This window comes from Pseudoalteromonas luteoviolacea NCIMB 1944 (assembly GCF_001625565.1).
Lineage (GTDB): Bacteria > Pseudomonadota > Gammaproteobacteria > Enterobacterales > Alteromonadaceae > Pseudoalteromonas > Pseudoalteromonas luteoviolacea_F.
Genome location: NZ_AUXS01000097.1, coordinates 230,686 through 288,356, shown reverse-complemented (window position 1 = coordinate 288,356; position 57,671 = coordinate 230,686). Strand labels below are relative to the sequence as shown.

Sequence of the window (57,671 nt, the reverse complement as noted above, 5' to 3'; positions counted from 1 at the left end):
TTGGCGCTAGGCCAAAGCTACAACAATACTAAAAACGTAAATAGTTTTATTAGAATTTATGAAATATTTAATAAGGATATAAAATGAATCTTAAAGCTCTCTCTATTTTAAGCATATTGTCTTTCCAATCACACGCAATGATGACCTTGCCTGAGTTTATAGAAGGTGCGCAGCACCCTAATGCACGGAGCCATGCCTGTTATAGCTATAGAGTACCGATGACATTTTCAGAGTATTTGCAAATGGCAGTATCTGACAGGCTTATTACACCCGATGTCGCTCGACAGGCCAAAAGTAATTACTACTTCCCAGTGATAGATATGTACGAATACAAGGCTGTGGGAGTTTGCCGAGTCAACCTTAGGACCTTTACTTCTTTGGATTAAATGTCGGGGGGCAACTGTTCAATCAGGATTTTAGGTTGGTGAAAATTGTCCCTAGGCTTTAAATACCGGGTAAACACAATTAATAAGATTAATTTACTTTTACAAAATATAAGGAAATCATTATGGCCATTAAAACCCTCGCTTTCGCTGGCGTACTTTCTCTACTTTCATTTGAATCGTTCGCCGCAATGGATATTGCTGAATATGAAGTGAGAGCCTATCAGGACAATGGAAGTTCAGGACGTTGTGCCCGAGGATACCCTATTACATATAACGAGCTTAAAAGACGGATTGACTGGGCTTATAGCCGTGGGCTCATTACAGAAAGAGCGTCTTATTGGGGTAAAGCGTATGGCTACTATCCAGTAGTAGATATTTTTTCAGATCAAGTCGTTGCTGTTTGTAGAGGCGCATAATTCACCAACATGATATTGATAAAACGTTTCAGTATTTAACTGGATATATGCAGCATGTCGCGACGTGCTGCATATGCTCGATAAACTAATGTCAAATAGGAAAGACAATGAAAAAACCATTTTGTGGGTGTTTTCACTTTTTTCCTTGCGTATTTAGCTTAATTGACTCTGCCACCATATGTGTGTCGATGCACCTAAATCGAGCTGCTTTTGATCGGGATATTCCGCAGCTATGCCGAATAGAGTTAATTTATATTCGAACACATAATGACAACCAAATGCATAACCTTCGCACTGTTAGAGCGGTATTTTTAATGCGTTTAAATCTGATAAGGAATAATAATGATGATAAAAACACTTGCATTAGCAGGAGTATTATCCCTGCTGTCATTCGAATCTTTCGCAACAATGGACTTGGCGACATACGCACATCGCGCCCGTATAGATGCCGAAATGCCAGGGCGGTGTGTATATAGGCCTATCCCTTACCAAGAATTAAAAATGCGCATTGATTGGGCATTTCATCAAGGACTAATTACTGAAAGAGCAGCTTGGTGGAGTAAAGCCTATGGCTACTACCCCGTTGTTGATATGTTTTCCCAAAATATAGCCGCTGTTTGCAAAGGCTAAAGTCAATACCCCAGATAAACACCAAAATACTAATCAATGAAAAATAACCCGTTATCGCTAAATGTTAAAAAGTAAGGAGATTATTAAGATGATAAAAACACTAGCATTAGCAGGGACGCTATCTCTGCTGTCATTTGAATCTTTCGCAGCAATGGACTTGGCAACTTACGAATATCGCGCCCGTATTGACTCTGATATGGCTAGTCGGTGTTCAACTCGCCCTATCTCCTATCAAGAGTTTATTATGCGCATTGATTGGGCATTTCATCAGGGACTAATTACCGAAAGAGCAGCTTATTGGGGCAAAGCTTATGGTTATTATCCTCTTGTTGATTTTTTTGACCGATCTGTAGTGGCTATTTGTAAAGGTGTATAAAGCCAAAATCAATAACCCCTATAAACGTGCTCACATAAGTACCTGAAAGTTAATCTGTCTGAACTAAAAGCCAAAAATAAGGAAATTACTATGATGATAAAAACACTGGCACTTGCAGGAATATTATCCCTGCTGTCCTTCGAATCTGTCGCAGCCATGGACTTAGCAGCTTATGAACATCGCGCGCGAATTGACTCAGGAATTGGAGGGCGATGTAACAACAAGCCAATCCCTTTCCAAGAATTGGCAATGCACATTGATTGGGCATTTAACCGAGGACTAATTACCGAAAGAGCGGCTTATTGGGGTAAAGCTTATGGCTATTATCCTGTTATACATATTTTTATCTTTAAAATAGGCGCAATTTGTAGTGGAAGATAAGGCTTAAGTTAATAGCCCTATAAAGGTGCTTATATAAGTATTTAAAAAATAATCACTAATTACTAAATGTTAATAAATAAGGAAATTATCATGATGATAAAAACTCTTGCATTCGCAGGCGCATTATCCCTGCTGTCATTCGAATCTGCCGCAACGATGAACTTAGCAGCTTATCAGAGTCGCGCTCAGATAGACTCAGAAATAACAGGGCGATGTGTATATAGCCCTCTCCCATACCATGAAATGGTAAGGCGCATTGATTGGGCAGTTAATCAGGGGCTTATTACCAAAAGAGCGGCAGATTGGGGTAAAGCCTATAGCTACTACCCTGTAATTGATTTTTTTAGCTTTACTATAGGCGCAGTTTGCAGTGGAAGCGGCAGTAGATAAGGCAGAAGTCAATTTTTACCTCTAATCGAATGCGCCTTGGTAAATAAAACTAAGGCGGTAATATCAAACCTTAAATGGAGCTGCTCCATGTCATTTAAATCACTTACCTTTGCAGGCGCTATCGCTTTACTGTCATTTGACTCTAATGCAGCGATCAGCATGGCTGCCTATGAAGCTATGGCGCTAAGAGATGCACAAGCTGCAGGTCGCTGTACCTCAAAACCTACATCATACACTGAAGTCAAAGCTCGAATAGATTTCGCACTTGGGATGGGCCTTATAACTCAACGAGCTTCGTTTTGGGCAAAAGCATATAGCTACTACCCTGTTGTGGACACTTATACTCGGTCAGTTTTGGCAATATGCCGTGGTTAAAAACTGTACTCAGGGGGAATTGCTAAAAAAGGACAGAAATATGATTTACAGAACTCTCGCTTTCTCAACGCTATTGTCATTACTTTCATTTGATGCTTCTGCTGCTATGGGGTTAGCTCAATATCGCGCCTTTGCCCTTGAAGGCAACGGTCCACCAGGAACGTGTTATGCAGGACCTATTTCATTTCAAGAATTAGCGAGACGAATTGACGATGCACATAACAGAGGCTTAATTACTGAAAGAGCAGCTTATTGGGGTAAAGCTTACAGCTTCTACCCTTTAATTGATCCTAACTCAGGCAGAATTAACGCCATTTGCAGAGGCATCTAGTCAAAAATATCAGCGCTTTAATTTATTCTGGAGCGCTTAAGCTTCATAAGGAAATCACTATGAACATCAAACAGCTCACCTTTGCAAGTGTATTGTCTATACTCTCATTTGAGTCATTTGCATCAATGAACATATCCGAATATCAATATCGTGCCATTATAGGCAGTCAGCCACACTCGCGCTGCAATACCTTCCCAGTCCCCTCTAATTGGCAGCAATATATTGATGACGCACTGTATCGAGGACTTATTACATTACGTGCCGCCAATTGGGGAAGGGCCAATGGTTTCTACCCCATCATCGATATGTTTCGGCGAGAGGTCGGCGCAGTTTGCTCTGCTGGCAAACCTTAACAGCAAGGCGACATGACAATAGCATTCTAATTGAAGTGGAATTAAACACTTATTATTTAAATTTGGATCCCATAACAAGTTAAATACACTACACAATATAAAGGATTTATTATGACTTTTAAGACGCTCGCATTAGCAGGAGCACTCTCTTTGTTTACATTTGAATCATCTGCTGCATTGTCGCTAGATGAATATATCGAGCGGGCAACTTCATATGAAGAAAGGTACCAATGTTGGGAGGCTCGCTATATGAGACCCCGTAAAATAGAAGAAATTAGATTACGTAATGAGTTTGCTCGTGACCAAGGGCTAATCACTGAGCAATCTTCTCAATGGGGCATAAGAAATGGATTCTATCCAATAGTCGATTTCTTCTCTCGAGATAGAATTCACCTGATATGTTTTATCTCGCACTCAAAACCTATTTAATTAAAACTATTACCACACGCTATTTAAAACTAAAGATTCATCTACTTATCAAAAATTTATACTACAAACATATAGTTTAATAAATGTGTATTAGATAAATAAACACAAGTTAACTAGACCACTTGTTCTCTAATTTTAAATCGCTAAAGGAGTAAGATATATCAGCTCCTTTTAAAAAAGAAAAAATGGAGTTTATCATGAAATTAAAACTATTCGCCGCTGTTGGGTTATTGTCTTTGTTATCAAGTGACGCGTTTGCCGCAATGACATTGGAACAATATCGAGCAAGAGCCGAACAAGATAGTATGGTTCGCTGTTACGCTAGACCGCCAAGCTATGAGCGGGTCAAGTTTTATATCGATTACGCATATCAGCAAGGTTTGATCACTGAACGAGCATCATACTGGGGCAAAGCATTTGGTTATTACCCAGTTATTGATTATTACGATGGTACTATTGCAGTTATTTGCGGTATTAATCTTGACTCGTATACAAACAAAAATTAGCACATACAAATTATTCTCAAAATATAAGTTAATTCAATAAGGAAATTCAAATGTACTTTAAAACGCTTTTATTTGTGGCGTCACTCGCGATGCCAGCAGCTGCTTCTACCACCCCTATGACATTGGATGAATACATCGCGCATGCGAGTTCAATTCACGCTATAAAATGTAAACTGCGAAGACCGGGCGCACCTGTTGGACCTTCAGAAGTCATATTCCGCAATAATTTTGCCCGTGACAGAGGCCTAATCACGGATGCCGCAGCACAGTGGGGTTCAAGTAACGGATACTATCCTGTGATTGACGCCTTTGTATTTGTCATTTCGGGTATTTGCAAGGCCTAACCCAGCCAATTAGTAGGCTGCTATTTGACAACTCAAAACGAATCAGGACACCATCATGATTAATAAAAAAGCACTCTTTGCAATCACCTTCTCTTTATTATCATTTAATTCGCTGGCAGCAATGAGCTTAGTTGAGTACCAGCACCGTGCGTATACTGAAACAGGCCGCTGTTTATCAAACTACCCAAACTATCAATTAGCAATCAACTATGCGCAGCAAAAAGGGTTGATATCAGAAAATGCAGCACAATGGGCCAGAGCAACAGGTTATTATCCAGTAATCGGCTTTTTCGGCAACCAAATAGTCGCAGTTTGTCGCCATAGGTTCTAAAACTTTTTTAGACGTGAGCCGCAACTAAAGCTTTAACTTGCGGCTTATTAACTGACTATATAAACCCAATAATGCGTCAACTTAACGCTGTATAAAGCGCCAAGTTACTCCAGAAAAATAAGAATACGGTGAATAAAACAACCCCTGTCTGATTATTTAACCTAGTACATTTTTTGATTTAATAAAATAAAAAACGACATGTTTGTGAGCGGAATATGATAAAGAATTTGGCAGTTAAAGAAAAAATAGCTTCATTAGTGTGGTTAGTATTTGCTCTTATTATTCTCTTGAGTGGCATTTACGATTTTATCATCGTTGCAAATCAACCTCTTGAAATGCTCAAATCTTGCGGGGTCTTTGTGCTTTTACTCAGTTTCGCTTTACAACCGAAAATACTCTTTATACCACTTAAAGAGTCATGGAAAGGAAACGTCGACGGCTTAGTCAATATTAAGATCATAAATAGCATGTATTTCGTGGGAATTTTTATCTTTCTGCTCGCCTTGGTACTAGAATAACAATGCACTCCCTTTTACCATAACATGTAAAATTAGCTGCAAACACGTAGGCTTATTATGAGCAATGATCAATCACAACAAATATTGCAGGCAGAAGAGGCATTAAAAATAGCTATGCAAAAATCAGACATTGTCGCTCTAGACAATTTATTGAGCGAGCAACTCATTTTTACCAATCACCTCGGACAAAGGCTGTCAAAAAACGATGATTTAGACTTACATCGCTCTGGTTTACTGAATATAAAGTCTATCGAATTGTATAACCTTGATCTGATAACTCTGCAAGAAACGTGTGTTGTGCACACGTTTGCCTCTATTGCTGGCACGTACAACGGTCAAAGTGCAAATGGCCACTTTGCATTTTCTCGGGTTTGGGCAAAACACGGCGATAAATGGCAAGTTATATCTGCACAGTCAACCCTGTTAGCTCAAAAGGATGCCAAAAATTAAAAGGGCCTGAACTGGCCCTTAACTTTTTATCACTGACTTTCGCGAAGGAGCAGCGTTCGTTATCACCCTCTGTTGTGACCAGTACTGTAATCAATATCGGGCCCCTGTGGCACTACTTGTGTTGGGTTGATCATTGTATGACTAAAATAATAATGGCGCTTGATATGATAGAAGTCGACTGTCTTAGCCACACCTGAATATTGAAAAAGCGCTCTAATATAGTTCGACAGGTTCGGGTAGCTCTCAATTGTGCGCTTGTTGCACTTAAAATGGCCAACATAAACCGCATCAAAACGAATTAATGTGGTAAATAAACGCCAATCTGCTTCCGTCAATGTATCGCCGACTAGATACTGACTTTCACTTAATATATGCTCCACTTTATCAAGTGCATTGAACAGCTTATCAAAGGCTTGATCATACGCTTCTTGGCTGGTTGCAAAACCTGTACGATAGACGCCATTGTTAATATTTTCGTAAATAAAGGCGTTTATCTCGTCAATTGAAGTTCGCAAAGGCTGAGGATAAAAGTCCAACTCATTTCCCGTTAAGTGATTGAATGTGCTATTAAACATACGAATAATTTCAGAGGATTCGTTACTGACAATACGCTGTTGATGCTTATCCCAAAGAACAGGCACAGTCACTCGACCAGTGTAATCTGCTTTGTTTTTTGAGTACAACTGGTGCATAAATTCACTGTCGTATAGCGCATCTCCTGTACTATTTGCAGTTTTGTCAAACGTCCACCCATTCTCAAGCATATCAGGGCTCACGATTGATACGTCTATGTAATCTTCCAACCCCTTAATTGTCCTAAAAATTAACGTTCGATGCGCCCAAGGGCAAGCTAATGAAACGTACAAATGATAGCGACCCTTTTGCGCCGTGAAACCACCTTCACCACTTAGACCGGGCTCACCATCAGGCGTAATCCAATTTCGTAGCTGTGCCGCTTCACGTTTAAACTCCCCATTACTTGATTTTGTGTCATACCATTTGTCATGCCATTGTCCGTTCACTAATAAACCCATTGCTTTGCTCCTAATCTACTCTTAAACACCTGCTGATAACCTATACGTGTTGCTAAAAATACTATGCCACGCTGGCAAACTTAAATTACCAACATAACTGCAAATATATAGGGCCACTGAACTGGCCCTACTCGTATCATTTAGCGTTTGCTAACTTATAGTCGACACTAAAACGACCAGCGCCAGCAGATGCCAAGGCTAAAAAGCCACCAGCCATTGCGACATTTTTAAAAAACATAAAAAACTGCATTTGATCAGCAAGGTTATTGTGAAATACCAGTGCGCTCACTACACAAAACCCAGCAAATGCCAAAGCCGTCAGCTGTGTAAACGCTCCAAAAAGAATAAATAAACCACCAATCAACTCAAACGCAATCACCAGTGGAAGTAAAAACTCAGGTAATCCACCCGATGCTAGGTACTGTGCATTGCCATCAAAGTATTGGATTTTATTAAGGCCAGCTAAGATAAATATGACTGATAAACCGATGCGGCCTAATAAGCTGGCGGTATTGGACAAGCCATCGTTGTTTGAAATGATATTCACTAAATTCATTGTATTGCTCCTAAACTTAAATTTGTTCGTCTGGCATAACTGCCTTACTTGCAAACAAGTTTACTATCTTTTTTTAGGAATAAAATTAGCCATATTAGAGCTGAACATTCTATTTTTAAGAATTTAATTTAAAGGTGCACAAAAAAAGCGGCACAAGCCGCTTTGTTAGGAAATCACTTTTTAAGTACGGGGTATTGAGGCGCAGGCAACAGTGCTATTTTGCAGGGGTTACGTTGAACGATTTAATATTACCTTCATTATCAGAAGTTGTTGTAATATAAGCTAAATGTATATCTCCAGCTTGCGGTGACAATGTTACTTTGGCTATTGGCGCGTCAGTGTTTGCACCCTGACCTGCTTTGACGACAATCAATTCGTTCAAATCAATCGATAAATCCACAAACTCAGTTGCCTCGCCATATTCTAGATTTTCGACAAGCTTTTGGTCTCCCATATACACATCAACCTTGCCCATATCAGCGACATAAGTATGAACAACAATGACGCGATATTTACTCGTCGCTATTTCTCCATTATCGATTTTAACAGCATCGAACTGCGCAGCCTGTGTAGAGTCGTTGTCCAGCCGACCATAGCTGTATATAACATAATCACCATGTTCTGAAAAACGGAACCGTGTAGATTTAATCGCAGTTTCTTTTGAGTTCCCTTTGACGGCATAAAATGAAAACACATCACCATCCGTATTATCTTGGACTAAAAGCTTTTCAGCCGACTTATCGCCAAACAACATCCCGTTGCCATCAGATAGAGACATTTCATCTTGCTCTTTGTCAAACTGCCAATAAACATCTATTTCACTATTGACCAAATTGATCGCACTTACATCGGCGGTGTAGGTATCATCACTACTACACCCGGCTAAAACCGATACTGCAATTGATAGTACTAAACTGTTGATTAACTTCACTATACTCTCCTCCAATAGGCTTTGGGTTAGAGTATATTGGCAACAATCCAAGCGAGTTGTTATTGAGTGTTACTTTTCCATGCTTTGATGTTGCCGGGCGTTACTAATAAGCTAAATGCGTAACAACCAGTTAGTAGACAACAAGAATCGGCTCATGGGAAATTCGTAAAATCCCGGTCAACGACCAAAACGCAGCCCCAAGCTGGCGAAGTTTATATACCGCAGTAGCTCATGACACAATGCTTGTTAAGCTCCTTTTCAAACAATCTCTGAAGTATCGTAATATCGTTTGTGCGAACATAGTTAGGCCTCACTACCATTGCAATCGTGCGATGTGGTCCAGGTTCATTGAGGTGCAGTGCCACAAGCTCTGACTCTCCTTTGACCAGCTGGTCTAACGCCATTTGGGGTACCAAAGTGGTGCCAATCTTGCCAGCAACCATCTGAATGAGCGTATGCAAGCTCGTACTATCAAAAGAGGTATCTTTCTGATCGTGTGGTAAGTTGCATGCACTCAATGCATGATCTTTCAAACAGTGCCCATCTTTGAGTAACATCAATTTTGCGATATCGAATTGCTCACTGGTGATCTCTTGCAACCCTGCACCACTTTCATCTTTGTGACTCACCCAATAAAAGTCTTCTTGCCAAAAGTTAAAAGCCATTAGTCCATCAATCTGGTATGGCAGAGCGAGAATAGCCGCATCCAATTCACCTTGACGTAACATATCAGTCAATACGTGGGACTGTTCTTCAACAATTTTCAATTTAAATTCAGGGTATTGCCGCCTAACTTCAGGTAGTACTTTTGGTAGTAAAAAAGGCCCAATTGTCGGGATCACACCAATCTTCATAGGCCGAGACAAAGGCGAGTTATTCAACTGTGATAACAGCATGAACTCGTCTACTTCGAGCTTTATTTTACGCGCTTTATCTAAGAGTTGCTGACCCTGCTGTGTCACAAAAACATGTTTATTATTGCGCTCAAAAATCACAGTGCCCAATTGTTTTTCCAGTTCGTGGATTGCAGTACTGAGCGTAGACTGTGAAACGTGACATGCATCTGCAGCTTTTTTAAAATGCAGTGTTTTTTCAACGGCCAGTGCATAGACAATTTGTTTTATAGAAACCATTATTACGTTCTTTTTTATTGATTATTTTGACTAGTTTAATCAATAAATTCATATATGCACCTGCTGGAATGAGCGCTTTTCAAGCAAAGCTAAAAAATCACAGCGATGTAAAAAAATAAAGTAATAAAATTCAATAAGATAAAATTCTTCTTTTGAATGCTTTTTAAACATTCTAAAAAACTGATAACTATCTTTAAGTTATTCAATTTTTCAATTGCTAGCTGTCCACATAGGCTCTAAAAGGTCACCACTCAGACCGCACTTAGCGGGTCAAATAACCCTTTTGGAGCTTAATTTATGCGTACTCAACTGATCACACTTGCAACAGGTGTCGCGATGGTAATAACAAACGCCGCCACTGCCTCCTCAGTTGCAACTCAAATAAAAACAAATCAATTTTGGTGGCCTGAGCAATTAGATCTCAGCCCACTTAGACAACATGGCGTCAAATCCAACCCGTATGGTGAAAATTTTGATTACAGGAAGGAGTTTATCAAGCTCGACCTTACACAGGTCAAAGCTGATATCAAAACAACCCTAACTGATTCGCAAGATTGGTGGCCAGCTGATTGGGGGCATTATGGCCCTCTAATGATCCGCATGGCGTGGCACAGCGCTGGTGTGTACCGCGTGCATGATGGCCGGGGCGGAGCTGCTGGCGGACAGCAACGTTTTAACCCACTTAATAGCTGGCCTGATAATGCTAACTTAGACAAAGCAAGGCGCTTATTGTGGCCTGTAAAACAAAAGTATGGAAAACAGCTTTCTTGGGCTGATTTAATGGTTCTCGCTGGCAATGTTGCGCTCGAATCTATGGGTTTTAAAACCATTGGGTTTGCTGGAGGAAGAAGCGATGACTGGGAGCCTGATCTAGTCTACTGGGGTCCAGAAACCGCATTTCTAGCGGACGAGCGCCGCGATAAAAAAGGCAAATTGAAAGGCCCTCTGGCTGCGGTCGAGATGGGGTTGATTTACGTGAATCCACAAGGCCCACATGGCAAACCCGACCCCCTATTAGCCGCTGCTGATATTCGCCTATCGTTTGGCCGAATGGCGATGAATGATGAAGAGATTGTCGCATTGATTGCCGGAGGCCACACCTTTGGCAAGGCCCATGGCGCCAAAAAGCCGAATAATTGTATTGGTAAAGAACCAGCCGCCGCTCCAACAGAGCAGCAAGGTTTCGGCTGGAAAAATAAATGTGGAACCGGTAAAGGTGCTGATACCAGTACCAGTGGCTTTGAAGGCGCGTGGACAGTCACTCCTACACAGTGGTCAACCAATTATTTGGACAATCTCATGAACTTCAACTGGGTGCAAACAACCAGCCCTGCAGGTGCAATTCAGTGGATCCCTGACAATCCGGCAGCTGCCAACCTAGTACCTGATGCGCATATTAAAAATAAACGCAGTGCACCTATAATGTTCACCACAGATCTCGCCCTAAAAGAAGATCCTGCATTTCGTAAAATTATCGAAAGATTCCGCGCCGACCCTAAGGAATATGAACTGGCGTTTGCAAAAGCCTGGTTTAAACTCACACATCGAGATATGGGCCCAAGAGCACGCTATTTGGGTAGTGAAATTCCTCAAGTTGCACTTACGTGGCAAGATCCAATCCCTCGTCATCAAGGGGAAACTATCACGACAAAAGATATTGATACCTTGAAAACCGCCATCAGACGAACCGGTTTACCTAACGCTGATCTGATAGAAACCGCCTGGGCAGCAGCGTCTAGCCACCGCATTACGGATATGCGAGGCGGTGCTAATGGTGCCCGGATCCAGCTTGCACCGCAAAACAACTGGGCCGTCAATAACCCTCTACAGCTGAAAAAGGTGCTCGCAAAGTTAAAACTAGTCAAAACTCAATTTAACAAACGTGCAAGTCGTCAAGTCTCCCTCGCTGATGTAATTGTCCTTGCTGGCGTAACCGGTCTTGAAAATGCACTTAGCAAAGCAGGGTTGTCTGTATCTGTGCCATTTATTCCGGGCAGAACTGATGCAACACAGAACCAAACGGACATAGAATCGTTCAATTATTTAGAGCCAAAAGCCGATGCATTTAGGAACTATTACCACAATGACGCATCTATGTCGCCAACCAAAATGCTCGTCGATAAAGCCAACATGCTGGGTTTGTCAGTACCTGAGATGACTGTGCTTTTAGGTGGCATGCGTGTACTTGAAACAAATACCGACAACTCTAAAACAGGTGTGCTTACCGCTACCCCGGGCAGCTTAAACAATGCATTTTTTGTAAACTTGTTAGATATGCGCACTAAGTGGCAAAAGTCTGAATCACAACCGGGGATTTATCTGGGTTTTGATAGAAAAACAGGTAAGCTACAATGGCAGGCAAGCTCAGTCGATTTAATTTTTGGTTCTAACTCAGAGTTAAGAGCCATCGCTGAGGTTTATGCATCTGACGATGCCAAACAAAAATTTGCCAATGACTTCGTCAAAGCTTGGGTTAAAATCATGCGCTTAGACAGGTTTGATCTCAAATAAATATATACAAGCCGCGCCGTTGCGCGGCTTTTACCGTTGCCAATTAACTTTCATTGCAGCAAACATACATTCGACACTCATTTTATCTGTTCAATAAGCACCCTTCACACTCGGAATTATCCTACCGTTAGGCGGTTATTGGTATCTCGGCTTGCTAATATCTGGCCTTTATCAAAGTTTGTCGAGCGCTTTGCCATACGGTCATACAACAAGACATTGACAGTTGCAGCCAAATTCATACACCCCGTTGTTGGTACATAAACCACAGCATCTGCCGCATCAACAATATCTTGTGGCAAGCTACCATCCTCTGGGCCAAAAACATAAAGCGCATTTTCAGGATGGCTGAATTGAGGTAATGGCGTCGCGCCCTCAACCAACTCGACACACACAAGTGCTCTGCCTGCTATTTTTAAGCTGGTAAGATCGTCTACTTGTTGGATTGGAATATTGTCGGCAATATTTTTTGTATCCGTATGATATTTAGCAGCTTTTGCGTAACGGTTACCATTAAAATATACAGCATTTGCATCATAGCACCCTGCTGCACGCAGCACCCCTCCAACATTAGTAGGCGATTTAGGGTTTACTAATCCAATCGCTGCAAACGACTCACTCATACTATTTAACTCTCTACAAACGGCAAAAATACAACCAATAATTTTGACGGGCGATTGTATCACGTGCGTCATATCGTGTCAGTCGGATGAAATATTTCCATTATGCCTGTATCGAAACAAACTGTAACAATTGCGAAAATACCTTCACATCAATTGTCACTAATCAACAAAAAACACTATTCAAGAAAAAGAAAGTATATAAAACAATTCATTAAAAACGCCCATAAAAAAATCAGCAAATACACATATTTTTATTGATGGCCACAAATAGATTATTCCCCCTCCAAATATTCAATGAATGTAACAGTTCATGTATTTGCGTTGAATCAAGCTTAAGTATTCGTTAGCTTTGTAAATGTACAATTAAGTACAAATCAAGGAGATACAAATGAAATTAACAATGAAAAAAAACGCATTAAAAAACCTTTCTAACAACCGTCCTTTGGACAAAGACCTTACACCTAATGTTGCTGGCGGAAAGCCTCAAGTAGAAACGCGTGCAGCATGTCGCTCTATTTGGGCATGTACTCATCCGCAAGCTTGCATTCCTCAATAATGCGATGAACGACTGAGTAATAAACAAGCGACCTTTTGAGCTCAAGGTCGCTTTGTTTAATCCATTTTAATCACTGAAAAAAGAGATAAAATAAGAAGGCAGCAGTCCTGTTTAACCGCGCTGACATAGAGTGTCCTTGCCTTAGACTGCACCGAGAGCAGCAGGCCGATTGAGCACATATACATGTTCATCAAACAGGCGCTGTTGATGTTTGGCCGTTTTCTCGCTCACCAGCTTTAATTTAAACCCCGCTTTTTCCATAACCCGGATGGATGCTTTATTAGGGGAAGAAACAGGGTTAATTAACTCAACGACATCTGAGTCGTTAAATATTAAGGTTGTAAAGAGCATTACCGCCTGTGTCGCTACCCCCATCCCCCAAAATTCATGACCAACCCAATATCCAATCTCTGCGGCAGTAGACAATAAATTACTTTCTGGCAGATACGCCCCGATTACGCCGCAAAACTGACCATCGATTTCTATTGCCCTATTTATTGCATTTTGCTCGCATCCTATTTCCAACCACCAGCTAGCGTCTTGTTGCGTATAAGGTTGCGGGATCCTAGCTGATAAATATTGCGTCACTTTTGCGTCATTAAGGTGGCGTACCAAGTATGCTTGATCTGTCTTTTTTAATTTTCTCAATGTTACTACGTGCTTCATTTTCCTTTGAGCTGTCACTTCACAGCAACCACCCTCCCCCTCAAAATTTTGATTATATTCTTACAGCCAACGCCGCACTTGTGCGCAGTATAATGCATACTTTTTACCAAACTTCTTATGCATGGCAAGCTCTTCAAAGCGGATGTACCAACGATCAGTAATCACAATAAACATTAGTAATGGGAGCAGCGCGATTAAGCTAACGCCCATCAAAATATTAAATCCCAGCAAGGATACAGCAAACCCTAAATACATAGGGTTTCTAGAGTAATGAAATGCACCGTGTGTGACAAGCTGACTTGGCTCGTTAAAAGTCAGTACGTTCACATTCAATTGAGAGAAGGTTCTTTTCGCGACGCCAGACAATACAATTCCTAATATAGCAATGGGCAAGCCAATTAAATTGTATGGATAAGTTACTAAATGTGCGTTAGAAAATAACCAGCAGGTGATTCCCATCGCCGCTAGGGTGATCAAATATAAATACGGTGGCAGTAGTTTTTGCATGTCATGTTTCCTGTCGATAAAAACATAACAATAATTTTTTGCCCTACATATTGCCTTAACCTAAGTTAAGCCCATCTTTTTTCTAATCCGAGACAAACTCACATCTGTGATACCAAGATACATTGCAACTTGATTGAGCGCTATATTTTCGCTTTCGCTGCCAAACTCCATGAGAAATTGCTCGTATCTTTGCTGCGCATTCAATAACAAAAAGCTGGCCTCACGACGCTCTTTTTTAAGCGCTAGCCGCTCGTAAACCTTTCTTACAAATCGACCCCAGTTGGTATTTTCTTCTGCCAGGGTAACCAGTTCGTCATAACGTATCGACGCTATTTTACATTGGGTTAGTGCTTGGGCATAAAATGGACTTGGACTGTTGTCTACAAGCGAACCAATGCTGGTAAATGCCCCGCCTTGCTTCACCAAAGACTTATTGAACTCCTTTCCGTCGCGATCCAGGTAGTAATAACGGCCAATACCTGACAATACAAAATGCACTTCTGTCACAATATCTTGGCTAACAAAAAGGTGCGATTCAGGCTCAAACGTATTAAACGAAAAAAAATCGAGTGCCAATTCTATTTCATGCTCATTAAACTGAACGACTTGCATTAATAGCTGCGTCAAAAACAGCCTATTTTCTAGCTCATCCATACAATCGCCAATTATGAACTCTTACTGTTTTTGACAAACAATAGGATCTCGTGCTCATACATTTCATTGCACCAATGGTGTTTACTCAATACGATATCAGGCACGTGTTGTTCATCAGCCTCTACCGGCTTAAACCCATACTTTTCATAAAACTTAGCAAGATGAGCAAAAGGTAAACAAAACACATTTGCGTATTGTGACGCATTGTCGACCAAAAATGCCACCAACTTTGCAGCCACCCCGACACCTCTAAAGTCTGGATTAACATACATACCACCTAGTTCTGCGGCATGCTCAGTAATTTGTTGAACTCGTCCAACTCCAACTTTTTGACCATCAATAAGCGCGATTGCTATCACATCACTGTCGATACTGGATAATTTAAACCCGACCCGTTGATATTGATCATTTACCCAATGGATTTCATCGTCCTTTGCCAGCCTAATTGTCACTATACTACTCACAATATGTTTGCTCCTGAAACAAAAACATCTAAACGATTTGATATCATACACTTAATTTAAATACCAGCGATTCGAGGTAACAGCCTATTACACTGCATATTCATTGAATTTCCCTATTTGGATACGAAATGACTAAATCCAGTGTCACAACTTGATGCGAATCTAATTTCAACTACCTCTGCACTTATCAAAATACAAATTAATTGATATTAATCAATCACCTAAACAGCATCCCCAACAATTTTATTACTCCACTTAAGGCAATCTATTGGCCAACTGAGCACTTCTGTTGTCAATAATAAAACGCATTGCGATTTAGCTTCTATACTTGAGTTCAGGACTTTTTTATTTCACGCAACTGCTGCGGTACAAGGGAATTTTAATATGGCTAATTCCATACCTTTCAACCTCATTTCTACACTGCGCGCGAAGCTCATAGCAGCTTTTTCAGCCGTCATGATCACGTTAGCCGTGATTGGCTTTATTTCCTACTTTGCACTGAAAATGGCATCAGATGGCTTTAAAGATTACCGAGAGCTTGCTCGGGACAGCAATCTTGCAGGCATTTTACAATCTAACATGTTGATGGTGCGTATGAATGTGAAAGATTTTTTGCTCACCGGCAGCGATAAAGACATACAACAATACGACGAATATTTTACTCAAGTAGAGAGCCTACTTGATGATGCAACACGAGAAATCAACAAACCTGAACGCGCTCAGATGGTACGCGAGCTGATCGCCAAAATTGCGGTATATAACGAGACGTTCGATTTGATTAAATCTTACCGAGTCCAACGTAATGACCTAGTACTCAATAAGTTGAACGTAATTGGTCCGCAAATGGAAAGAGAGCTGACCAAGTTAATGTTTAGTGCATCGGAAAGTAATAACACCCAGCTTGCCTACTTAACAGGTGTCGCCATGCGGAATTTACTACTGGGCCGGCTATACGTCATTAAATACCTCGAGAGCAACGATGAGAGCGCTGACCAACGGGTTAAACAAGAATTTAGTGCTTTTGAGCAACAAATGGATTTGATAGAGCAGCTGACAAATACGGCAGCCAATCGTGGCATAATCAACCAAGTGAGGGTCTTAGAAGCACAGTACAAACAGGCGTATTTGAGTGTTCACGATATCATTGTAGATCGCAACGATAAGGTAACCAATACCTTAGATGTGCTTGGTCCTAAGTTTGCTAAGCTGGTTGATGATCTAAAACTCTCGGTGAAAACAGACCAAGACCGACTTGGACCACGACTCAAAGAAGAAAACGAATCAGCTGTTGGCAATATCCTCGTCACCTTTTTGATTGCATTGGTGCTCAGTGGATGCATTGTGTTTGTACTAACACGAAATGTCATGGCTCAGCTGGGCAAGGATCCGAATGAGCTGGAAAAAGTCGCGCTCGCAATTTCTCGCGGTGACCTAGATGAACAATATGATGAACGCACGCCAAAAGGTGTTTTCAAATCCATGATGGCGATGCGAGAAAGCCTGCGCCAAATACGAGAAAAAGAACGTGAAGAAAAACGAATTGCGAGTGCAAATGCGCGCATCAAAAGTGCGCTAGACAATGCCAGTGCCTGTGTAATGATAACTGATACAAGCAATCAGGTGATCTATTTAAATGACGCCATTTACGCCATGTTTGATGTTGCCAGTACAGATATTTGTTCTGTTCATGCTCATTTTGATAGTAAGCTGCTGCTTAACCACCCGCTCAGTCAATTTTTGCCAGACTTCTCGGAATTAGAAGACGCAGTGCAGCACCTAAGCGATAGCTACAACACTGAATTGAATATCGCAGGCAGAACATTCGACATTGTAGCAAGTCCTGTAATCGTAGATGGTAATATCGTAGGCCTTGTATACGAATGGGAAGACAAAACTAAATGGCTTGCCAGCGAAAAAGAAAAAGCCCGAATCGCGTCAGAAAATGCGCGTGTAAAATACGCACTCGATGGCTCATCAGGGCAAGTCATGATAACTGACGATACATATCAAGTGATTTACTTAAATGGTGCGCTAGAACAAATGTTTAGAGCTGCTGAAAAAGACATTTCGAGCGAGCTCATTGGCTTTGACCCTGAGGCCATCAAACACAATCCAATAGACCACTACTTTACACACTTTACCAATTTATTGGCGGAATTTGACGACTTGGCCACTAGCCACCAAAGCGAGTTTGTTATCGCAGGACGTACCTTCAGCATTGTCGCCAGCCCAGTAAAAGTTGAGGGAGAACGTGTAGGCACCGTTATCGAGTGGCAAGATAAAACTCAGTGGTTAGCCCTTGAGCGCGAAAAATCTCGGGTTGCCTCCGAAAACGCTCGGGTCAAATACGCTCTCGATAGCGTTTCTGGCAATGTCATGATCGCAGATCCAGAACTCAATATCATATACGCCAACAATGCACTGCAAAATATGATGTCAGAATCTGAACGAGATATTAAACAGCACATGGGTATGTTTGAGGCGAACAATCTAATCGGTTTTGCTATTCATGACTTCTACCTAGAGCCAGAGCAACAACGCCTCGTTTTTGAAAATCTGCAAGATACACACCGCAGCGTTGAACATATCGGCGATAAAGTCTTTGCCCTCACTGCAAACCCGATCTCAGTAGATGGCAAGCGCATCGGGACGGTTCTAGAGTGGGTTGACCGCACCGCCGAGGTGAATATTGAAAAAGAAATAGATGAGATCGTGCAGGCAGCCTCTCAAGGGGATTTAAGTAAAAAAATAGACCCAACAGGTAAGTCAGGGTTCTTTGGCAATTTAAGTCAGGGGCTTAACGACCTACTAGGCACGGTTGAGGTGGCTTTGGACGATGTCATGCAAATGCTCGGCGCCCTAGCCCATGGCGATTTAAGTAAACGGATCACTAATCAGTATCAAGGTAAATTTGGAAAACTCAAAGAAGACACCAACACCACAGCGGACAAGCTCACAGAAATTATATCTAGTATTCGCTCTTCCGCTGGTAGTATTTCTCAAAGCGCCAATGAAATTGCCCAAGGCAATATGGACTTAAGCCAACGTACCGAAGAGCAGGCCTCAAGCCTTGAAGAAACCTCGGCCAGTATGGAAGCCATGACCGACAGTGTTAAACAAAGCAGTAAACGGGCAGAAAACGCCAATGAACTCTCCCTTGATGCCGAGCGCCGCGCTGAGCAAGGCGGTCAAGTCGTCAATATGGCTGTAACGGCAATGAAGGAAATCAATGACTCTAGTAAAGAGATCTCTGAAATTATTGGTGTGATAGATGAAATTGCTTTCCAAACAAATCTATTGGCGCTGAACGCCGCGGTAGAAGCCGCTAGAGCTGGTGAACAGGGTCGAGGTTTTGCGGTGGTTGCAGGGGAAGTTAGAAACCTTGCACAGCGTTCTTCTGAAGCAGCAAAAGAGATCAAAGATTTGATCCGAGACAGCCAAACCAAAGTTGAAGAAGGTACTTCATTGGTCAATAAATCGGGTGAAACCCTATTAGAAATTGTTGAAGCAACTTCAAAAGTGCGCGCTATGATGCAAGATTTAACCGAATCATCAAAACAGCAATCTGAAGGTATTGTTCAGGTCAACAGTGCTATCACACAAATGGATGAAATGACTCAACAAAATGCGGCGCTGGTTGAACAAGCAACCGCTGCTGGCCAATCAATGGCAGATCAAGCCAATAGTATGAATGGCACAATGGACTTTTTTAATATTGAACAAAGCGGCACTGGCCTAAAAACCCTTGCTTCTTAAGCGTTAAACATAACTAAAATAAGGGGCAATTAAGCCCCTTTTTTATTTTTGAGTTTTCACCAAACATCATTCAAATACATTATTTGTCAATTGACCTGTCTATCGCTTTATACTTTAAGCTAGGAGACGTTGAATATAGACAGGCAAGCAAACGTGTACAAGATTTCAGAACTCGCTAAGTGCGTGGGGCTATCTCGCACTGCAATACTTTACTATGAAAAGCAACAACTGCTCACAGCAAAACGGCTCAGCAATGGCTATCGGGTCTATTCTGACAAAGATCTCCAACGGGTACGATTGATCCAAAAACTACTCGCCGGCGGTTTAACTATCAAAGAGTGCAAAGCCTGCCTTGATGCCAAAATTAACCGCCAATTATTACGAGACCGATTAACTACATTGAAAAGCGAGATACAGCAAAAGCAACAAGCTCACGACTTACTGCTCGCTATATTGGGTGATACTCCCCAACAAGGTTGGCATGAAGAATTGAACGCTATTGCGCCAGATGCCCACCTCAGCTGGCTCATAAACCAAGGTTTCAGTGAAAAAGAAGCGCTCAGACTAAAATGGTTGTCAAAAGATATGAATGAACATGACATATATATGGCTGATTTTATGACTGTCTTTTCAGGTCTCTCTCGCTGGGCTCCTGGCAGCGACGAAGATACACTCAAAGCTTTATCTTTTATCCCCTCCGAACCCAGTACTATCTTAGACATAGGCTGTGGAAAAGGATATGCAACTGAATTATTAGTAAAAAATACGCAAGCACATGTTGTTGCTATCGATAATGAGCAACCCGTCCTCACCACATTATCACAGCGCGTTAAGCAGCAAGACTTTGCTCATAGGTTGCAAACCCAGTGTATTAGCATGACAGAACTCAAGTTTGACACCGAAAGTATTGATTTAATTTGGTCCGAAGGCAGCGCTTATATTATGGGTGTTGAGAATGCATTAAAACAGTGGAAGCCATTTATTGCTCAGCATGGCGCTTTGGTATTCAGTGATTTAGTTTGGAAAGTTGATACACCAAGTCGCGACACATTTAAATATTGGTCAAAAGCTTACCCTGATATGCAAAATGTTGAAACACGATTAGCGCAAATTAGAACAGCAGGGTATAAAGTCACAACACATTTCGGGCAAAGCAATCGGGCGTGGGATAACTACTACTCCCCTTTGCAAAGTCGAGTCTCCACACTAAAAAAAGATATGCCTAACTCAGCAGCACTTCGCGACATAGAGGAAGAAGTGAATATATGCACTCAGTACGCCAATGAATTTGGTTATCACATGTTTATTTTGACAAAATTGACATCTACTTGATTGCAGTCGCTTTGATAAGTGACATGGCATTGGGGAACGCCTTAATAAAACCAGCCTATAAAATAGAAAAATACAAATTACATCACCCTAAGTGATTAGAATCAATTAGCACCTCCTATGTCCGAATTAACATCCCAAATTAACTCAACTTTTATCACTTAATTAAACTAATACCATGTTAGAAAAGGAGAATTTAATGAGTCAGTGTATTTGGAGTAAAAGCGCAGAGCAATATGCCAAATCGGCCCCTAAAATTAGCTTTTATCGAGATACGGCCAAATTCAGCGCTGAAATATTGGACAAGTATAATTATAAAAACTTTGTAGATTTAGGCTGTGGCTCCTCTAATTTAATTGCAGATGCCCTTTTAAGGGGAAAACCGCATAGACAACTAGTTTGCACGGATGCCGCCACAGGTATGATAGAGGTCGCAAAACGCGACAACATCCACCCAAATGCAAAGTATCTTGCTGTTAACTCTGAACATATTCAATTCGAGTCAAATTCACAGTGCTGCTTTTTGGCAAACTCTGCATTTTGGATGTTTGATTTTGAAGACACGCTTTCACGCATTCGAGCACAATTGAAATGTAATGGCGGGTTGCTTGTGAACTTTTCAGAATGGGATTTGCAAGATGGCACGCAAGATAAATTAAGGTATCAGTTGATAGATCAACAACTGGCACTTAACAGCTTTTCAAATAAAGTCCACCGAGGTACTGCAAAAAAGTACTGCCAAAACAAGCTTATTGATATTATCAAAAGTCATGGTTTTAGCGTCCCAGAAGTACTTACCAAGCAGGTTCTCGTCACTAAAACTGACTGGATAGAGTTTTATAAAATCCCAGCAATTGCGAACAAAAGCCTTCCTCACCTAGCTCTCACCGATGCACTAAAGACTCTTAATCTCGCGATGAAAGCCCTGCCCGATGATTACCTGCACACTATGCAATGGCTATATGTTAAAGCCGTAAAAATGCCTAGGCCTTTATCAAGATAAAAGCACGCTAGAATTAGTGATTGCGGGGCCACAGCAATAGGTTTAATGCGCTAAAAAACAAAAAGGTGCGTCATGCACCTTTTAAATATTCGATATTAGTACTTAGTGATAGCTAGTAGCGCGTTTTCACTTTCGCCATCATGGCATTTGCGGCTACCGCTGTCGCGATTTTCTACAACTAGCGTGTACTTAACTTGGTTTTCTTGAGATTGGCGTACAGCTTCTAAAACAGGGCCAAGTAAATATGTTTGCTCTGGATAAATAATAACCGGCTCTAATTCGAAACCGCCATCTGAATAGCGAGAATATCGAACCTCATAAGTATTATTTCCTTTTGAGAAAACATTTTTTACATAGCCTGAACAATTGAACACAACAGCTGCTTGAGATTGAGTTGCAAAAAGCACTGCCGCGACAGATAGAGCTTTAATATAGCTTTTCATTTCTTTTTCCTTAAGTTGTCAGTTTTATCGCCTTTCCAGCGACAGCCTAATTTAAGTTTTTGAAGTGAAAGCATTATTACAGCACTTATAAAAATAGAAAAAATAAAACTTAATTATTCTTATCAGATAGTTATCTGATATTAAAATAAAATATGCATTAACTCTTTAAATGAAAAAGTTTAAAAAGTTAGGTTTTAACACTTAACGGGCGCAATTTTTCAAATTAGATAAGCCAAATAACCCTTTACGTTTTAGCACGATTTTTACGATTAGATCCCTGCAATCACCTTGTTGAAACGTTCATCTAAATCTTCAGCTTGGCAAAAGCCCAATGCTAATGGAAATAGTTGATTCGCATCAGAGATAAAAAATAAAGCAGGAAAGCCACTTACTTGTAATTGACGCGTAATATCTAAGTGCTGCTGCAACTGGGATTCGGTTTCATTTGAATTCAATACTGCTAAAAATTGAGACTTATCAAGTCCCAGTGAATTTGCACATGCCACAAGCGTGCCTTCTAGAGAAGGGTTCTGCGCTTGCTGGTAATAAGCAGACTGGATCGCCTTAACCATAGGCTGGGCACATTTATCTTTTAAACTCTGTGCTGCGATGACTGCACGACACGCATGGTAAGTCGATCGATAAGGCGTGTTTAGTTCCCAATAGTCATGATTGAATGTCACTTGGGTGCGCTGCTCTATTTGATGCCAGTATGTAGCGATGGTACGCATTAAACTTGGCTCCATGGGCTGCTTATTATCAGGCGCTAACCCCCCCATAATCCAATCTATATCTAATGAAGGATGTTGGGCCAAAAACCGTTCCAGCTCAGGCTGAAACCCATAACACCAAGCGCACATTGGGTCCAGAATATATAAAAATCGCATTTTTAACCCCTTAAAACTCAACCCAATTTTTAATTGGAAATGTTGTAGTTACTCAATCTAACACAACACATGCAAAGATTGATATTGTTTGAATGATACACAAAATTCAAAGCTTGAATAGCCTTGTAACCTGCTTGATAATTGGCAAGATATTAATATGGTTTAATTTGCCGCTGGTCGATGAAAAATATCTCCTTTAAAAGCCCGCCGAATTTTTTCATGTTGCTTGCTTCCTCGCCCGCAGACACAGAGTTATGTTACTAAGGATAACCATTTAAGAGTGTAGAAATTAATTTATCTACCCTGTTCTTTACTATTAATTAGTAGCAGAATGCAAGCCAGCTCACTTACGAATTATTTATAATTTTATAGCCTTCCATTTTAAGTCAAAAACCAAAGCTAAAAAATAAATATATTTATCATTTAATCACAATTTAAATAAAACACGCTTTTCAATTCTAATCCGACGAGTAATTTCACGCCGAAACTTATCAATAAAAAACTAGGAAAAAGTTGTGACCACCACCCAAACCCTGCAATTCAAAAGCAAGAAAATTCATTTAATTTCAACCACCTAATGGCTTTAACTGCATTTTTAACAAAGATGAGGGTTTTAACATTTGTTTGAACGTTTATATTTAGTAGATAGTGCTCCAAGCATACTCCCCCTTATATGAACTAATACACACAAGCTCATAGAGACACTAAAATGCCACAGCATCTCAAATATAAAGCTCCATTTCCAACAATTGAATTCCACTTACAAAAACTGAGAAAGAAAATATAAAAACAAAACCACACTTGATTTTAAAAATTAGCTCTGATACGTTTTAACCACCCAAGCAAATTGGGTTAAAATAAGGAATATTGAAATGAAATTAAATAAAACAATTATAAAAAAACTATCTCTAAATAATAAAGAGATTCAAAAATCAAAAACCGACAAAGTCGCTGGTGGCGCAGGTCAACACTCGGGCGAATATTCTTGCCACGCTCTCGATTGATAATTAACACTTTAAAGTTAAATTGTTTTAATAAAAAAATAAGCACTTAAACAAACAAAGCCATGTCAGACATGGCTTTTAATGAACAACGTTGCAAACGTTTAATATTGTGCTGTGCCAATACAGGCAACTTACACCGATTTCATAAAAATGGCTTCTAAGCCAATCGCATCTGAAAATCCAGCGCATGACCCCTGAACATCATAAACAATTATAGGCTTTTTTTGAGCTTCCGCAGAAAGCACCAGAGATAACCATTTATCAGAGGCAGGATCTGACGTGCTCCAACCCCACCATGTATCATTCTCTTTACACGAACCATATGTAGGTCTATCAATATTAATTCGTATTCTATCCGAGTAGATCTGAATTTCCTTAATATTTCTCTCAAACTTATACCCTGCTAAAGCATTGCTTGAAAATAAACTAAAACCTAAGATAGCGGCGGCCGTCATACTTCTTTTGAACATGATTACTTCTCATTAACTCCTCCTCGAAAAGGAGGTTTTATTACTTGGCTATTTTTTTAACAGTAGTACAGAGCCAAGTTTACTGTTCTACTCCTGATTGTTAAGTTACAGTCGAAAAACTATTTTAGAGAGCATTATGTATGTGAGGAAGCTTGTCAGTTAAGAGAAAGGTATAGTTATTCCTAAATATAAAAAACTGGTAAATAATTAACTCACAAAGGCAATGCCTTTAGGTTTTCGCTGTTTTATAAAGTTATTTGCAATTATTATATATTTAACTGATTCGATTTAAAAGCGCATTCTATACGTACTTTACGAGACAGAAGCTTAGTAACTATGACGAAAAAGACGCTTGTTCAACTCGACCCCCCAACTCAATTTGTAAAGAGTAAAAGTCACTCTATATCGGAATAACCGTTTTTTGCTATCCCATTTTGGCATGAGTCTCGGAAGTGGACATTGAAGCTTCACAGAATACAACATTCATACCTTTATACTATACCGATAATAAATTACGCTACCAATAACGTATTTTCATTTACTCTCGAATGTAAAATCATCAGTGTAAAACATAGCTTTCAAATACATTTAAATTGTACCAACTAATACATAAACACATTAGCCTTATATATTTATTTTACTTTCTGCTTTGCCACATATACATTAGGCGAGTCTAAGTAGGCGCGTTAAAACTAATAGCTTTTAAAGTTAACTCTTTGGCAGACTGAATTCGATTAGCTATGACAGCTTTTAACTTTTCCATTAGGTTGCCTATCTCTCAACATCAGGACTCAACCCCCTTTGCAAGTTAGCTTCCCACGACAGACAAATTAAACTCATTACCTATTCATGACCCCATAGTGTAAATAGGTCGTGCACCGAATTCTCGCCTATTGAACCAAAGTTTAATATTGCCACTAACTGTAAGGATTTTATTATATCGGAAGCTGTCGAATACCTTTCGTTTTTCATAGCCATTGTTTGGCAGCTTTTTAGCTTTATTGAAAAATACGAAGGCTGAACTTTTAAAATGTAATTAATTAGTTACAATAGCGAAAACATTAATGGAGCAAACTAAATGCATGGAAACATAATTCGAATTTGCTTGGTCTTGGCAATGACCGTATTAGTAGCCGCCTGCCAATCAAGCAACCCTATACAGAATACCCAACTAAACGATCAACACCCCTTGAAATTAGGCCAGGGCGTTGTAGCGCTTGAGCTAATCAATAACACCGACAGACTCGGAAATTTGCACCCCAATTGGGGCGAAGTCATTATTATCCGAATCGATAACGAAGAACAAAGAAAACAAGCAGCCATCGCTAAAGCCAAAGAGAAAGCACTTAAAAAGGGCAAAACATTTGATCCTGAAGCCGTTGATTGGGAGCATGAGTACTTCAGTTTAAGACCAAATTCAAAAGGCACAGTATCAAGCCAATTATTTGTCGGTGCAATGCCCGAAGGTGAGTATCTCATTGGGTCACTGTATAGTTACTATAATGACGGAAATATGTCTTCTTGGATCACCATGCCTGTGTTTCAATCCGCTGGCGTATTTGAAGTGAAGGCAACACAGCTGACTAACTTGGGCACAATCGTCTTTCAGCCTTTGTTAAATACCAAAGAACCTTCGTTTTGGAGCAATCGTACAGAACAACGAGCTTACGTCACTCGCCTCAGTGGCGATACAGACTTAGCGCCATTTGTAAAACATCACTATCAAAATTTGGCCAGTTCAATGGACTTTTCTTCGATTAACTCCTGGAAAGAAGATCCATTTACCGAGCTCAGAGCGAAACTTGGTTCACTCTCCAAATCAAATGCGTACGGTGAACGGGCAATTGCTCTGCAAGGCAGTGAGTTAAACGCTCTGGCAGCACGATTTGGTTTGTTACATTTAATCAATGGACAAGGAGACTTGACCACAGAGTCGCTTCCTACATCTTCTCAACTCACGTCAAGCCTACATTTCCAAGGTAATCTGCTGGTTGGAAGTGAGCGAGGTTTACTATTTAGTAAAGCTCAAAACGGTCAATGGCAATCTAGTCAGCCAATCTCAGCAAAAGAAGCCTTTGTATGGTTAGGTTCAGCCAACGGATTTGGCTATGCACTGGCCAGCTCTCAAAAACAGCATGTGCTATATCGTTTTGCAGGTGCAGATACCCGTTGGCAAAAAATCGGCGAGTTTAAAAAGAAGGCGAACAATAACTGGCTAGTACAAAATGGCGGACTTTTTGTGTTCTTCGACGCGCAAGGTGAACCAAAGATAATCAACGACAACAAGCTTTTATCTTTTAATGAAGCCACAAACTCTTGGCAAGCAACTAAATATAAAAGCTTCAAAAAATTCTCACAATTGAAAACCGGTGAGCTTATCGCTGTTGAAGTAAGCCAGTGGGATGGATTTGGAGATCAGGTCATTTCCCTTGATTATGGACAAAGCTGGCAAACAATAGAACGCTCAACAAGGTTATTTGGGGATGCCAAAGCGGACGCAACCCTCCCTGCGCTGCTTCCCAATAATCAAATCGCCTCGGTGGGCAGAGTAAAAACGGTTAAAGGAAGTAAAAAAAACAAACTGCGTATTATTACTGCTGATATTCAAAACGCGAGTGATAAAACCAAGTGGACACCACATGGCGAACTCAAAGCAAACTGTTCCACTCAGCTCGCGGAGCTAACACAAGGCTCAACTCTCTTCTTCTTGTGCGATCAAGGGCAAGTTGTCAGTACGTCAGACCTTGGACAAAGCTGGGACGTGCGAATAGATATTGATATTGCGCGCATGCAAGCCCAGTATGAGGCTTTTTTAGCTTCACAGAAAAAAGAAGCAAAGGCGAACTCGGACGAAAAGCTCTAAACGTCTATTGAAAAATCCAAAGTATGTATCAAGCCCGCTTTTAGCAGAGTGGACTTGATACTTTCTGCGCATAGCGACAAACCAACTACGATAAATGCACTGCGATAAACTCAACCGGGTGCATAGGCTTTTGCCCTTCAAAGCGCTTGATTTGGCTGCGACATGAAAAGCCTGTCGCCACAACTTTTTCTGCCTTCACGTATTGCTGCCAAGACGCGGTGTAAAGCGTTTCTGATGCAAGCTGATTTTTACTTTCGTGACCGAAAGTTCCAGCCATGCCGCAGCAACCTACATTAGGACTTTTAACCGCTACACCAAGTTTTTTGAATATTTCCTGCCAAGTCGACGAACTTGCACGAGTATTCGTCTCTTCGCTGCAATGAGGTAAGAGCGTCAATGACACTGTAGATCCGGTAAACTTTAATTTTGAAAGGTTTTGTTGTTTAAGCCATTCATGTACGGTTAAAACATGAAAGTCGCCGCGCTGCTGTGACGTAAGTACTTTTCGATATTCATCGTCATAGACAAATACCATAGCTGAATCCAAACCAATCATGGGGATGTTTAGACTGGCGGCTTTTTGCAAAAAAGCGCTGGTAGCTATCGCTGTTGACTTAAATTCAGGTAAAAACCCTTTTATATGCTTGGTTTTGCCATTTTCATGATAGGGCAACAGCACAGCTTGTTTCCCCAATTTATTCGCCAACTTGATGACTGCTGCAATGAGTTCAGCTTCATAGAACCAAGTAAACGGATCGAGTACCACCAGCACCAAGTTATCCCTTTGCGACTGGCTAAACTTGCTCAATACTTCATAATCGTACTCCATGCCTTTGGGCTGACGCTTACTCAACAAAGGTAAGTCTTGATAACCCAAAACCCACTTACTTAAATTATTCGCCAACTTTGAACCTATCAGTGTATTTAACACTGCCGCACCACGGGACATAACAGGCAATAGCCTTTCTATGTTAGCGACCATATGATCTTTAAGCCCCCGGCCATATTTTTGATGATAAAAATGCAAAAAATAAGCCCGGGAATTAGGGATATCCACCTTAACTGGACAAGCAGTTGAACAAGCCTTACACGCTAAACAAGCATCCATTGCCCGCTTTACTTCATGATTCAATTGCGCCAACTCTCCAGCTTCCGATATTTCCACCTTGGGCTTAGCATCACTGAAATACGTCGATTGCTGCAATGGTAAGTTGACACCCTGCTCTGCTTGCAATCGAGTCCACTCTTTAAATAGCATAGCGCGCCCCTTGGGCGAGTCTCGCCGGTCTTTAGTCACTTTGTAGGACGGACACATTTGAGTATGCTCACTGTAGTTGAAGCACAGCCCATTGCCGTTGCAGTTCAGAGTATCTTGAAATGAAGTTTTGATATTGATAGGCACAAGTTTATCGAAGCGCGCTCTTAAAGGGCCATCGACACTTGCAAGCACAGTGTTACTATCTAGTGGCATACAAATTTTACCTGGATTGAGCTTATTGTTCGCATCAAACGCCGTTTTTATCTTTCTCAGCTCTAAAAATAAATCAGAGCCAAAGAATTCAGGACCGTATTCACTGCGAAACCCTTTTCCATGTTCTCCCCAAAATAGTCCACCATATTTTTTAGTTAACTGCGCCACTTTGTCAGAAATAGGTTTGAGCATAGCTTGCTGATTTGTGTCACATAGATCTAAAGCAGGACGCACATGCAACACCCCTGCGTCCACATGACCAAACATGCCATAGGCCAGATTGTACGAGTCAAGTAGTGCTCTAAACTCAACGATAAAATCAGCCAAATGTTCAGGAGGCACTGCTGTATCTTCGACAAATGCAACGGGTTTTTGTGCGCCTTTGGTATTGCCTAAAAGGCCCACCGCTTTTTTACGCATGGCGTAAATTTTAATGATGTCCGCTTTATCCGTTGTGATTGAATAGGACACTACGCCCGACTTGTTACTAGCGATAAGCTCTTCTAATTGAACTGCGAGCGCGTCAACCTTAGTATTGATGTCTTGCTCATTTTGACCATTAAATTCAACCATATTCAAGCCGTCAGATGTAACATCTGCTGGCGTGTCTAAAAACTTGGCAACACTTCGCCAAATCATATCTTCACGTGCAAGGTTAAGTACCTTGCTATCAACAGTCTCCACCGATGTCGAGCGCGCACTCACTAAAAAAGGAGAGTGTCTAAGTGCAGAGTCAAAGTTATCATAATTGATATTCACCAGTGTTTTGTATGGCTCGATAGGTAAGATATTAAGCTTGGCCTCTGCAACAACACCCAATGTGCCTTCACTACCAGCGATAATACGCGTTAGGTCAAACGTCTCCATATCATCGCTAAATACGTTTTTAAGATCATACCCAGTGAGAAAACGATTCAGTTTAGGAAATACCTCAAGAATTTTTGCTCTGTTTCGCTCACAACTATCGATAACATCACGAAAAACCTGTCCTAATCGGCTTTGTTTTGCAGCAATTTCTTTTGCTGCCAAGGTACTCATTTTACTCGTATCTAATTCATACCCATCGGGCAAAAAGCATTTTAGAGATATCAAGTGATCACTGGTCTTACCGTAAACCAAAGAGCCCTGCCCTGAAGCGTCGGTATTTATCATACCGCCTATCGTAGCTCGGTTGCTGGTAGATAGATCTGGCGCAAAAAAGAAACCTAGCGGCCTTAAATAATCGTTTAATTGGTCCTTGACCACACCGCCTTGAACTCTTACCCACTTTTCTTGGGTGTTTACTTCAAGGATTTCCCGCATATGGCGGGACAAGTCAAGTACAATACCGCCAGTTAGAGATTGTCCATTCGTTCCGGTTCCGCCACCTCGTGGTCCAAAAGAAAGTACGCTAAATTCTGCCCGCTCAGACAGAGCCAGCGCCTTTTGAATATCATCATTTGATTTGGCAAAGATCACTGCCTGAGGGTACTGCTGATAGATACTGTTATCCGTTGAGTGTACTAACTTGGTTGAATAGCTGCTGTCTATCTCTCCTTCAAAACCTAGTCCCTTCAAAGCGTTAAGATAATTATCAAGCACTTCTGCTATGTGCCCGCTAGCGTTATTTTCTTGCTCCATTTTTTGCGCCCCACAAAATGATACAATATAACATAACCGCAAGGGTTAATCTGTACAATTTAGTGAGGACAAAATTCTTGGCAGGTTTAGCTCTCGTCAACCAGCACTCATTGCATAAAAAAACGGCAAGATAATTATCTTGCCGTTTTATATCGGTGGGAGACCTTCGTTCAGTATAGTTAAATTACTCAGGTTTGCGACTAAACAACTAGTATTTAAAATCGTTACTATAGCCTGCTACATGATCTGCACTGAGTTTGAAACATAAATTATCTCTAGAAATACATAACTCATGTTCTCCTTGGGTCGCTGAAACTTCTATCCAATCCTTTTGCGATAACCTGTGCGCTTCAATGCCATTGAAGCTAAGCACTTCGTCACCAACTTTGATACCCGCTCCAAAAGCGGCCATATCTGGCATTATGTACCGAACGACAAAAGCACCATTAACCAACTTTCTCAACTCTAACCCAAGTAAATTGTATCGAGCATTAAATAGGACTGAATTATAAGGCTTTAAGTGTAGGCTCACATTGTGATAATCAATTACATAATTAAAATGGGACAATATAGAGCTTCCTAACACTGACTTTCCGTCATCGCCACCTTCAATAAAATTAGTTTTTACATTGCTTAATTCTAGCCCTGCAATTTGTAGTGATGGAATAGTGCCGCGTTGATGAATTGTTTGACCACTTAAGCCAAAATCAGAACCAGTGACTGTTTTACCTTTAAATTCATAGCCCAAGTCACGGACATGGTAATTGTTAAGCTTGAAATAGTGGCGACTGCCAGTATCAAGTACCAGCTCCTGAGACATTATTTGGTTGTCACCTAAATCAACTTCACTGTCAAAATAAAGTTTGCTGAGAGATACGCGCATAGGGATTGATATATCTTGCTCGGACGGTTGGTAAGGCTCACGAGAAATGTCAATGGTCCCTGCTTTCGAATCAATATACCAAGTAAAATGTTTAAGAATATCATGACCCAATACACCATCGAACACTGCCTCATCATCCCTCAAAAAGTATTCGCTTTCGGTCACAGGCATATAGGCAAAACTCACATTTTTAAAATTCACTTTACCGAGTTGAATATCGCTAACTTCGGTTTGGAAACCATGAGAATTTTTGCCATCTCCCCACCCTCCTAACTCAAGTGAGTAGCCCTCCTTTAATGCCAAGGCTTTCACCTTTTTGGAATCGTTTAAAATTGAAATAGACGCGCCTGTATCAATCATCATTTTGAAGCCCTGAACCCCGTTGATAGACATATATACATAAGGTTTAGCGCTAATTTGTGCATCCACTTGCGTTGTTTTTTGTCCAGCTTGCCAATGTGGCTGGATATCATCGTTTTCGTACTTCAGCCGAATATAATTAGCAACACTGCACCCACTGAGCGTCATTGCTCCAAGTAAAACCACGAATAACTTCACCGCTCACCTCCATTAAGTTGATTTATCAGCGGAGCTTACTCTTATGTATGTGAAGAGAATGTCAAATTCAAGATAATTGAGATGGGAATCGATCCGAAGGTCAGTTATGTACAGACAGCTCATTTTGTGTCATGGGTCCGTTTTGTATTGAAAGTAAGTCTTGTACCACGGGCCAACATTGTAATAATGCGTCCTTTGTCATCCCGAACTTGATTCGGGATCTAAATACTCTACCTAAAACCCATGGATTGCGGAACAAGTCCACAATGACGGGAGTTGGAATCCAAATACACCGCCCAAAACCTATAGATTGCGGAGCAAGCCCGCAATGACGGGAATTGGGATCCAAATACTCTACCTAAAACCCATGGATTGCGGAAAAAGCCAACTTTGGCATGGATGAGCCTATGATTGTTCATAGACTCAACCCTCAACTTTTAACCACCAAACGTTTTGGATAGATGGGTTGCCAGTTTAATTTCAATAGGCTGAGCTTGAGCCGTAATATCCACTAAAGCGTCTTCAAAACTACCCTTAGACAATGCACTATAAGCATCATTTGACAGACCATATGGCTCGCTTGGCATGCCGATGAAAGGAAAAACCATGCGATCGAGTGTGCCATCACTATCTTTATCGTGAACAACGCTGATGGCGTACTTGCCCGCTGGGATATCCGTCAATACAACTTCCGTTGCCGGTATGCTGGGCTTGACGACTATGCGATGAAAATACTTAATGCTCGAAGCACTGTAGTTATCATCACTGTAATAGGAGCCTGCATTGTCATGCAAATATACCAGCAGCTGGCCTTCGGTGCTCTCCACATGATTTACCACAATCCGGACATCGGTTGGGGCACCTTTCACTTTATTAATACTCATGTTGGAAGTCGACGAACACCCAGCTAACAGTACGCAAATTAAAGATGACAACAATACCTTTTTATTCATAACAAATACCTTTTAATCTTCACAGTCTGTATCAATCATATTGGACAATACCCTGCTAATTTCAGTATGGCTTTGCAAAATATCTCCATGATTTCGCTGCGTAAGCAAAGTATAATCAACCTTGCCTCCAACAAACTCTCCAACATTGTTGTCTACAATAGCATCCAATGTTTTCGACCACTCATGTGTCAACATTTCTGAGACTTGTGCCTCGTATTGACCTGCTTTTAATAGATGCACCTGAGTCGTTTTTAATGGCTGAGTTAATGGGCACAAGTCCAACAGCCCTTCCGCTTTGCGGGCTTTTATCATGGCGTCGATATTCTCTGTTCCATGCCCAAGCTCTTGCATACGTGTAATAAACAATTGTTCATTTTCAGACTCAAATTCTTGGGTAAGCAATTTGAGCTTACCTGACTTGATAATAGTGTCTAAAAGCAGCACTTTTATGTCAGCGTTGTGGTTTCTTTCAAACAAACCAGCCATTTCTAGTGCAATGTTACCACCTAGTGACCAACCAACTAGCTGAACTTTATCAAGTTCAATATGGGTGCAAACTTCGTCGTAATAAACCTTAGCTAGCACATCTAACTGACTAATTTTTTGATCATTGATGAGGTTGTAATTGTCAATGCCCAAACAATTAAACGACCCACTTAACTCTGCTGCTAGCCCTTGATAAACCTCACAACCACCGCTGCCAGCATGGATCATTACAAGGGTTGGCAAACCCGCTTTAAAATTGTTCAAACGCTTCACTAACTGCCCGTCTCGCGCTTGGTTTCGAATCAAACTTGCAAGGCCTTGCACCGTAGGCGAATTAAACAAATCTGCCACAGAAAGCTTGCAATTGATGGTTTGGTTTATCATTTGTGTGAGCTTAATAGCCGCGATTGAGGTCCCACCCAATTTGAAGTAGTCATCGCTAATACCTATTTGCGAATGACTTAGTGCTGATTGCCATAACTCACATAACTTAAGCTCGAGGGCATCCCGTGGCTCAACATATGTATCACTGGAAATAAAATTGGGTTCTGGCAAGGACTTCACATCCAGTTTGCCGTTGACATTGAGTGGGATCTTATCAAGTAACGTTATTGCGGATGGCACCATAAAATCAGGTAGCGCACTCTGTAAATAATCCAAGATCTGCTCTACTTTATCAGCCCGTGTATCGTCACTCACGACATACGCCGCGAGATACTTTTCAGTGCCATTTTGTTTTGCTATCACCGCGGTTTGCTTCACCCCAGCAATACTACAAATAGCACTTTCAATTTCCCCTAACTCAATTCTAAACCCGCGTATTTTCACTTGCTTGTCATTACGACCAACGTACTCAATATTGCCATCACTTTGCCACCTAACAATGTCTCCTGTGCGATACATACGAGTTTCTGCATTGCTTCCTGCAATCGGTTTTACAAATGGGTTTTCTACAAACTTTTCAGCGGTTAGTTCTGGGCGGTTTAAATACCCTCTGGCAAGGCCCTCACCACCGATGTAAAGCTCACCCGGTGTACCCACAGGTACTGGGTTACCCATCGAATCTAGCACATACAAAGTTTTGCCAGTCAAAGCATGACCAATGGGCGCATTAGTTCGACTATCATCGAGATGGCAAACAGAGGCAAACACTGTGGTTTCTGTCGGGCCATAGACATGACTTAACTTCACTTGCGGTGTACTTTGCTTAAAGGCATTCACCACATTTAAATTGACCTGCTCGCCACCAAATAAAATGTGCTTGAGCGAACTACTTTTAAGCTGCCCACTGGTTGCCAGCGCATTAAATAATGCAGTGGTCATAAAGCTCGCATCTATATCGTGTTCTAGAACATACTGCGCAAATAACTCAGGAGATAGTCGCGTGTACTTATCAACTAAGTGCACACACAAACCGTTGAGCAAACTGAACATGGCATCAAAAATAAAACCATCGAACGCATAAGATGACATACTTGCGATATTACTCACCTTAGATGCATCCAAGTAGTTATTACCCAATGCAAAGGAATTCACAGCATGGTGCTCTATCTCTACGCCCTTGGGTTGACCTGTGGTCCCAGAAGTATAAATAACATAAGCTAAGCTAGTCAGTTCAGTATCTACATCCAAATTCGCGGTGTTCTCGCCACCAACGTGCTCGGCAACCAATACCCTTGGCCCTGCGTCCGTATTGAAGATCCCTGACACCTGAGCATAATAATCAGCGTGTGTCAGTATCAAAGGTACATTCGCATCGTCGACAATAAATCGCGTGCGCTCATCTGGATTATCCATCGACAGCGGTACATAAGCAGCACCGGCTTTTAACACAGCTAAAATCGCCACAACCATATCGATATTTTGAGGGTAGTACAGTGCAATTAATGTATCTGGCTTGATCGCTGATTTTTGCTCAGTCTCGTAGGCTTGTCGAATACATCGAGCAAGCTGATTGGCCCTATTATTAAGCTGCTGGTAACTCAATTGTTCGTCACCACACACCACGGCAATGTCATTGCTGTGTTGTTGAACAACCTGCTCAAATACACGCTGAATCGAGTGTTCACTCAGTTTATGCACTGGCTGTGCGTTGAAGTGCTCAAGCAACTGTGTGCGCTCAACGTCACTCAGCACATTAATGTGGTGCAATGGCTCAGATGGCGCGGCCAACATACTTTTGAGTATCCGCAAATAACGGCCTGCAAGTGCGTCAATTGTCACCTTTTCGAATAAACTGGTTGCATAATTAAACTGCAAACCAAGCTGCTCAGCGCTATCATCCACCATTAAGGTTAAGTCGTATTTTGCACTCTTTGCATTGAGCATATCGCTTAGCACAGGGGTGAGCTGCATATCACCGTGCACAATCGACTCAGCATTCATGCTCTGCACACTAAACATCACCTGAAAAATAGGGTGACGAGAACTATCTCTTTCCAATTCTAACAATTCAACTACCTGTTCAAACGGCAGCTCTTGGTGTACTTTCGCTTGTGTTACCAACTGATGGGTATGTTGAATAAATTCGCTAGCACTGGCTTGTTTATCGACTTGGCTGCGCAGCGCCATAGAGTTAACAAAAAATCCGATTAAGGCCTGCACTTGGCTATGATGTCGGTTGTCAGAAGGCGTACCAACTACAATATCTTGCTGGCCAGATACACTGGCCAAAGTCACATAAAAAGCGCTCAACATCACGGTATACACACTTGTTTGATGTGCTTTGGCAATCTCCACAACCTGCTTGGATAAGTCTTTATCAAGGGTTAAATCGAGATTTTCTCCGGCATAACTCACTTGGCTTGGCCTTGCTCTGTCATAAGGTAACTCAAGCGTTTCGAAACCTTTGAGCGCACCTGTCCAGTAGCTTTGCAGCTTGTTTAGTGTCTCACCTTGAAGATAATCTCTTTGCCACTTTGCGTAGTCCGCATACCGGATGCTCAACTCTGGCAGTTGTGCAGTTTTACCATCCAGTGCCGCTATATACGCTTTCGTTAGCTCGTCGGTGAATACAAAAGTCGACCAGCCATCAAACGCAATATGGTGCCAAACAAAGAGCAAATACTGCGTGGATGAACAACAAATGTGATACACCCGCATTGGACTGTCTTTTGACAACTCAAATGGTTGTACAGCAAGTTCACTCACCAAAGCTGCCAACGCAACTTCATCTACCACTGTGTGCTGTAAAATGGCAATGTTTTTGCGTAATGCGCATTGGCTTAAGACGCCGTCATCACGGGTATTAAATACCGAGTTTAATACCTCATGGCGAGCAACTACTTGATTAAGCGCTTGTTGTAAGGCACTAAGGTTTAGCGACTCCCCCACTTCAAACAGGGCTGGAATGTGATATGCACTACTGCCCTTTTCGTAACTGTCGATAAAGAGCAACCGCTCTTGTGCAAATGACAGCGGTAAAACCTCGCAGTCACTGCGTGGGATCACAATGGCCTGTGATGCATCAATTACTTTGGCAAGTTTTGCTACCGTATTATGTGTGAATAACATTTCGAGTGGAATATCACGCTTAAGCGCTTTGCGGCTGGCCGCAGACAGACGAATTGCCGTAATTGAATTACCACCTAACGTATAAAAATTATCATCCACACCCACAGTATCAACATTGAGCACCTGCTGCCAAAGCTCGCATAAAGTCGACTCAAGCTCACTGCTCGGCGCTTTATAGCTATGTGCGAAACCTTGATTAGGAATAGGCAGCGCCTTTTCATCCAGCTTTCCATTGCCAGTCAAAGGGAACACATCTAGTCGAGTAAAGCTGGCTGGGAGCATATATTTTGGTAACCTTGATCCCAGATATGCGCTTATATCTTCTTCACAGGCGGCACTGTCTGCGCTGGCAATCCAATAGGCATGTAGCGCACCGTCTGCATGACTTTTATCTGCAATGACAGCCGCACTGTGAACACCAGCAACGTCACATATAGCATGCTCAATCTCACCAAGTTCAATCCGATAGCCTCGAATTTTAACTTGATTGTCGTTTCGACCAAGGTATTCAATTTCACCATTGTCGAGCCAACGAACCAAATCGCCAGTTTTATATATACGCTGATTGTACGTATCATCGCTACTTACAAACGGATTTTTAATAAAGCGCGACTGGGTTAAATCTTCCCTATTTAAGTAACCTCTGGCAACACCAGCACCGCCGATATATAACTCACCGATTGCGCCTACTGGCACAGGTTTAAGTACCGATGACAAAACATACAGCGCAACATTGGGATAAGCATGCCCGATACCATTAACCACTTGACTTGGGTCAACGCGCTTATTCATGGCACCAACGGTCGCCTCTGTCGGACCATATTCATCAATCAATGTATCGGTGACTATTGAGAGCTTATCAATCACCGGCTTAGTCAGTGCTTCACCGCCCACCATTAAGCTGCGTAAGGTTATCCCACTGCCAGTCAATAATATGTTCGCAAGACTCGGTGTGGTTTTTACAAAACGCACTTGATTGTTTGTCAAATGTGCCTGATACGCTGACACATTGGCAATATCATCCTGGTAAACACACACTGTGCCACCCGCCATCAGTGGGCACAAGGTGGTTGTCACAGTCAAATCAAAACAATAGTTGGTCGAAAAGTCTGTTACATCCAGAGCATCTAATAAGGTACTTTGCACCCCAAAAAAGTAATTCAGCACCTGCCCTTGCTCTACCATCACGCCTTTTGGTTTACCTGTGGTACCCGAGGTATAAATGACATAAGCAATGTTATTTATACGACTGCGACGCTCAGCAAAGCCTTGTGGGTTATTTGCTACCAACATAGGTTTATCACAGCTGATAAAGCCAACTTGGGTGCCCGTGAGCCAAGTATCTAATCGATGGGCATATTGAGATTGAGTCAACACCAAGCGTGTGTCTGTATCAGCCAAAATAAACTGTACTCTGTCCTCAGGTGCATCCGGGGAGATAGGCACATATCCCGCACCTAATTTCAATACCGCTACCATCGCCACAAGGGTTTCAGCACTTGGGCTCAAATACAGCCCGATCAGTGTATCGGCTTGCACCGACTCCCCTTGCTGAGTAAGGCGCTGCAAAATGTTATTTGCTAAATGCTCAGCTCGCTCATTAAGTTGGTGATAACTTAAAGAAGTTTCCCCCGCTTTAACAGCCACCTTGTCTGGCATAGCTTGCGCGTGCTGGGCAATCAAGCCCGCAATGTCAGTTTCAAATTCAAAGTGCGTTTGTTGGCAGTGCCACTGCTGAGTGATTGCCTCACACTCAGCTGGTGTCAACAACCCTAATTGCTGATGCGGCTGTTCTGGCGCATCCACCAGCTGCTCAAGCAGAACTTTAAGCTGAGTTACCAACTTAGTGGCTTTGTCAGTATCTAACCAATTTGCACTGTAGTTAATGGCAATATCGAGCGTATCACCCTGCTCTGTCGCGACAATTGACAGCGGATAGTCAATTTTCTCTACCACCTTTTTGAGTTGCCATTTTCGAGTATCCCCTTGATGATTGATCGGATAGTTTTCAAATGTGAACAAGGTATGGAATAACCGCTCACCTTGAGGTTGCAACTCCGCTAAAGCAACACTGCTGGCACTGTTGAGGGAGGCAATCGACAGCTGAATGTCAGTCATGATTTGCGCACAAGAGGCATCTTGTGGCCAAAACACTTGCAGCGGCAAGGTATTGATAAATAATCCAACACTGTGGTCGATGCCGTCAACCGGCAAATTGCGACCAGAGACAACAGTCCCCACAGTTGTTTGCTCATCTCCCGCATAGACTTGAATAAGCTTGTGCCAACAAAATTGCAACGCGACATTCAATGTCACGCCCGCATTTTGGCACATGGATTTGAGTCTATGAAACTCAGCACCACTTATCATCAGCTGCTGCGTATCTGGCTCTGTGACCTGCATTGGTTTGGTTAAATCAAGGGGGGCACTCAACATACCCGAGATGTCGTTTGCCCCTTCAAATTGCAGCTTCTTTTCTAGCCAATACTGCTGTGTCTGTGCTTGGTTCTGTTGATAGTACTGCTGCGTTGCCAAATAGGCCGTTTCGACCTCAACAGTTGGTATCGTCCCCCCTAACAGCTGTTCATAATATTCATGGACACTGCGCAGCAACAAAGGCGCACTCCAGCCATCGCTGATGCTGTGGTGCTCCGTTTTTAGTAAGGTGTATAAGTCATCTGCTTGCTTGATAAGTGAAATTCGGATCAAGCCCGGCTTTGACAGATCAAACCCTTTTGCGCGCTCCGCTTGCTGCAACGCATCTATCTTTGCACCACGCTCTGCTTCACCTAATGCGCTGATATCTTCATAGTAAAAGCTATTGCTGTCGATACTCGCTTTGGGGGAGACAATTTGCAACAGGGTTTCATCCCAGTTAAAAAAAGTGCGCAGTGCAGGGAACCGTAAAGAGGTCAACTCCCAGGCCTTTTGATACAAAGGTACATTGAGCGGCTCTTGATAATCCAACATCATTTGTACGCGATATGCGTCATCGTCTGGCTGATTCAAATGATGATAGATAAACCCTTGCTGCAAGCTGTTTGCCGGACTCACCGACTCAATCCTACGAGAAGGCGCAGTTTGACTCTGAATATAACGTCTAAAGGCTTTCGCCGAGTCAATGTTTTGCTCACTCAAAAACGCAATTAATTCTGGCTTATTGGCTTTGATTTTATTCACTAACTGCGGATCCGGAGACGCATTGCCAAAAGCCAATTTTAACTTACCTTGCTCTGCCCAAATAGACAGGTTATGTGCGCTTATTTCTTTGATAAGTAACATTGCTTAAATCTCCATGATGTTGTCGTCGCAGGTATCGTCTTGCTCATTCATGTCTGCTTCTTCAAGCACGCTATTCAAGTGCGCAAGATGTTCTACTGATAAGTCATTGGCGATAAAGTCACTTGGCGTCGCAACAGCCCCCTGTTCGGCGATATGTGCGGTATGTTCGATCACATGTTGTAAATTAGTCATGAAATAGCGTTCAAAATCAGCACTGGCCTGCTGGCCTAGTCGCGACTGAATTGAAAACACCAATTGGTCTGAGTCGATCATGCCGTTGATATTGAGCATCAAAGCCATTTCATTTTGCTCGCCAATCAGTTGCCCACAGGACTCTTGCACAATCTGCCAACTCTCAACCCCTTTTGCACTACGATTAAATTGCCCTAAGTAGTTGAAACTGATAAGAGGCAGCTTTTGCGTAATTTGACCTGCTTGGAAAAAAGCACCATAGCCTACCCCTTTGTTTGGCACGCCGCGTAGCATTTCCTTGGTTTGCACAACAGTCGTAGAAAGGTCTTCATAAGCCATTAACTTCACAGGATATAAGCTGGTAAACCACCCTAAAGTTTGTGATACATCTAAGCGCTCATCAATATCTTCTCGGCCATGGCCTTCTAGAGTGATCACATGCTCTGTACCTGACAACACTTGCGGTAAAGTTAAACTCAACGCAGCTAACAATAGATCGTTGATTTCAGTGTTATAGCCTTCATTTGATTGCCTCAATAGCATATTTGTATGCGCGGCCGACAAAGATAATGAATGCTCACTGACAGATTCAGTAACGTTGAGTGCATTGCTATGTTCAACCACATTTTGCCAGTAATTCAGCTCACTGCTGTGATCAGTTGGGTAGGTTTGCATAGCATTCACCCACTGGCGATAACTGCTGGTTTTTGCAGCCAATGTTTTACCGGTAAGCAAGGTTTGCAAGTCTTGTGACAATACCCGCCACGAGACGCCATCAATGATTAAATGGTGAAAAATAAAACAAACCCGCGCAACACCATCGCCGTAACCTTGCAGGTGCACCAGCTTAAATAGCGGCCCACCTTTGAGGTCAAAACTTTGCTGCCACTGGTTCAACTGCTCGCCAATTTGCGTATCAGAGAGCCCTGTCACATCTAACTGAGCGACACCACACCAAGCAGCCAAATCTAACTCGTTAAGAGATAAATAAGATTGACGATCAGTATCACCTTGCGGCGCAAAACGGACGCGCATCATGTCGTGGTGCTCAATCAAAGCATGACATGCCCGCCCGATGTCGGCGGTTGTCAGCTCCTCTGGTACGGTGAGCATAAATGACTGGTTCCAATGCGCAGGTTGCGACAGGCCTAAGTCAAAGAACCAAGACTGTACAGGCAGTAAATCAAACTCACCTGTTAGTATCCCTTGTTCTGTTTGCAATGTCTCAGCCTGCGGCAATTGCTCAAGCTTTTTCGCCAATTGCGCTATGGTGGGTGATTCATAAATATCTTTCACTTTGAGCGTATAGCCCAACAAACGCAGTTGTGACATTAATTGAATACTAATGATTGAGTCGCCACCAATACGGAAGAAGTGCTCATCAATCCCCACTTTTTCAAGGCCAAGTAACGCCTGCCAAATATCACATAGCTGGCTCTCAAGTTCAGTGGTCGGTGCCACATAATCGCTTTGTGCATCAAATACAGGATCTGGTAAGGCTTTGCGATCGACTTTGTTGTTAACAGTCAGCGGTATTTGCTCAATGGCCATAATGGCGCTGGGCACCATGTACTCTGGCAATTGCTCAGCTAAATACGTGCGTAGCACGTCGTGGTTAAGTGCGGTTTCGCCTTGTGATACCACATACGCAATCAGTTGCTGTGTGCCTTGCAGCAATCGCGGGATCACAACTGCTTGCTTCACATCTTGATGTGCAATGAGAATGTTTTCAATTTCCCCCAGCTCTATCCTAAAGCCACGGATCTTAACCTGCTCATCATTTCGGCCAATGTACTCTAGCTGACCATCCGCAAGTCTGCGCACCAAGTCACCACTGCGGTACAAGCGAGATTCTTGAAAAGCAGGCAATTGCGCAGCAAATGGATTTTCAATAAAGCGCTCACGGGTCAGCTCTTCGCGGTTTAAATAACCGCGCGCAAGCCCCGCCCCTCCTACATACAATTCACCTACAACTCCAACTGGCACGAGGTTTTGGTTGGCATCAAGCACATACGCTGACATATCACTGAGCGGACGGCCAATGAGTGATTGATGTTGATTGTTATCTGGTGAGAGTTCCTGATATGTCACATGCACTGTGGTTTCTGTGATGCCGTACATATTGATTAACTTAGTGTGCGTATCACCATAAGCCTGCCACCAAGGCGCAAGGCGCGCCATATTAAGCTTGTCTCCACCAAAAATAACATAACGCAGCGCAGGTAGATCCGCATTTTGCGATACCGCGGTATCGGTAAATGAATAGAAAGCACTCGGTGTTTGGTTTAATACCGTGACGCCTTGGTTTTGACACAAGGCAATAAACTCACGCGGATCACGGGTGCAGGCTTTGTCAGGGATCACCAAACAACCGCCATGCAGCAGCGCGCCCCATATTTCCCACACACTAAAATCAAAGGTACAAGCGTGGTACATCACCCACACATCTTGTGCTGTGAATTGATACTCCTGTTCACAAGAGTCAAATAACCTTACCACGTTGTGATGCGGCTGCATCACCCCTTTAGGCTGGCCTGTGGTGCCTGAAGTATAAATGACATATGCCAAATCATCAGCCGAAGTATTTATATCCGATAAGTCGATATCCGCTTCTTCCTGATTGAGCTCATCATAACTTAGCACCTGAACAGGAGACTCTAACCCATCTAGTACTTCAGTGAGTTCAACCTCCAGACCTGCTTGGCAAAGTAATATTGGCGTTTGCGTATCGCTCAAAATAAACTGGCTACGCGATTTCGGGTACTCTGGCGTTAACGGTACATACGTTGCCCCTAGCTTTAATATTGCCACCATGCTCACCAACAATTCGAGACTGGGTGCAAAATAAAGCCCGATGTAAACCGGCGCTTGGTTTGTGGCAGATGCAATGCTCGGATCTCGCGTTAAAATCGCCTTGGCCAATGCCGTCGACTGCGCATCTAACGCTTGATAGCTAAGCGCTTTGTCTTGGAACTTTAGCGCCGTATTATTGGGGTACTTTTGAACTTGCTCGGCAAAAATCTCACTCAAACTGCCACGCTCAGGTAGTGGCGCAATTTGTGGCTGGATTTGCATCAACAGCTCATGGCTTTGCTGCTTTGACAGCAAACTAATTTGACTATGCGGCTGCTCAGTCTCATCAACGATGGCGTTAATGATAATTTGCAGCTGCGCGATTAATCGCTCTGCCTGACACGTATTAATTTGCTGCGCACAATAATTCAAAGAAAACTCAACCTGCTCAGGCGTGGCAGTTACGATAACGGTGATCGGGTAATCACTTTTCTCGCGCGTCTCACGATACTGCATTGCTTGCTCTACACGCTCACGGTCGCTTTCTTGCACTTTTGGGATTGGATAGTTCTCAAACACAAATAAAGTATGGAATAACGCATCCCCTTGGCTTTGCACGCGAGATAACTCTGCGCCACTGTGGGTATTTACGTCCGCAATTTCTAGCTGAATTTGTGACATCACCTCTGCAATGGTTGCATCCGCTTGCCAATTAACTGCCAAAGGTAAAGTATTGATGAACAAGCCCACACTTGCATGAATATCTGCAACGGGTATGTCTCGCCCAGAAACCGTAGTCCCCACAATCGTTTGCAGATCTTGGCAATAGCTTTGCAACAACTTGTGCCAAGCAAACTGCATCGCGGCATTAAGTGTCACACCTGATTGCCTGCAAACCTCATTCAAAGCAGTAAACTCACTACCTGTGATCACAAACGCACTACGCTCAGGCTCGGAGACAACCCGTTCATTCGCCAAATCAAATGATTGGCTCAGTAGGTAATTGACGTCGTTGGCATGCTCAAACTCAGACATCTTTTGCTGCCAAAATGCATCCGTTTGGTCTTTGTTTTCATACAGGTATTCCTGTGCAGCTTGATAGGCATGGTCGTGTTGGATAGTCGGTTGCTCACCTGCTTTAAGCTGGTTGTAAAAATTATTGACGGTCTCCAGTAAGTTACCCACACTCCAACCATCGCCAATGCTGTGATGTTCAGTTTTAAGCACACTAAAATGCGTGTCGCTGTGCTTGAACACCACCACTCTAAAGAGCCCAGGATCTGCCAAATCAAATGCTTTGAGCCTATCTTGTTTTAGCAGCTCATTCATTTGCTGAACTCTTTCGCTTTCAGAAAAAGCACTTAAGTCCACGACATTGAAGTGAGTATCACTGAGAACAAGCTTTTGGCTGATCACTTGCAGCATCTGCGCTTGCCAATTAAATGCCATGCGCAATGCTGGGTGTTTATCCGTCGCTAGTTGCCAAGCCGCACGATACAGTTCAAGGTCTAGCTGAGTATGATAGTCCACTAGCAACTGTACTCGGTATGCATCATCATCAGGCTGATTTAAGGCATGATAAATAAAACCTTGTTGCAAACTATTGGCAGGATATAAAGCTTCTAAAGGAGTATGTGACTGTAGGTTTTGCAGCAGCTCAAAACTAATCTGCGCCTGCGGGAAGTCACTTGGTGTACTCACCCCACCAGCTTGCATCGCCGTCACACCTTGAGCAATGACCTGCTCAAGTGCACGTTCAAAAGCGCGCACAAATAGCGCGCCTTGCGCTGGCGCAAGCCTTGATTCAACCTCAATGCTCAACGCGTCCTGTTTAATTAACCCTAATACATTGAGCATTAAATCACTGTCATTGTCAGCGCCAACCAGTGCACCTACAGGCTCCCCTGTAATTTGCCAATCGGCAGGTTCAGCCGTTTTATACTGACCAAGATAGTTAAAGCATACTTTAGGGAGTGGCGCTGGTAACTTTGCAGGGTCGAATTGGAAAAGCGCACCGAAACCAATCCCTTTGTCAGGGATGGCGCGCAGCATGTCTTTGTTTGCAGCAATGGTTTGCTCTACAGACTGCGCACATACCAGCTTAACGGGATACAGGCTAGTGAACCAACCTAGTGTTTGGTTTATCTCTAACGCATCATCAATGGCTTCTCGACCATGACCTTCCAGCATAATATGATGAGACTTAGTTCCAAATACGGTTTCCATGGCAATGGCAAGGGCACTGAGTAATAATTCTTGCGTGTGCGTGTTATATCCTTGAGCAGCTTGCTGCAACAAAATTTCTGTTTGCTCGACCGATAAAGACAGTGACAATTGCTGCATTGCATGCAAAGGCCGTGGACTTGGCTGCCCAGCCATCACCTCAGCCCAATAAGCCGTTTGTGCTTGGTTACGCACTGCGTATTGCGACAGTCCATCCACCCACTGACGGTAACTGGTTTGCTTTGCCAACAGGCTTTGTCCAGCAAGAATTTGCTCAAGGTCGTTAAGTAAAATGCCCCAAGACACGGTATCTATGATCATGTGGTGGAAAATAAAGCACAGTCTATCGCGGCCATCGCTATGCCCTTTTAGTCTCACCACACGCCATGTAGGGCCTGCAAAAATATCCAAGCTGGCTTGTACAGCGCTCAAGGTGTCACTGACTTGTACCTCATCCAACAGAGAGATATTCAGCTCAGTTAATTCAAACAGCACTTCTTCGCAATAGCGATTTTTGCGCTCAACAACACATCGGCTGCGCAACATATCATGCTGGTAGCTCAGGGTGGTGAGCGCTTCATTTAGGTCATCATTAGATAAATCATTCGGACAATAGGCACTAAATGCTTGGTTGAAGTGATGCACATTGGCAAAATTTTGTGAAAAGAACCAACTTTGTGTTGGGTGCAGGTCAAAATCCCCCTGTAAAACCCCTTGCTCTGATAACACAGCTACTTTTGCAACATCATCATTGTCGATAATAAATTCAGCCAGCTCCGCCACACTTGGCGCGACAAAAATATCTTTTACTTTAAGGGAGTAGCCAGCGCGTCTTAGCGCTGAGACCAGACTGATACTGACGATTGAGTCGCCACCAATTTGGAAAAAGTTATCGTTTATCCCTACCTTTTCAAGGCCCAGTACGCCTTGCCAAACGTCACATAGTTCAGTCTCTAGTTCATTGCGCGGCGCTTGGTATTCAGTGCTGGCACTAAACTCAGGCTCTGGTAATGCTTTTCTGTCTAACTTGCCATTGAGGGTCAAAGGTAATGCATCAATAACCACAAAAGCAGCTGGCACCATATACTCTGGCAACTGCTTTGCCACAAACTCTCTCACATCATCTAAATCAATCGATGCATCGAGCTCGCCAACTAGATAAGCCACCAAGGCTTTTTGCTGATTGTGCTCTTTATCAATCACCGCAACGTGTTTTATTTCTGGGCGCTTTAATAAGCAGTGTTCAATTTCACCCATTTCAATACGATAGCCACGTACTTTGACCTGAAAATCTTTACGGCCTTTAAATTCAATGTAACCCTTTTCATTCCAACAGCCGTTGTCGCCAGTACGGTATAGTCGGCCAAGTGTAGGGTGTTCAAAATAGGCAAGGTTGGTGCGCTCTGGGTCATTAAAATACCCTTGAGCTACCCCAATGCCACCAATGTGAATTTCACCTAAAATACCCGCTGGACAATGATTGCCATATTGATCCAGCACCCACATGGCTTGATTCGGCATTGCCAAACCATATGGAATACTCTGCCAATCCGGCTCAACTGTGTTTATTTCATGCCAAATTGACCAGATACTGCCCTCGGTAGCGCCACCCAAACTCATCACTGTCGCATGAGGCGTCATAGCATTGAGCTGCGTAGGTAGGCGAAGTGGGATCCAGTCACCACTCATCATGTAAACACGCAAACTATCAACGTTGCGCACTTGTAGTGCTTGCTCATTCGCAAGCAATTGCGCAAGCTGAGGAACCGTATTCCAAATTGTCACTTGGTGCGCTTCGACCATGTCTAACCAATGATCTGTGTCCTGCACTTTGTCTTGCTCAGGCAGCACAATAGCTGCCCCCACGGCCAACGCGCCAAACACATCGTATACAGATAAATCAAAGCTTAAATCCGAAATACCAAAAATACGATCTTCTGGCATAACCTCAAAACGTGCATTAATGGCGAAGATGGTGTTCATGGCACTTTCATGAGTGATCACCACCCCTTTTGGCTGGCCAGTACTACCCGAAGTAAAGATCACATAGGCAATCTCGTGTGGCAAAGGTAGCACGAGACTTTCTCGCCACTGGGTATCAGCAAGCTCGCTTTTTATCGCGGCCTCTTCAACCAAAGTGAATTGGAATTCGCTCAACCACGGCTCATTTTGAATGCGATCGAACAACACTTTCGAAATTAATACCTGCTTCACGCCCCCCGCCAATAAAACCTGATGAATACGTGAATTTGGCCAAGCCACATTGATGGGTAAATACGCACAACCAGCGGTATTAACGGCAAGCAGTGCAGCCACTTGATATTCACTCTTTTCACACATAACAGCGACCAATTCACCGCGCTTAGCTGCTTTTGTGGCCAATTGGTAGGCAATACCATAGCGATATTCGCTCAAGGTATGATAATCAATTTGACGGCTTGCCGTGATCACGCAGACGCGCTCAGGGTACTGCGCAACTTGTAAGTCAAAGCCATCAACTAAATTATGCTCTGGGTACTTTGCAGGAAAATCATTCCACTGGTGTTCAATGCGATGTTCTTGCGCCTCAGTGAGTATGCTGATGCGGCCACATATTTGATGGGCATTATCTTGCGCTAAATGTGTAATAAAGCGTTTTTGTATTTCACCAATTTCTTGCAAAGTCTCAGTGTTAAATTGTGCGTCTGCTGCGACAATTTTTCGTAGCAATTTTGAGCCTGTTTCAAATAATGTGAAATCTAATTCAAACTGCGCCACAGCAGGTGTTAGCAACACCCCTTCCACGGTGACCGCATTATCTTCACCTAATCTGAGCTGCTGTTCAGGCAGTCCAGCAAGCACCTGCATCAAACCTGGAATAATATGAGATGTTTTTAGCTGCGCAAGGTAGTTACAGACTACATTGATATTTTTGCTGCTCAAGCCTGATGGGGCTTTGTTCAATAGCAGCGCAGTGAGCTGCTCACTGATGGTCTGCAATAGCTCAATGAGCGACTTTTGATGAACCGCAGAGACCGACAGCGCTTCTAAATCAACATAGTGGCCCAATAGGTAACGATTTTTACGCGTTCTTCTCGCAATTGGTACGCCAATGGTGACGTCTTCATCGTTGGTCAAACGGCTTAGTGTTAAAACGGTACTCGCAAGAATTACACAATAAGGACTGATACCGTGCTCAGCAGCAACCTGCTTTATTGGTTCAATGCACGCTGTTGTATTATCTAACAGGACGGCAACATCATCATTGGTATCAGTGTTGTGTGGCTTTTTCATGATGAAGTCCACAGGACTCACTTGCACGTCAGCAAAGTCTTGCTCTTTGGCAGCGTAATATTCAATATCAGGTTTAAGTGTTGAGCAGTCATCCTCACTCGATAACAGCCTCAGCAAATCATTCACCAAAATCTGCAAAGACCACTGATCACACACAATATGGTGACCTTTGATCAACACAATCACCTCTGAATCTGTCAGCACCTGATAATAAAATTCAAAATTACACTCACTGGTATCTATAAACTGCACATTGTACTGATCGCACAGCTCAGATGCGCTAATATCAGTGCCCTCCATGGCCAACCATTGCACTTGGCCATCTTTGAAAATAAGCTCAGGTGTATCCGCTGAGAGTTCAATTTTACTGTGGAGCACTGGATGGCGATGTTGCAATTGAATTAGCACGTCTTGCAACCGATTAAAACAATCGCCCATGGTAATTTTGAGTGCGCTAGAGACATTAAAAACAGGGCTAGTTGGTGCAATTTCTTGACCTTGCCAAACTTGCAATTGACGCTGAGAAAGTGATTGAGAGTTATCGTTACGCATTGGGTTTATACTTCCATTATTATTTTCGTGATGCCATAAAAGGGTGGTCAACGCAGAAAGCGCCATGATGTGGTTGAACGCTTTGAGTATTTAGGCACATGTATAACCTCCATCAACATACACAGTGCTACCTGTGGTCCATTCACTTTCCAATAAATTAATGATTTCTTTTGATACATGCTCCGGTGAGCCAAATCCTAAGGGGTGCATGCTAGCCAACTTGTCAAAGTGACCCGGCTTCGCCATGCCTTGATAGCCATCATTGAGCTTGGTTTGGATCATGCCTGCTGCAATACAGTTCACCAACACACGATCCTTGGCCAACTCCAATGCTGCACATCGACTTAGACTACCCAGCGCACCTTTACTGGCCGCATAGCCAGAAATACCTGCTTCACCTGCAGACTGGCTGACGGATGACAGTAGTACAATTGACGTTGTTCCCTCTGTATTTCTAACGCTTTTGCGTGTAAAAGCTTTAATCATGGCCAGTGCACCACCGCAATTAATACGATAAATCTTCTCAAAGTCTGCATAACTAGATTGACGCAATGTGGTCATTGCGTGCACACCAGCACAAAATACAGCCCCTTTAAATGCACCATATTGCTTTGCATTGTCGATAATGATTGGCGTCAACTCATCTGGTGTACTCAAATCAGCGACGGCGATTTTATGCTGCCCAGATAAAGACACCGCCAACTCGCCCAAGGTCTGTTCATTTCGCCCAATTAGTAGCAGTTCGTAACCTTTATTTGCTAAATCATGGCAGGTTCTCTGCCCGAGATCTGAGGTTGCACCAAGCACCAAAATTCTTAATGGAGCCCCATCAATATTCATTGTTTCCATTACTATGCTTCTTCTCTTTAAAGGCCACGTCACGCCAAAAGCACCGAGGCACTTTTGGCTCATATGCGTATACTCAATGTTGAATTGTTAAACGGATATTTCTGTGCTCGGGCGCATGGTCATACACTGCCCTGTCATCATTTTGTTATAGTGTGAAAAGTGTGCGATGAACTCGATAAACTCCTGGCGTAAAAACACAGTTGGGCGCATACCGAATACAGAACGCTTTAGTGCGCGGCGCATTTTTTTTCGCTCTGCTTCATCTTTTGCCAAATAGGGGATCACAGCACTGTTGATGAACACCTTGTCACTGGTAAGTTCTCTGGCTAAAGTTTTCATAAATGCATTCAGTGCATGGTTGACCACCGAATTCACTTCTTGGCCAAGATAACTTAAACTGTCCGAATACAACGGAAAGACAATGTTCGCGCCCGCTTCTTTGACACAACCCGCCAAGTTTTGATAGATAACAAACGTACTATCTAAGTACGTTGTTATTTGCACCAAACAACGCTCATCCGTAAACAGCGCTTGCTCATTTGCGCACTGAACACCTTGAATAACGACCAGTGATTGCCCATCTTCGAGCATCCCTTTTTCCGTCAATAGCAGCTGAATATCAGGTTCGACTTGCCCTTGAATTTCCGCCAGTGACAGGCTTGGTAGTGCTGAATTTTGCGATTCAAATTGCTCCGAGGGTGCTATCAAAATCACATTGACGTTTGCACTAAGGTAGTGATCAACCACAGCCTGATCAAACTCGCTTTGCGCTTGTACTAAGAGTAAAGATTGCGCTGCACTCATATTAAAAATCCTCCGTCCAGATGGATAACTTCTCCGTTTTGATAATTAGGCTCGTCTGATGTGAGGTGCAATACGGTACGTGCAACTTCACTGCACTGCCCCATTCGTCTTACACTGGTACAGTTAATAATGGGAGCAACAATGGACTGCTCTGCGCTATCCACCATTTGGGTTTCAATCAAACCTGGTGCAACGGCGTTACACAAAATATTGTCTTTGCCATACTCACGCGCAATGGTTCTTGTCATGCCAATAATGGCGCCTTTAGACGTTGCATAGTTGATTTGGCCTTCGCGTCCAACCACACCACTTTTTGACACCATATTAATAATGCGGCCAAATTGCTGCGCTTTAAAAATCGGCAGTACTTGATGACATAAGTTAAAAGTGCCTTTTAAATTCGTCGTCAGTACTTTTTGCCACTCTTCTAGCGCCATTAGCTGTATTAAATTATCGTGATTAATCCCTGCGTTATTAACCAAAATATCAATCCGCTGCTCCTGTGATTGAATCGATTTAACACTATCTAGCACAAAGCCAGTCTCTGATATCGAACCTTGCAACCAAGTAAACTTAGGGTGAGACGCCAATACGTCTGGAACACTAGAACGCGCGATACCATATACGCTAGCGCCCTCGGCAAGGTATTGAATGCAAATCTCCAAGCCAATTCCCTTTGAGCACCCTGAAACAATAACAACCTTGTCGTTAAACATTCTTCGCTCCCACATGTTCTAAATACCGAATGGCAATCCGAGCACTGGCAACTTCTTCATCGTTCACCCAAGCTGCAACTTTAAATTTCACCAGCTCTCCGAGCGCAGTATCAACTGATGCACGCAGTTCCAAAATCTGACCGGGTAAAACGGGAGTAAGAAACTTGACCTTGTCAATGCCCGCAATCACGCCTTTTGACTTCCCTGTAATGCACAACCCACTGGCCTGCGCCATGGCTTCCACAATTAACACGCCAGGAAAAATAGGCTCATCTGGGAAGTGGCCCTCAAGGCACGGTTCGTTATATCCAATAAATTTTTGTGCGATGATCGACTCATTGGGCTGCACCTCAACAATGCGGTCAACAAATTTAAATGGCGGCTTATGCGGTAAATTATCCGGTGAAATCATTTTTCATCTCCCCAGTCGAATAAAAAGAAAACCATCACAAGTAATACAAGGGTGAAACCAGACAGGGTTTGAATTTGCGTAGATACCTCTGCAAGGGAAGCCCCTTGATTTGCAGTGAGTCGAAATGCATCCAAAAAGGCGGTGGAAGGCAACCATTGCACAATGTTTTGAATCGTTTGCGGAAAGTTGGAGGTATCAAAGTAGATCCCGGATAAAAACATCAGTGGAAAGTACAGCAAGTTAGAAATTCCCGTTGCCACTTCAACTTTCTGACTGCGAGCACCAACCAAAACCCCGATTAAACACAATACAATCGACCCCAATAGCAGCACCACTAGAATACTCAGCCAGTCCCCCATGGGTTGATAACCAAATAAAAAGTAGAAGGTAGCGAACAAGGCAACTAGCTGAAAGACCAGTAAGAAGACGCGGGCGAAGACAATGCCAATGACGTAGTCTAAGCGGCTAAACGGAGATAATTTAAGGCGCTTGAAAAAACCTTGTTGCCGATCAGAAACCAGCCCATTAGAAATGGATGTAATGCCAATACCGATTATCTGTAACACGATAATACCGGGGATCAGCCAATCGATATACCTAAACCCTTTTAGATCAATCACCCCCTCAAGATAAGGCTTACGCATTTGATCTTGCAGCGCCATTACATAGCTAAATGCAATGGCTTGTTCATGGCTATTTCGCGTTGAAAATAGACCACTTGGAGTCAAAATCAAGACATCGTTATAACTGGATAAAATGGATGCTAGGTCCTCACCGGGTGACACTTCGGTGCTTGGCTTGGCAAAATGGTCATTGATACGAGCGATTAGATTTGAGTCGTTAATATTTATTAAGCTGACCTTTTTGTCCTTCTCTATCGCCTGAAACCAATCGGCATCTATTTTTTCTTGTTCTATGACAACCAAATTGACTGGCCCCATTGGCTTTTCACCAGAGAACGCTTGAACCAAAAGAAGTGCCATAAAAATGGGAAAACCGAAGGTCCAAAATAAAGTTGCTGGTTCACGAAAAAACGGGCGAATATTAAGCAGCATGAGCTGCCAAAATGGCTTTCTTGTCAGTACATTACTAGGCATGACTTCGTTCCTGTTTTAGAATATCGTGGCCTGTTAACTTTAAAAACACGTCATTGAGGGTTGCTTTGCGTGGCTCTCTAATTACCGGATCTTTGAAGGTGCGGTGGATAATTGCATCCGGCGTGCCAGACTCAATAATACGGCCCTGCTCAATGATCAATAACTCATCACACAAATAGTCTGCTTCATCCATATAGTGTGTTGTGAGGATCACCGTCATCCCCTCTTCTTTGAGCGACTTGATGATTTCCCAGAAGCTCTGACGGCTGGTGGGATCTAACCCGGTTGTCGGTTCATCTAGAAAGATCAACTCTGGCTTGCCAACAATTGTCATGGCAAGAAATACCCGCTGTTTTTGTCCACCACTTAGGCTATCGAGCCATGCATTGGCTTTATCTGTTAGACCAAACCTTTCAATTAGCTCATCTACGTCCATCGGTTCTTTGTAAAAGCTCGCAAACAAGGTGATCGCTTCTTTAACCTTGGTTCTACCATACAAACTATTGGACTGTAGTAGACCGCCAATCTTCATGCGGATCTGCTTCTCATTGGTTTTCCAATCCATGCCAAACAGGCTGACGTTGCCTGACGTTGGCTTCTTTAGCCCTTGTAATATTTCCAATGTGGTTGACTTTCCCGCCCCATTTGGCCCCAATAGCCCAAAACATTGGCCTTTGTTAACTTTGAAAGACAGCCCCTTTAAGACAAGGCGACTATTTTTGCTGTAAGACTTTTTCAAATCCGTAACATCAATGACCGCTGACATGAGTATCCCCTTTGATTTTCGATACGATACACGTCGATGCACCCAGCTGCGTATTAACACTCATGACCAACACAGACTCAGGCGCATCGAGACCCTGTAATCCCACTTCACGACCCATAAATGTGCGTCCTCTAATTAAGCTTGTTGCTACGCTCACTGCATCTAAGCTTTGGCAAGCCACACCTGATGCTTTGTAATCTCTGCTATTGATAATGTGCGCTGAAGGAAAATGCTGTTTGAGTACACTCGAAAATGCCTCATAGTGATGCGTATTTACCATGCTTAAAACAATGACATCTGGCACTGCGGTATATTGCTCTAGTGCCGAGCAAAGCCATTGCTGAACGTCATCTTTGAAGTACCACTGCCCACCACTAAACTGGTGAATTTGGGCCAATGCTCGGTTTGCACGCGCGTCTTGCTGGTTAACCACGATCATTGCATTGGCACCACTTCCCAGCCTCTGCTCATCCACTTGCATTTGTTGCCAAACCAAATCTGATTTATCGCTTTGGTCTTCAGCACTACACACTAACGCATAAGAAATCTTATTTTCACTTAAGTCGTTATAGGCATGCCACAAAGCATGCATACCTTCATTGCCTAAGTCGCTAAAGTTCGCTGAACAACCCGTTAAACCAAATGCCAAAGCTAGGTTGCCCAATGGCGCATTGAGTACAGTGTCGGGGAACAAAGTGCTTTTAACCCCAGAAGGGCCATGTTGCAGTAGATCAGATAGATTGCGCTGCTGTACCTGAGAAGCACCAACAGTGGTGCCAAAGTACGCTCCCATTGGGGGTTTTTCACTGTCGCTAAAATCAATATCGGCACCACTGAATGCCAAGTAGGATGCGCCAATTGAATATTGACCTATCGCACTCATACGGCGACGGAACAGACTTGGCTGAAATTGCTTAAGGGAAAATTCCTTGTCATAACTCAGAGCTTGTTGCTCTGAGCCACTAGAGTAACCCACTTCATTTGCAATATTACTGTGACTCAACACATATACTTTTTGCTCTGCTGCAACAGGAATATCTGAGACCAATTTACGTGCAAGTAAGGTGGTATTGTGGCCGCCAAATGCCGAGTTTGTAGCAGCAAAACAGTCTACTTTATGCTTTCTTAACCCATTAACAACAATGTCATGGCCTTGACAGTCTTCTCGAATATCATCGCCATTGAGTGTGGAAGGGATTTCTCCTTGCTCGATGGCAACCAATGCAGAAATAAATTCAATGGCACCCGCAGCGCCTAAGGTGTGGCCAAAATATGACTTAGAACTTGATACAGGCAAAGAATTTTTGGCTCGTGGTTGCAGGGCTGCGAATATGCCTTTAAGTTCAGCACCATCATTCGCAGGAGTGCCCGTACCGTGGGTGTTAATATAATCGATATCTTCTACAGTCACGTCACTTTTCGCCATTGCTGTGGCGAAAGAGCGTCTCACACCAGCACCACATGGCTCGGGCGCGGTTGCATGATATGCATCTAAACTAGACGCTGTAGCAGCTAGTTGAACAATGGCTTTTTGTCCTCGCTCACTAGCTTGTGTTTGGGGTTCTAAAATAACAAAGCCAGCGCCTTCCCCTAAGCTCAGCCCCATTTTTACGTCATAGGGAGAGCACACTTGAGGTGCCACAGACTGCAAAGAATGAAATCCTGCATAAATGGTTTTAGCTAGCGCATCGGTACCACCAGCGATGACTAAGTCAACAACTCCTTTATCGATTAGCTGCTTAGCAAACCCCATTGCACTGCTACTCGATGTACATGCGCTGGTAAACGTCAATACGGGTCCCAATATACCGAAGTGCTTAGCAATGTTGTCACTTTGCTTATGAGCAGGATATTCAATCAATGCCGCTAGCTTATTTTCAATAATGCCGTCTTCTAGCTTTTCCATGCCGGTATTGGCATTACCTACGCATAGCGCCACCCGTTTTTGTGCCAAAGTTTCTCGAGATATGTTTGCCGACTCCAATGCTTCCTCTATCGCTTTAATCGCAAACAAGGTAGAAAAATCAGGTAATGCATCTCTTTCATCTTGGTGTTTTTCACGGATCGACCGAACAATGCCTGCGATATCACTCGAAAGGCCAGTTACATCAAAACAATTTAAAGAAGCAATTCCTGATCGCTGTGATTGCATTGAGTGATACAACTCGTGTGCGTTATCGCCACACGAAGAAATTACGCCATATCCAGTTATTACTGCATGGGATTTAAACTCTGGCATTTCTTACTTTCTCCTGTAAACCTTGCAATGTGACTTTGCCCATTGCATTGGTAGGTAATTCATCAATGAATTCTATTTTGGGGATGGGTAAATCTTGGAATAACGCTCTTATCTCCTCAGTGGTTTCAAACTGAGCAGCTACTTTTTCAACAAAAGCTATGAGCTCGCCACCGCGTACGTTATTTTCTTGTTCGATGAAGTAAACCCTAAGGGCATGCCCAGCAAAGAGCTGGGATAGCTTTTCTTCAATTGCTTTTAAAGAGTAGCGTTTGCCTTTAAATTTAAATACGTTGTCTTTGCGGCCCAAATGTCGAATTTGGTTGTTAGGTAAAACTTCAATTTTGTCGTCCAAAGGCGCTGACTCGATGCCATAAGGTAAAAAGTCAGAATAGATAATGTGCTCTTCACCATTTGGCATCAATTTCACGGTCGGAAGTAGTCGATATGTTTGAATGTCGTCTAGCCCCATCATGCGATACGCAATGGCGCCGGTTTCCGTGCTTCCAAGTACATCAATCCCCTGCAACTGTGTTTTTCTATTTGCATTGAGACTGGCAAATTGTGTATCTCTTTGTTGGCCGAATTTTCCACCAGAGTTAACGACATAGTGGTACCTATCGGACAACCCTCCAGAAATACTTTGCCATAGAGCTGGCACACTTACCGCCATAATAGCCTCATACCCTGAGGGAGCAGGTCGAGACAGGGTATTTGATTGATATACCACTGCGATATCCAGTTTTAGCGGTAGTAAAAAACTCCAAATAAACCCGTACATATGCACCGGTGAGACATATGCATCAACGAGATCTAACGCTTTAAAGTCAAACAACGTTGTTAATTCATCTACTTCGTGCAACATGCTCACTAGCGATTTTTCAATTTGAACTGGCACACCAGTGCTGCCTGAAGTTTCAAACCCGATCACGGCATTATTTTGCACACGCTCCAATTGAGCATATAAATTGCTGCTCAATGTTTCAGAAGGTGCAGTTGCATGAGTTGACATCAACTCGTCAAACCCCAATGCATTGTCCCCTTCTGGTTGGGCACTGAGGAGTGGTTTACAACCGCTAAATACCAAAGCAACGGCCATCAACATCATTTTGACCGGATCAGTATCTCGTACTCTAACAGGCTCGTGGCGATTGATCTTTACCTGTCCAATCGCAGCTATCAGAGTTGTTATATACTGCTCAAATTCGTGACGACTATACCTGTCACCGTTTGAAGAATAAAAAGCGGCGTTGTTATTACCTAATACACCCTTTGTTTTTGCGGCTACAATACGCTTTGAAATATTGCTTACTGTATGAGTACCATCATAATCAGCATTGTTAAACACGACATTGAACTTTCGTTGACAATCTGAGTAAACCTGCAATA

At 42.7% G+C, this 57,671-nt stretch carries 47 protein-coding genes (2 of these 47 only partly in view); 22 read left to right on the top strand and 25 right to left on the bottom strand.

The genetic code is table 11. The features are described from left to right. From N483_RS26220 to N483_RS26145, 15 genes are all read left to right on the top strand, one after another. On the top strand, positions 1 to 32 hold the 3' portion of the coding sequence (locus tag N483_RS26220; RefSeq protein ID WP_023400521.1) for a hypothetical protein. The gene continues 280 nt to the left of window position 1, outside the view; only the last 32 of its 312 coding nucleotides appear in the window; the start codon falls outside the window, past its left edge; it ends in the stop codon at positions 30 to 32. Positions 33 to 83: 51 nt separating this feature from the next. Beyond that, the gene (locus tag N483_RS26215; protein ID WP_023400520.1) at positions 84 to 386 is read left to right on the top strand and encodes a hypothetical protein; all 303 of its coding nucleotides are present in this window, start codon (positions 84 to 86) and stop codon (positions 384 to 386) included. Positions 387 to 508: 122 nt separating this feature from the next. Beyond that, positions 509 to 802, top strand: a complete 294-nt coding sequence (locus tag N483_RS26210; protein ID WP_023400519.1) for a hypothetical protein — start codon at positions 509 to 511, stop codon at positions 800 to 802. A gap of 342 nt (positions 803 to 1,144) precedes the next feature. Continuing rightward, positions 1,145 to 1,432, top strand: a complete 288-nt coding sequence (locus N483_RS26205; RefSeq protein WP_023400518.1) for a hypothetical protein — start codon at positions 1,145 to 1,147, stop codon at positions 1,430 to 1,432. An 88-nt stretch (positions 1,433 to 1,520) separates the two neighbouring features. Then, positions 1,521 to 1,808, top strand: a complete 288-nt coding sequence (locus tag N483_RS26200) for a hypothetical protein (protein ID WP_023400517.1) — start codon at positions 1,521 to 1,523, stop codon at positions 1,806 to 1,808. 90 nt (positions 1,809 to 1,898) lie between these two features. Continuing rightward, positions 1,899 to 2,189, top strand: coding sequence for a hypothetical protein (locus N483_RS26195; RefSeq protein WP_023400516.1), 291 nt, complete (start codon positions 1,899 to 1,901; stop codon positions 2,187 to 2,189). Between the two features lie 90 nt (positions 2,190 to 2,279). Further along, positions 2,280 to 2,579: a hypothetical protein gene (locus N483_RS26190; protein ID WP_023400515.1), complete on the top strand. Its 300-nt coding sequence runs from the start codon at positions 2,280 to 2,282 to the stop codon at positions 2,577 to 2,579. Between the two features lie 87 nt (positions 2,580 to 2,666). After that, positions 2,667 to 2,954: a hypothetical protein gene (locus N483_RS26185; protein ID WP_023400514.1), complete on the top strand. Its 288-nt coding sequence runs from the start codon at positions 2,667 to 2,669 to the stop codon at positions 2,952 to 2,954. A gap of 40 nt (positions 2,955 to 2,994) precedes the next feature. Beyond that, positions 2,995 to 3,285: a hypothetical protein gene (locus tag N483_RS26180; RefSeq protein WP_023400513.1), complete on the top strand. Its 291-nt coding sequence runs from the start codon at positions 2,995 to 2,997 to the stop codon at positions 3,283 to 3,285. A 59-nt stretch (positions 3,286 to 3,344) separates the two neighbouring features. After that, positions 3,345 to 3,638, top strand: a complete 294-nt coding sequence (locus tag N483_RS26175) for a hypothetical protein (RefSeq protein ID WP_023400512.1) — start codon at positions 3,345 to 3,347, stop codon at positions 3,636 to 3,638. A gap of 111 nt (positions 3,639 to 3,749) precedes the next feature. After that, the gene (locus N483_RS26170; protein ID WP_023400511.1) at positions 3,750 to 4,067 is read left to right on the top strand and encodes a hypothetical protein; all 318 of its coding nucleotides are present in this window, start codon (positions 3,750 to 3,752) and stop codon (positions 4,065 to 4,067) included. A gap of 197 nt (positions 4,068 to 4,264) precedes the next feature. Continuing rightward, a complete protein-coding gene (locus tag N483_RS26165) occupies positions 4,265 to 4,573 on the top strand; it encodes a hypothetical protein (protein WP_023400510.1) in 309 nt (102 codons plus the stop codon). A 50-nt stretch (positions 4,574 to 4,623) separates the two neighbouring features. Beyond that, a complete protein-coding gene (locus N483_RS26160; protein ID WP_023400509.1) occupies positions 4,624 to 4,917 on the top strand; it encodes a hypothetical protein in 294 nt (97 codons plus the stop codon). A 55-nt stretch (positions 4,918 to 4,972) separates the two neighbouring features. Next, a complete protein-coding gene (locus N483_RS26155) occupies positions 4,973 to 5,248 on the top strand; it encodes a hypothetical protein (RefSeq protein WP_023400508.1) in 276 nt (91 codons plus the stop codon). Positions 5,249 to 5,823: 575 nt separating this feature from the next. Next, on the top strand, positions 5,824 to 6,216 hold the full coding sequence (locus tag N483_RS26145; protein ID WP_023400506.1) for a nuclear transport factor 2 family protein: 393 nt from the start codon (positions 5,824 to 5,826) through the stop codon (positions 6,214 to 6,216). A gap of 62 nt (positions 6,217 to 6,278) precedes the next feature. Here the strand turns inward: N483_RS26145 and N483_RS26140 are convergent, their stop codons facing one another. The 4 genes from N483_RS26140 to N483_RS26125 all read right to left on the bottom strand — a co-directional run bounded on the left by N483_RS26140 (position 6,279) and on the right by N483_RS26125 (position 9,870). Then, positions 6,279 to 7,250 (bottom strand): glutathione S-transferase family protein, encoded by a 972-nt coding sequence (locus N483_RS26140; protein ID WP_023400505.1) that lies wholly within the window; start codon positions 7,248 to 7,250, stop codon positions 6,279 to 6,281. Positions 7,251 to 7,386: 136 nt separating this feature from the next. Continuing rightward, a complete protein-coding gene (locus tag N483_RS26135) occupies positions 7,387 to 7,806 on the bottom strand; it encodes a DoxX family protein (protein ID WP_023400504.1) in 420 nt (139 codons plus the stop codon). Positions 7,807 to 8,020: 214 nt separating this feature from the next. Continuing rightward, positions 8,021 to 8,737, bottom strand: a complete 717-nt coding sequence (locus tag N483_RS26130; protein ID WP_023400503.1) for a hypothetical protein — start codon at positions 8,735 to 8,737, stop codon at positions 8,021 to 8,023. Between the two features lie 212 nt (positions 8,738 to 8,949). Beyond that, on the bottom strand, positions 8,950 to 9,870 hold the full coding sequence (locus N483_RS26125) for a hydrogen peroxide-inducible genes activator (RefSeq protein ID WP_023400502.1): 921 nt from the start codon (positions 9,868 to 9,870) through the stop codon (positions 8,950 to 8,952). Positions 9,871 to 10,167: 297 nt separating this feature from the next. Between N483_RS26125 and katG the strand changes: the two genes are divergently transcribed. Next, positions 10,168 to 12,381 carry a catalase/peroxidase HPI gene (gene katG / locus N483_RS26120; RefSeq protein ID WP_023400501.1) on the top strand — a complete coding sequence of 738 codons (2,214 nt, stop codon included), beginning with the start codon at positions 10,168 to 10,170 and terminating at the stop codon, positions 12,379 to 12,381. A 116-nt stretch (positions 12,382 to 12,497) separates the two neighbouring features. Here katG and N483_RS26115 read toward each other — a convergent pair whose 3' ends face one another. Beyond that, entirely contained in the window at positions 12,498 to 13,001 is a 504-nt protein-coding gene (locus N483_RS26115) for an RNA methyltransferase (RefSeq protein ID WP_023400500.1), read from the bottom strand. A 388-nt stretch (positions 13,002 to 13,389) separates the two neighbouring features. Here N483_RS26115 and N483_RS27185 point away from each other — a divergent pair, with 388 nt between their 5' ends. Continuing rightward, positions 13,390 to 13,557 carry a hypothetical protein gene (locus tag N483_RS27185; RefSeq protein WP_023400499.1) on the top strand — a complete coding sequence of 56 codons (168 nt, stop codon included), beginning with the start codon at positions 13,390 to 13,392 and terminating at the stop codon, positions 13,555 to 13,557. 141 nt (positions 13,558 to 13,698) lie between these two features. Here the strand turns inward: N483_RS27185 and N483_RS26110 are convergent, their stop codons facing one another. The 4 genes from N483_RS26110 to N483_RS26095 are packed head-to-tail and all read right to left on the bottom strand — an operon-like array spanning position 13,699 to position 15,848. Then, positions 13,699 to 14,223, bottom strand: coding sequence for a GNAT family N-acetyltransferase (locus N483_RS26110; RefSeq protein WP_052027403.1), 525 nt, complete (start codon positions 14,221 to 14,223; stop codon positions 13,699 to 13,701). A 60-nt stretch (positions 14,224 to 14,283) separates the two neighbouring features. Beyond that, entirely contained in the window at positions 14,284 to 14,730 is a 447-nt protein-coding gene (locus tag N483_RS26105) for a methyltransferase family protein (RefSeq protein WP_023400497.1), read from the bottom strand. Positions 14,731 to 14,790: 60 nt separating this feature from the next. After that, a complete protein-coding gene (locus tag N483_RS26100; protein ID WP_023400496.1) occupies positions 14,791 to 15,384 on the bottom strand; it encodes a Crp/Fnr family transcriptional regulator in 594 nt (197 codons plus the stop codon). 11 nt (positions 15,385 to 15,395) lie between these two features. Continuing rightward, the gene (locus N483_RS26095; RefSeq protein ID WP_023400495.1) at positions 15,396 to 15,848 is read right to left on the bottom strand and encodes a GNAT family N-acetyltransferase; all 453 of its coding nucleotides are present in this window, start codon (positions 15,846 to 15,848) and stop codon (positions 15,396 to 15,398) included. A 384-nt stretch (positions 15,849 to 16,232) separates the two neighbouring features. Between N483_RS26095 and N483_RS26090 the strand changes: the two genes are divergently transcribed. The 3 genes from N483_RS26090 to N483_RS26080 all read left to right on the top strand — a co-directional run bounded on the left by N483_RS26090 (position 16,233) and on the right by N483_RS26080 (position 21,936). Then, complete coding sequence (locus tag N483_RS26090) at positions 16,233 to 19,604, top strand: methyl-accepting chemotaxis protein (RefSeq protein ID WP_023400494.1); 3,372 nt, start codon at positions 16,233 to 16,235, stop codon at positions 19,602 to 19,604. A 153-nt stretch (positions 19,605 to 19,757) separates the two neighbouring features. Further along, a complete protein-coding gene (locus N483_RS26085; RefSeq protein WP_023400493.1) occupies positions 19,758 to 20,936 on the top strand; it encodes a MerR family transcriptional regulator in 1,179 nt (392 codons plus the stop codon). A 196-nt stretch (positions 20,937 to 21,132) separates the two neighbouring features. Continuing rightward, the gene (locus N483_RS26080; protein ID WP_023400492.1) at positions 21,133 to 21,936 is read left to right on the top strand and encodes a class I SAM-dependent methyltransferase; all 804 of its coding nucleotides are present in this window, start codon (positions 21,133 to 21,135) and stop codon (positions 21,934 to 21,936) included. Between the two features lie 95 nt (positions 21,937 to 22,031). Here the strand turns inward: N483_RS26080 and N483_RS26075 are convergent, their stop codons facing one another. Continuing rightward, positions 22,032 to 22,379: a hypothetical protein gene (locus N483_RS26075; RefSeq protein WP_023400491.1), complete on the bottom strand. Its 348-nt coding sequence runs from the start codon at positions 22,377 to 22,379 to the stop codon at positions 22,032 to 22,034. A 269-nt stretch (positions 22,380 to 22,648) separates the two neighbouring features. Continuing rightward, on the bottom strand, positions 22,649 to 23,266 hold the full coding sequence (locus tag N483_RS26070; protein ID WP_023400490.1) for a DsbA family protein: 618 nt from the start codon (positions 23,264 to 23,266) through the stop codon (positions 22,649 to 22,651). Positions 23,267 to 24,138: 872 nt separating this feature from the next. Between N483_RS26070 and N483_RS27650 the strand changes: the two genes are divergently transcribed. Then, the gene (locus N483_RS27650; protein ID WP_023400489.1) at positions 24,139 to 24,270 is read left to right on the top strand and encodes a hypothetical protein; all 132 of its coding nucleotides are present in this window, start codon (positions 24,139 to 24,141) and stop codon (positions 24,268 to 24,270) included. Positions 24,271 to 24,401: 131 nt separating this feature from the next. Here the strand turns inward: N483_RS27650 and N483_RS26065 are convergent, their stop codons facing one another. Next, complete coding sequence (locus N483_RS26065) at positions 24,402 to 24,740, bottom strand: hypothetical protein (RefSeq protein WP_023400488.1); 339 nt, start codon at positions 24,738 to 24,740, stop codon at positions 24,402 to 24,404. A 1,078-nt stretch (positions 24,741 to 25,818) separates the two neighbouring features. On the opposite strand from N483_RS26065, the gene N483_RS26060 reads away from it, so the two are divergent. After that, a complete protein-coding gene (locus tag N483_RS26060) occupies positions 25,819 to 27,603 on the top strand; it encodes a hypothetical protein (RefSeq protein WP_023400487.1) in 1,785 nt (594 codons plus the stop codon). An 85-nt stretch (positions 27,604 to 27,688) separates the two neighbouring features. On the opposite strand, the gene N483_RS26055 is transcribed toward N483_RS26060, so the two are convergent. The 13 genes from N483_RS26055 to N483_RS25995 all read right to left on the bottom strand — a co-directional run. Further along, positions 27,689 to 30,694, bottom strand: a complete 3,006-nt coding sequence (locus N483_RS26055; RefSeq protein WP_023400486.1) for an FAD-binding and (Fe-S)-binding domain-containing protein — start codon at positions 30,692 to 30,694, stop codon at positions 27,689 to 27,691. Positions 30,695 to 30,902: 208 nt separating this feature from the next. Continuing rightward, positions 30,903 to 32,135 (bottom strand): aspartyl protease family protein, encoded by a 1,233-nt coding sequence (locus N483_RS26050; protein ID WP_023400485.1) that lies wholly within the window; start codon positions 32,133 to 32,135, stop codon positions 30,903 to 30,905. Positions 32,136 to 32,572: 437 nt separating this feature from the next. After that, complete coding sequence (locus N483_RS26045; RefSeq protein WP_023400484.1) at positions 32,573 to 33,088, bottom strand: DUF2141 domain-containing protein; 516 nt, start codon at positions 33,086 to 33,088, stop codon at positions 32,573 to 32,575. A gap of 12 nt (positions 33,089 to 33,100) precedes the next feature. After that, positions 33,101 to 40,369 (bottom strand): non-ribosomal peptide synthetase, encoded by a 7,269-nt coding sequence (locus tag N483_RS26040; protein WP_023400483.1) that lies wholly within the window; start codon positions 40,367 to 40,369, stop codon positions 33,101 to 33,103. 3 nt (positions 40,370 to 40,372) lie between these two features. Beyond that, the gene (locus N483_RS26035) at positions 40,373 to 49,402 is read right to left on the bottom strand and encodes a non-ribosomal peptide synthetase (protein ID WP_023400482.1); all 9,030 of its coding nucleotides are present in this window, start codon (positions 49,400 to 49,402) and stop codon (positions 40,373 to 40,375) included. A 90-nt stretch (positions 49,403 to 49,492) separates the two neighbouring features. After that, on the bottom strand, positions 49,493 to 50,251 hold the full coding sequence (locus N483_RS26030) for an SDR family NAD(P)-dependent oxidoreductase (RefSeq protein WP_172642419.1): 759 nt from the start codon (positions 50,249 to 50,251) through the stop codon (positions 49,493 to 49,495). 87 nt (positions 50,252 to 50,338) lie between these two features. After that, on the bottom strand, positions 50,339 to 51,055 hold the full coding sequence (locus N483_RS26025) for a hypothetical protein (protein ID WP_023400480.1): 717 nt from the start codon (positions 51,053 to 51,055) through the stop codon (positions 50,339 to 50,341). Further along, complete coding sequence (locus N483_RS26020; protein WP_023400479.1) at positions 51,052 to 51,771, bottom strand: SDR family NAD(P)-dependent oxidoreductase; 720 nt, start codon at positions 51,769 to 51,771, stop codon at positions 51,052 to 51,054. Before N483_RS26020 ends, N483_RS26025 begins: the two co-directional genes overlap by 4 nt. Next, positions 51,764 to 52,183: a 3-hydroxyacyl-ACP dehydratase FabZ gene (gene fabZ / locus N483_RS26015; protein ID WP_023400478.1), complete on the bottom strand. Its 420-nt coding sequence runs from the start codon at positions 52,181 to 52,183 to the stop codon at positions 51,764 to 51,766. Before fabZ ends, N483_RS26020 begins: the two co-directional genes overlap by 8 nt. After that, positions 52,180 to 53,280, bottom strand: coding sequence for an ABC transporter permease (locus N483_RS26010; RefSeq protein WP_023400477.1), 1,101 nt, complete (start codon positions 53,278 to 53,280; stop codon positions 52,180 to 52,182). Before N483_RS26010 ends, fabZ begins: the two co-directional genes overlap by 4 nt. Then, on the bottom strand, positions 53,273 to 54,046 hold the full coding sequence (locus N483_RS26005) for an ABC transporter ATP-binding protein (protein WP_023400476.1): 774 nt from the start codon (positions 54,044 to 54,046) through the stop codon (positions 53,273 to 53,275). The genes N483_RS26010 and N483_RS26005 overlap by 8 nt, the downstream gene beginning before the upstream one ends. Then, on the bottom strand, positions 54,030 to 56,285 hold the full coding sequence (locus N483_RS26000; protein WP_023400475.1) for a beta-ketoacyl-[acyl-carrier-protein] synthase family protein: 2,256 nt from the start codon (positions 56,283 to 56,285) through the stop codon (positions 54,030 to 54,032). Before N483_RS26000 ends, N483_RS26005 begins: the two co-directional genes overlap by 17 nt. Further along, a protein-coding gene (locus N483_RS25995) for an AMP-binding protein (protein ID WP_023400474.1) crosses the window boundary here: on the bottom strand, positions 56,272 to 57,671 show its 3' portion. The gene runs 139 nt beyond the window's last position; only the last 1,400 of its 1,539 coding nucleotides appear in the window; its start codon lies beyond the right edge, outside the window; its stop codon occupies positions 56,272 to 56,274. Before N483_RS25995 ends, N483_RS26000 begins: the two co-directional genes overlap by 14 nt.

Bases quoted from the DNA above. Each gene is read 5' to 3' on its own strand.
- N483_RS26060 (WP_023400487.1), top strand. From the start codon at position 25,819: ATGCATGGAAACATAATTCGAATTTGCTTGGTCTTGGCAATGACCGTA.
- N483_RS26135 (WP_023400504.1), bottom strand. From the start codon at position 7,806: ATGAATTTAGTGAATATCATTTCAAACAACGATGGCTTGTCCAATACC.
- N483_RS26080 (WP_023400492.1), top strand. From the start codon at position 21,133: ATGAGTCAGTGTATTTGGAGTAAAAGCGCAGAGCAATATGCCAAATCG.
- N483_RS26165 (WP_023400510.1), top strand. From the start codon at position 4,265: ATGAAATTAAAACTATTCGCCGCTGTTGGGTTATTGTCTTTGTTATCA.
- N483_RS26065 (WP_023400488.1), bottom strand. From the start codon at position 24,740: ATGTTCAAAAGAAGTATGACGGCCGCCGCTATCTTAGGTTTTAGTTTA.
- N483_RS26190 (WP_023400515.1), top strand. From the start codon at position 2,280: ATGATGATAAAAACTCTTGCATTCGCAGGCGCATTATCCCTGCTGTCA.
- N483_RS26070 (WP_023400490.1), bottom strand. From the start codon at position 23,266: ATGCGATTTTTATATATTCTGGACCCAATGTGCGCTTGGTGTTATGGG.
- N483_RS26020 (WP_023400479.1), bottom strand. From the start codon at position 51,771: ATGTTTAACGACAAGGTTGTTATTGTTTCAGGGTGCTCAAAGGGAATT.
- N483_RS26005 (WP_023400476.1), bottom strand. From the start codon at position 54,046: ATGTCAGCGGTCATTGATGTTACGGATTTGAAAAAGTCTTACAGCAAA.
- N483_RS26010 (WP_023400477.1), bottom strand. From the start codon at position 53,280: ATGCCTAGTAATGTACTGACAAGAAAGCCATTTTGGCAGCTCATGCTG.
- N483_RS26210 (WP_023400519.1), top strand. From the start codon at position 509: ATGGCCATTAAAACCCTCGCTTTCGCTGGCGTACTTTCTCTACTTTCA.
- N483_RS26040 (WP_023400483.1), bottom strand. From the start codon at position 40,369: ATGTTACTTATCAAAGAAATAAGCGCACATAACCTGTCTATTTGGGCA.
- N483_RS26170 (WP_023400511.1), top strand. From the start codon at position 3,750: ATGACTTTTAAGACGCTCGCATTAGCAGGAGCACTCTCTTTGTTTACA.
- N483_RS27185 (WP_023400499.1), top strand. From the start codon at position 13,390: ATGAAATTAACAATGAAAAAAAACGCATTAAAAAACCTTTCTAACAAC.
- N483_RS26215 (WP_023400520.1), top strand. From the start codon at position 84: ATGAATCTTAAAGCTCTCTCTATTTTAAGCATATTGTCTTTCCAATCA.
- N483_RS26205 (WP_023400518.1), top strand. From the start codon at position 1,145: ATGATGATAAAAACACTTGCATTAGCAGGAGTATTATCCCTGCTGTCA.
- N483_RS26175 (WP_023400512.1), top strand. From the start codon at position 3,345: ATGAACATCAAACAGCTCACCTTTGCAAGTGTATTGTCTATACTCTCA.
- N483_RS26100 (WP_023400496.1), bottom strand. From the start codon at position 15,384: ATGGATGAGCTAGAAAATAGGCTGTTTTTGACGCAGCTATTAATGCAA.
- N483_RS27650 (WP_023400489.1), top strand. From the start codon at position 24,139: ATGAAATTAAATAAAACAATTATAAAAAAACTATCTCTAAATAATAAA.
- N483_RS26025 (WP_023400480.1), bottom strand. From the start codon at position 51,055: ATGAGTGCAGCGCAATCTTTACTCTTAGTACAAGCGCAAAGCGAGTTT.
- katG (WP_023400501.1), top strand. From the start codon at position 10,168: ATGCGTACTCAACTGATCACACTTGCAACAGGTGTCGCGATGGTAATA.
- N483_RS26195 (WP_023400516.1), top strand. From the start codon at position 1,899: ATGATGATAAAAACACTGGCACTTGCAGGAATATTATCCCTGCTGTCC.
- N483_RS26000 (WP_023400475.1), bottom strand. From the start codon at position 56,285: ATGCCAGAGTTTAAATCCCATGCAGTAATAACTGGATATGGCGTAATT.
- fabZ (WP_023400478.1), bottom strand. From the start codon at position 52,183: ATGATTTCACCGGATAATTTACCGCATAAGCCGCCATTTAAATTTGTT.
- N483_RS26200 (WP_023400517.1), top strand. From the start codon at position 1,521: ATGATAAAAACACTAGCATTAGCAGGGACGCTATCTCTGCTGTCATTT.
- N483_RS26155 (WP_023400508.1), top strand. From the start codon at position 4,973: ATGATTAATAAAAAAGCACTCTTTGCAATCACCTTCTCTTTATTATCA.
- N483_RS26090 (WP_023400494.1), top strand. From the start codon at position 16,233: ATGGCTAATTCCATACCTTTCAACCTCATTTCTACACTGCGCGCGAAG.
- N483_RS26145 (WP_023400506.1), top strand. From the start codon at position 5,824: ATGAGCAATGATCAATCACAACAAATATTGCAGGCAGAAGAGGCATTA.
- N483_RS26115 (WP_023400500.1), bottom strand. From the start codon at position 13,001: ATGAGTGAGTCGTTTGCAGCGATTGGATTAGTAAACCCTAAATCGCCT.
- N483_RS26180 (WP_023400513.1), top strand. From the start codon at position 2,995: ATGATTTACAGAACTCTCGCTTTCTCAACGCTATTGTCATTACTTTCA.
- N483_RS26030 (WP_172642419.1), bottom strand. From the start codon at position 50,251: ATGGAAACAATGAATATTGATGGGGCTCCATTAAGAATTTTGGTGCTT.
- N483_RS26075 (WP_023400491.1), bottom strand. From the start codon at position 22,379: ATGAAAAGCTATATTAAAGCTCTATCTGTCGCGGCAGTGCTTTTTGCA.
- N483_RS26035 (WP_023400482.1), bottom strand. From the start codon at position 49,402: ATGCGTAACGATAACTCTCAATCACTTTCTCAGCGTCAATTGCAAGTT.
- N483_RS26185 (WP_023400514.1), top strand. From the start codon at position 2,667: ATGTCATTTAAATCACTTACCTTTGCAGGCGCTATCGCTTTACTGTCA.
- N483_RS26140 (WP_023400505.1), bottom strand. From the start codon at position 7,250: ATGGGTTTATTAGTGAACGGACAATGGCATGACAAATGGTATGACACA.
- N483_RS26110 (WP_052027403.1), bottom strand. From the start codon at position 14,223: ATGAAGCACGTAGTAACATTGAGAAAATTAAAAAAGACAGATCAAGCA.
- N483_RS26105 (WP_023400497.1), bottom strand. From the start codon at position 14,730: ATGCAAAAACTACTGCCACCGTATTTATATTTGATCACCCTAGCGGCG.
- N483_RS26055 (WP_023400486.1), bottom strand. From the start codon at position 30,694: ATGGAGCAAGAAAATAACGCTAGCGGGCACATAGCAGAAGTGCTTGAT.
- N483_RS26045 (WP_023400484.1), bottom strand. From the start codon at position 33,088: ATGAATAAAAAGGTATTGTTGTCATCTTTAATTTGCGTACTGTTAGCT.
- N483_RS26125 (WP_023400502.1), bottom strand. From the start codon at position 9,870: ATGGTTTCTATAAAACAAATTGTCTATGCACTGGCCGTTGAAAAAACA.
- N483_RS26160 (WP_023400509.1), top strand. From the start codon at position 4,624: ATGTACTTTAAAACGCTTTTATTTGTGGCGTCACTCGCGATGCCAGCA.